The organism is Pseudomonas prosekii, from assembly GCF_900105155.1.
Lineage (GTDB): Bacteria > Pseudomonadota > Gammaproteobacteria > Pseudomonadales > Pseudomonadaceae > Aquipseudomonas > Aquipseudomonas prosekii.
The window spans coordinates 2,059,541-2,117,211 of record NZ_LT629762.1 but is presented as its reverse complement, the minus strand read 5'-3'; the positions used below and the strand labels follow the sequence as shown (position 1 = coordinate 2,117,211).

General features: G+C 61.1%; 48 protein-coding genes (2 of these 48 running past the window's edge). 14 read left to right on the top strand and 34 right to left on the bottom strand.

Translation table 11 applies throughout. The features are described 5' to 3' along the window. The 7 genes from BLU01_RS09710 to BLU01_RS09680 form a co-directional block, all read right to left on the bottom strand. Positions 1 to 459, bottom strand: partial view of an AGE family epimerase/isomerase gene (locus tag BLU01_RS09710; RefSeq protein ID WP_092274027.1) — the 5' end (the start) only. Its footprint begins 675 nt before the window's first position; the window shows 459 of its 1,134 coding nt (coding positions 1–459); the start codon lies at positions 457 to 459; its stop codon lies off the left edge, out of view. Positions 460 to 568: 109 nt separating this feature from the next. Further along, positions 569 to 1,141: a HupE/UreJ family protein gene (locus BLU01_RS09705; RefSeq protein WP_092274024.1), complete on the bottom strand. Its 573-nt coding sequence runs from the start codon at positions 1,139 to 1,141 to the stop codon at positions 569 to 571. Positions 1,142 to 1,170: 29 nt separating this feature from the next. After that, entirely contained in the window at positions 1,171 to 1,785 is a 615-nt protein-coding gene (gene ureG / locus BLU01_RS09700) for an urease accessory protein UreG (RefSeq protein WP_092274021.1), read from the bottom strand. Positions 1,786 to 1,814: 29 nt separating this feature from the next. After that, entirely contained in the window at positions 1,815 to 2,489 is a 675-nt protein-coding gene (locus BLU01_RS09695; protein ID WP_092274018.1) for an urease accessory protein UreF, read from the bottom strand. After that, positions 2,486 to 2,986, bottom strand: coding sequence for an urease accessory protein UreE (ureE, locus tag BLU01_RS09690; RefSeq protein ID WP_092274015.1), 501 nt, complete (start codon positions 2,984 to 2,986; stop codon positions 2,486 to 2,488). The genes BLU01_RS09695 and ureE overlap by 4 nt, the downstream gene beginning before the upstream one ends. 297 nt (positions 2,987 to 3,283) lie before the next feature. Continuing rightward, positions 3,284 to 3,916 carry a TetR family transcriptional regulator gene (locus BLU01_RS09685; RefSeq protein ID WP_092274012.1) on the bottom strand — a complete coding sequence of 211 codons (633 nt, stop codon included), beginning with the start codon at positions 3,914 to 3,916 and terminating at the stop codon, positions 3,284 to 3,286. 172 nt (positions 3,917 to 4,088) lie between these two features. Next, positions 4,089 to 4,514 (bottom strand): hypothetical protein, encoded by a 426-nt coding sequence (locus BLU01_RS09680; RefSeq protein WP_092274009.1) that lies wholly within the window; start codon positions 4,512 to 4,514, stop codon positions 4,089 to 4,091. A 387-nt stretch (positions 4,515 to 4,901) separates the two neighbouring features. On the opposite strand from BLU01_RS09680, the gene BLU01_RS09675 reads away from it, so the two are divergent. Continuing rightward, positions 4,902 to 6,977, top strand: coding sequence for an AsmA family protein (locus BLU01_RS09675; protein WP_092274006.1), 2,076 nt, complete (start codon positions 4,902 to 4,904; stop codon positions 6,975 to 6,977). A gap of 146 nt (positions 6,978 to 7,123) precedes the next feature. On the opposite strand, the gene BLU01_RS09670 is transcribed toward BLU01_RS09675, so the two are convergent. Then, entirely contained in the window at positions 7,124 to 7,654 is a 531-nt protein-coding gene (locus BLU01_RS09670; protein ID WP_092274003.1) for a ferritin-like domain-containing protein, read from the bottom strand. A 309-nt stretch (positions 7,655 to 7,963) separates the two neighbouring features. Between BLU01_RS09670 and BLU01_RS09665 the strand changes: the two genes are divergently transcribed. Next, complete coding sequence (locus BLU01_RS09665) at positions 7,964 to 8,854, top strand: esterase/lipase family protein (protein ID WP_092281550.1); 891 nt, start codon at positions 7,964 to 7,966, stop codon at positions 8,852 to 8,854. Positions 8,855 to 9,161: 307 nt separating this feature from the next. Here the strand turns inward: BLU01_RS09665 and BLU01_RS09655 are convergent, their stop codons facing one another. Further along, positions 9,162 to 10,049 (bottom strand): DMT family transporter, encoded by an 888-nt coding sequence (locus BLU01_RS09655; RefSeq protein WP_092273997.1) that lies wholly within the window; start codon positions 10,047 to 10,049, stop codon positions 9,162 to 9,164. Between the two features lie 97 nt (positions 10,050 to 10,146). Between BLU01_RS09655 and BLU01_RS09650 the strand changes: the two genes are divergently transcribed. The 3 genes from BLU01_RS09650 to BLU01_RS09640 all read left to right on the top strand — a co-directional run bounded on the left by BLU01_RS09650 (position 10,147) and on the right by BLU01_RS09640 (position 12,604). After that, entirely contained in the window at positions 10,147 to 10,941 is a 795-nt protein-coding gene (locus tag BLU01_RS09650) for an AraC family transcriptional regulator (protein ID WP_178076581.1), read from the top strand. A gap of 63 nt (positions 10,942 to 11,004) precedes the next feature. Continuing rightward, positions 11,005 to 11,310 (top strand): PsiF family protein, encoded by a 306-nt coding sequence (locus BLU01_RS09645; protein WP_092273991.1) that lies wholly within the window; start codon positions 11,005 to 11,007, stop codon positions 11,308 to 11,310. Positions 11,311 to 11,590: 280 nt separating this feature from the next. After that, positions 11,591 to 12,604: an AI-2E family transporter gene (locus BLU01_RS09640; RefSeq protein ID WP_092273988.1), complete on the top strand. Its 1,014-nt coding sequence runs from the start codon at positions 11,591 to 11,593 to the stop codon at positions 12,602 to 12,604. Positions 12,605 to 12,752: 148 nt separating this feature from the next. Here BLU01_RS09640 and BLU01_RS09635 read toward each other — a convergent pair whose 3' ends face one another. Continuing rightward, positions 12,753 to 14,027, bottom strand: coding sequence for an Hsp70 family protein (locus tag BLU01_RS09635; protein WP_092273985.1), 1,275 nt, complete (start codon positions 14,025 to 14,027; stop codon positions 12,753 to 12,755). 298 nt (positions 14,028 to 14,325) lie between these two features. Between BLU01_RS09635 and BLU01_RS09630 the strand changes: the two genes are divergently transcribed. Next, positions 14,326 to 15,273 carry a DnaJ C-terminal domain-containing protein gene (locus BLU01_RS09630; protein WP_092273982.1) on the top strand — a complete coding sequence of 316 codons (948 nt, stop codon included), beginning with the start codon at positions 14,326 to 14,328 and terminating at the stop codon, positions 15,271 to 15,273. A 26-nt stretch (positions 15,274 to 15,299) separates the two neighbouring features. Continuing rightward, complete coding sequence (locus BLU01_RS09625; protein WP_092273979.1) at positions 15,300 to 15,605, top strand: chaperone modulator CbpM; 306 nt, start codon at positions 15,300 to 15,302, stop codon at positions 15,603 to 15,605. 223 nt (positions 15,606 to 15,828) lie between these two features. Here BLU01_RS09625 and BLU01_RS09620 read toward each other — a convergent pair whose 3' ends face one another. After that, positions 15,829 to 16,953, bottom strand: coding sequence for a sensor histidine kinase (locus BLU01_RS09620; protein WP_092281548.1), 1,125 nt, complete (start codon positions 16,951 to 16,953; stop codon positions 15,829 to 15,831). A gap of 246 nt (positions 16,954 to 17,199) precedes the next feature. Between BLU01_RS09620 and BLU01_RS09615 the strand changes: the two genes are divergently transcribed. Further along, complete coding sequence (locus BLU01_RS09615; RefSeq protein WP_092273975.1) at positions 17,200 to 22,494, top strand: NEL-type E3 ubiquitin ligase domain-containing protein; 5,295 nt, start codon at positions 17,200 to 17,202, stop codon at positions 22,492 to 22,494. Between the two features lie 118 nt (positions 22,495 to 22,612). On the opposite strand, the gene ureC is transcribed toward BLU01_RS09615, so the two are convergent. The 15 genes from ureC to BLU01_RS09540 form a co-directional block, all read right to left on the bottom strand. Then, positions 22,613 to 24,313 (bottom strand): urease subunit alpha, encoded by a 1,701-nt coding sequence (gene ureC, locus BLU01_RS09610; protein ID WP_092273972.1) that lies wholly within the window; start codon positions 24,311 to 24,313, stop codon positions 22,613 to 22,615. A gap of 164 nt (positions 24,314 to 24,477) precedes the next feature. Further along, a complete protein-coding gene (locus tag BLU01_RS09605; protein WP_092273970.1) occupies positions 24,478 to 24,786 on the bottom strand; it encodes an urease subunit beta in 309 nt (102 codons plus the stop codon). Continuing rightward, positions 24,783 to 25,319: a GNAT family N-acetyltransferase gene (locus BLU01_RS09600; protein ID WP_092273967.1), complete on the bottom strand. Its 537-nt coding sequence runs from the start codon at positions 25,317 to 25,319 to the stop codon at positions 24,783 to 24,785. The genes BLU01_RS09605 and BLU01_RS09600 overlap by 4 nt, the downstream gene beginning before the upstream one ends. Before the next feature lie 5 nt (positions 25,320 to 25,324). Continuing rightward, the gene (locus BLU01_RS09595) at positions 25,325 to 25,858 is read right to left on the bottom strand and encodes a GNAT family N-acetyltransferase (protein WP_092273964.1); all 534 of its coding nucleotides are present in this window, start codon (positions 25,856 to 25,858) and stop codon (positions 25,325 to 25,327) included. Between the two features lie 9 nt (positions 25,859 to 25,867). After that, positions 25,868 to 26,170, bottom strand: coding sequence for an urease subunit gamma (ureA, locus tag BLU01_RS09590; protein WP_033055605.1), 303 nt, complete (start codon positions 26,168 to 26,170; stop codon positions 25,868 to 25,870). A gap of 448 nt (positions 26,171 to 26,618) precedes the next feature. Further along, positions 26,619 to 27,458 carry an urease accessory protein UreD gene (locus BLU01_RS09585; RefSeq protein ID WP_092273961.1) on the bottom strand — a complete coding sequence of 280 codons (840 nt, stop codon included), beginning with the start codon at positions 27,456 to 27,458 and terminating at the stop codon, positions 26,619 to 26,621. A 30-nt stretch (positions 27,459 to 27,488) separates the two neighbouring features. Further along, entirely contained in the window at positions 27,489 to 28,187 is a 699-nt protein-coding gene (urtE, locus tag BLU01_RS09580; protein WP_092273958.1) for an urea ABC transporter ATP-binding subunit UrtE, read from the bottom strand. A 106-nt stretch (positions 28,188 to 28,293) separates the two neighbouring features. After that, positions 28,294 to 29,163: an urea ABC transporter ATP-binding protein UrtD gene (gene urtD / locus BLU01_RS09575; RefSeq protein WP_092273955.1), complete on the bottom strand. Its 870-nt coding sequence runs from the start codon at positions 29,161 to 29,163 to the stop codon at positions 28,294 to 28,296. After that, the gene (gene urtC / locus BLU01_RS09570) at positions 29,160 to 30,239 is read right to left on the bottom strand and encodes an urea ABC transporter permease subunit UrtC (RefSeq protein WP_092273952.1); all 1,080 of its coding nucleotides are present in this window, start codon (positions 30,237 to 30,239) and stop codon (positions 29,160 to 29,162) included. The genes urtD and urtC overlap by 4 nt, the downstream gene beginning before the upstream one ends. Beyond that, positions 30,239 to 31,741: an urea ABC transporter permease subunit UrtB gene (gene urtB / locus BLU01_RS09565; RefSeq protein ID WP_092273949.1), complete on the bottom strand. Its 1,503-nt coding sequence runs from the start codon at positions 31,739 to 31,741 to the stop codon at positions 30,239 to 30,241. Before urtB ends, urtC begins: the two co-directional genes overlap by 1 nt. A 474-nt stretch (positions 31,742 to 32,215) precedes the next feature. Continuing rightward, the gene (gene urtA, locus BLU01_RS09560; protein WP_042557449.1) at positions 32,216 to 33,481 is read right to left on the bottom strand and encodes an urea ABC transporter substrate-binding protein; all 1,266 of its coding nucleotides are present in this window, start codon (positions 33,479 to 33,481) and stop codon (positions 32,216 to 32,218) included. 322 nt (positions 33,482 to 33,803) lie between these two features. Continuing rightward, positions 33,804 to 34,814: a FecCD family ABC transporter permease gene (locus BLU01_RS09555; RefSeq protein ID WP_092273947.1), complete on the bottom strand. Its 1,011-nt coding sequence runs from the start codon at positions 34,812 to 34,814 to the stop codon at positions 33,804 to 33,806. Beyond that, a complete protein-coding gene (locus BLU01_RS09550) occupies positions 34,811 to 35,773 on the bottom strand; it encodes an ABC transporter substrate-binding protein (RefSeq protein WP_092273944.1) in 963 nt (320 codons plus the stop codon). Before BLU01_RS09550 ends, BLU01_RS09555 begins: the two co-directional genes overlap by 4 nt. Beyond that, complete coding sequence (locus BLU01_RS09545) at positions 35,770 to 36,558, bottom strand: ABC transporter ATP-binding protein (protein WP_092273942.1); 789 nt, start codon at positions 36,556 to 36,558, stop codon at positions 35,770 to 35,772. Before BLU01_RS09545 ends, BLU01_RS09550 begins: the two co-directional genes overlap by 4 nt. 224 nt (positions 36,559 to 36,782) lie before the next feature. Further along, positions 36,783 to 38,903 carry a TonB-dependent receptor gene (locus BLU01_RS09540; protein ID WP_092273939.1) on the bottom strand — a complete coding sequence of 707 codons (2,121 nt, stop codon included), beginning with the start codon at positions 38,901 to 38,903 and terminating at the stop codon, positions 36,783 to 36,785. Between the two features lie 300 nt (positions 38,904 to 39,203). Here BLU01_RS09540 and BLU01_RS09535 point away from each other — a divergent pair, with 300 nt between their 5' ends. Continuing rightward, the gene (locus tag BLU01_RS09535) at positions 39,204 to 39,530 is read left to right on the top strand and encodes a hypothetical protein (protein WP_157720154.1); all 327 of its coding nucleotides are present in this window, start codon (positions 39,204 to 39,206) and stop codon (positions 39,528 to 39,530) included. A gap of 47 nt (positions 39,531 to 39,577) precedes the next feature. Here BLU01_RS09535 and BLU01_RS09530 read toward each other — a convergent pair whose 3' ends face one another. The 8 genes from BLU01_RS09530 to cbiE all read right to left on the bottom strand — a co-directional run bounded on the left by BLU01_RS09530 (position 39,578) and on the right by cbiE (position 48,389). After that, complete coding sequence (locus tag BLU01_RS09530; RefSeq protein ID WP_092273933.1) at positions 39,578 to 40,954, bottom strand: PepSY-associated TM helix domain-containing protein; 1,377 nt, start codon at positions 40,952 to 40,954, stop codon at positions 39,578 to 39,580. A gap of 153 nt (positions 40,955 to 41,107) precedes the next feature. Continuing rightward, on the bottom strand, positions 41,108 to 43,213 hold the full coding sequence (locus tag BLU01_RS09525) for a TonB-dependent copper receptor (protein ID WP_092273930.1): 2,106 nt from the start codon (positions 43,211 to 43,213) through the stop codon (positions 41,108 to 41,110). A 265-nt stretch (positions 43,214 to 43,478) separates the two neighbouring features. Further along, entirely contained in the window at positions 43,479 to 43,949 is a 471-nt protein-coding gene (locus BLU01_RS09520) for a DUF2946 domain-containing protein (RefSeq protein ID WP_092273927.1), read from the bottom strand. 20 nt (positions 43,950 to 43,969) lie between these two features. Further along, on the bottom strand, positions 43,970 to 44,449 hold the full coding sequence (locus BLU01_RS09515) for a copper chaperone PCu(A)C (RefSeq protein ID WP_092273924.1): 480 nt from the start codon (positions 44,447 to 44,449) through the stop codon (positions 43,970 to 43,972). Positions 44,450 to 44,497: 48 nt separating this feature from the next. Further along, entirely contained in the window at positions 44,498 to 44,896 is a 399-nt protein-coding gene (locus BLU01_RS09510) for a DUF2946 domain-containing protein (protein WP_092273921.1), read from the bottom strand. 279 nt (positions 44,897 to 45,175) lie between these two features. Then, entirely contained in the window at positions 45,176 to 45,904 is a 729-nt protein-coding gene (locus BLU01_RS09505; RefSeq protein WP_092273918.1) for a cobalt-precorrin-6A reductase, read from the bottom strand. Positions 45,905 to 46,093: 189 nt separating this feature from the next. Then, a complete protein-coding gene (locus tag BLU01_RS09500; RefSeq protein WP_092273915.1) occupies positions 46,094 to 47,185 on the bottom strand; it encodes a cobalt-precorrin-5B (C(1))-methyltransferase in 1,092 nt (363 codons plus the stop codon). Beyond that, a complete protein-coding gene (gene cbiE, locus BLU01_RS09495; protein WP_092273912.1) occupies positions 47,178 to 48,389 on the bottom strand; it encodes a precorrin-6y C5,15-methyltransferase (decarboxylating) subunit CbiE in 1,212 nt (403 codons plus the stop codon). The genes BLU01_RS09500 and cbiE overlap by 8 nt, the downstream gene beginning before the upstream one ends. A gap of 54 nt (positions 48,390 to 48,443) precedes the next feature. On the opposite strand from cbiE, the gene cobG reads away from it, so the two are divergent. The 5 genes from cobG to BLU01_RS09470 form a co-directional block, all read left to right on the top strand. Continuing rightward, entirely contained in the window at positions 48,444 to 49,835 is a 1,392-nt protein-coding gene (cobG, locus tag BLU01_RS09490; protein WP_092273909.1) for a precorrin-3B synthase, read from the top strand. Then, positions 49,828 to 50,454 carry a precorrin-8X methylmutase gene (locus BLU01_RS09485; RefSeq protein ID WP_092273906.1) on the top strand — a complete coding sequence of 209 codons (627 nt, stop codon included), beginning with the start codon at positions 49,828 to 49,830 and terminating at the stop codon, positions 50,452 to 50,454. Before cobG ends, BLU01_RS09485 begins: the two co-directional genes overlap by 8 nt. After that, a complete protein-coding gene (locus BLU01_RS09480) occupies positions 50,454 to 51,185 on the top strand; it encodes a precorrin-2 C(20)-methyltransferase (protein WP_092281546.1) in 732 nt (243 codons plus the stop codon). The genes BLU01_RS09485 and BLU01_RS09480 overlap by 1 nt, the downstream gene beginning before the upstream one ends. Further along, entirely contained in the window at positions 51,182 to 52,882 is a 1,701-nt protein-coding gene (cobJ, locus tag BLU01_RS09475) for a precorrin-3B C(17)-methyltransferase (RefSeq protein ID WP_092273902.1), read from the top strand. The genes BLU01_RS09480 and cobJ overlap by 4 nt, the downstream gene beginning before the upstream one ends. 311 nt (positions 52,883 to 53,193) lie before the next feature. After that, on the top strand, positions 53,194 to 57,671 hold the 5' portion of the coding sequence (locus BLU01_RS09470; RefSeq protein WP_092273899.1) for a TcdA/TcdB pore-forming domain-containing protein. Its footprint extends 2,623 nt past the window's final position; only the first 4,478 of its 7,101 coding nucleotides appear in the window; the start codon lies at positions 53,194 to 53,196; its stop codon lies off the right edge, out of view.

The following is a 57,671-nucleotide window of genomic DNA, read 5'->3' as shown; positions in this document are numbered from 1 at the left end:
TTGCAGCGCGGCGTTGAGCACCGATTCCACCAGGGGCTCGCGCACCTTGTCCCAATAATGGGCGCAGGCGAACAGGATGAAGGCGTGGGTGTAGAGGTCTTTGCGCTGATCCAGCGGCGCGCCTTGCGCATCGATGCTGTGGAACCAGCCACCGTGCTCGGCATCGTGAAAGTGCTGCTGCAACGAACGAAACAGCGCCGCCGCACGCTCCTCCGCCGCTGGCACTTGGCCAATCAGGCTGGAAAACAGGTACAGCTGACGCGCGCAAGCCATCGCTCGATAGCGCTGCGGGGGCAACGGCTGATGCTCGGCGTCCAGCGCTTCATACGGCAACGCCATATCAGCGTTCCAGCCGGGACCTTGCCAGAGCGGCACGATCACGTCCTCGAAATGCTGTTGCACCGAGGCGAACAGGGCGGTCAATTCAGGCTGGGAGGCGGAGCGGGAAACAGAAAGCATTGGCTGGCGTCGTCACGGCAGGGGCGATTGCGCGACATGTTAGCAGAGTGAGCGCATTGATCGTTCCCATGCAGAACATGGGAACGATCGGTTGCGCTCAGATAAAAACTCAGCCCGCCAGCAACCACACCCCAGTCGCCGCCGACGCCGCGCCCGCGAGGCGAATCACCGGCGCCGCTGCTGTCGGCAGCACGCGCACCAGCGCATAACCCGCCGCGTGCAGCGCCGCAGTCGCCACCACAAAACCGGCGGCATAGGCCCATGGGCTGGACATCTCGGGCAATTCCAGACCATGCGCCACGCCATGAAACAGCGCAAACAACGCCGTCGCACCGACCGCCATGCTCAGCGGCGGACGCACCGCCAGCGCCACGGCCAGGCCCAGCGCGAGCACCGACGCGGCAATCCCGCTCTCCAGCGCCGGCAGGCCCAGCCCTTCAAAACCGAGCATGCCGCCGATCAGCATGGTGCCGACGAACGTGCACGGCAGCGCCCAACGCGCCGCGCCTTGTTGCTGCGCCGCCCACAAACCCACCGCGAGCATCGCCAGCAAGTGATCGAGGCCGAAAATCGGGTGGCTGATCCCGGCGATCAAGCCGTTGTCGCCGTGGCCCGGGTGGGCCAGAGCGATCGCCGGAGTCAGCAGCAGGGCGAGGGCGCCGAGGATGCGTTTGAGTGTCATGGATAAGCTTCCTTGTTGATAAATCGTGATCAGGCTGCGGTCAGCAAGCCCTGGCGTTCGATGAAAGCGATGATGTCTTCGAGGCCGAGGCCGGTTTTCTGGTTGCTGAAGACAAACGGTTTGCCGTTGCGCATGCGTTTGGTGTCGCTGTCCATCAACTCCAGCGAGGCGCCCACCAACGGTGCGAGGTCGACCTTGTTGATCACCAGCAGATCGGATTTGCAGATCCCCGGCCCGCCCTTGCGCGGCAACTTGTCGCCGGCCGAAACGTCGATCACGTAGATGGTCAGGTCGGACAACTCCGGGCTGAAGGTTGCCGAGAGGTTGTCGCCACCGGACTCGACGATGATCAGGTCCAGCCCTGGAAAGCGCCGGTTCAATTGGTCGACGGCTTCGAGGTTGATCGAGGCGTCTTCGCGGATCGCCGTGTGCGGGCAGCCGCCGGTTTCGACGCCGATGATGCGTTCCGGCGCCAAAGCTTCGTTGCGCACCAGAAAGTCGGCGTCTTCGCGGGTGTAGATGTCGTTGGTGACCACCGCCAGGTTATAGCGCTCGCGCAGCGCCAGGCACAGGGCCAGGGTCAGCGCGGTTTTGCCGGAGCCGACCGGGCCGCCGATGCCGACGCGCAGAGGTTGTGTGTTCATGTGCTTCTCCAGAAATAAAATAAAGCGCCCTAAGAGCGAAACAGGCGGCTGTACTGGCGTTCGTGGCCCATGCACGCCAGGGACAGGCCGAAAGCGGCGCTGCCCACGTGTTCGGGATTGATGCGGGTCGCGTGTTGCTGGGCTTCTTGCAGCAGCGGCAGCAATTGGCTGGTCAGGCGTTGCGCGGCTTGCTGGCCCAGCGGCAGGGTTTTCATCAGCACCGCCAACTGGTTTTCCAGCCAACTCCACAGCCACGCGGCCAAGGCGTCTTGCGCCTGGATGCCCCAGGCCCGTGCGGCCAACGCCCAGCCGAGTGCCAGATGCGGCTCGGGGCGTTGTTCGAGAAAGGCCCGCGCCGGCAAGTCGAGTTCCGGCAAACCATTGAGCAATTGCTGCAACGAGTAGCCCATCTGCCGACTTTCCTGATGCAGCTCACGGGTTTCGCGACTGGCGCGGTGCTCCTCGCAGCGTTGCAACAATTCGCACCAATTGTCGTCGGCAGCGGCGACGCAATGCGCCAGCAGCAACGGCGCTTCGAAACGCGCAAGGTTGAGCAACAATTGATCACTGATCCAGCGTCGCGCACTCTCGGCGTCCGTCACGCGGCCGTTATCCACGGCCATTTCCAGGCCTTGTGAATAGCTGTAGCCGCCAATCGGCAATTGCGGACTGGCCAGGCGCAGCAGCGCCCAGGCTGGGTTCATAAACGCACGCCGAATTGGTGCAGTTTCGGCGGGTAGTTGAAATCTTCGTCGCCGTGCCGCGAATGGTGATGGCCGCCACCGTAGGCGCCATGTTCCGGCTGGAACGGCGCTTCGATGTTTTCAACATTGGCATCCAGCTGTTCAAGCATGGCTTGGAGCACGTAATCGTCGAGCAGGCGCAGCCAGCCATCGCCGACCTGTAGCGCCACGTGGCGGTTGCCCAAGTGATAAGCCGCGCGGGTCAGTTCGAAACTGTTGGCGCAGGTGACGTGGAGCAGTTGTTCGGGGCGCGCACAAACCCGCACCACGCGGCCGTCTTCGGCCTGCAGGCATTCGCCGTCATACAGCGGCGGCTGGCCCCGTTCGAGAAACAACCCGACGTCTTCCTGTTCGGCACTGAAACAGCGCAAACGACTTTTGCTCCGGGCTTCGAAGGTCAGGTGCAACTCGGCGGCCCAGACGGGTTGAGGGTCGATTCTGCGATGAATCACCAGCATCGGAAAGCTTCCAGCAAAGGACAATGCTCTGGTTAGAGCAAGGGGCTTGCCAATCGGGCGAACTGTAGGAAAACCCTGACGGAGAATAGTAGTTGTTGCAGGATGTTGCGGGGATATGAGCGATGTTGGTGCGTGAAGAATTGTTCATGCACCAAATGCGGGAGCGGGGCGGCGATACTCTGACTGGCGATAACCTGTAGGAGCAGAGCTTGCTCGCGAAAGCGGTTTACCAGTCGACATCATTGTTGAATGTACCGATGCCTTCGCGTGCAAGCCTCGCTCCTACGGTTTTATCGTTTACTCAGTGCTGCCGAGCCCTTGCCAGTGCTTCAGCCCGATAAAGATGAAACGCAATTGCTGCGTGATCTTTGCCTGAGGTGTCAGGTGCTCGGGCAATGCCTGGACGGGCGGATCAATAATGTCGGGCAAGGTCGCGAACACGCTTTTGACGATCAGGTCGGCCATGACATTCAGCCCGGCGATGTCCAGATGCTGCAATTTCGGCATCAGCGACAAGTCGGCCGCGAGGTCGGAACTGATGTCTTCGCGCAAACGGCCAATCGCCTGACGTACCGGCATCGAACCGCCGTACTGCTCGCGGGCGAGAAACAGAAATTGCGAGCGGTTGGCGCTGACCACATCGAGAAAGATCCGCACCGAGGCATCGATGATGCCGCCCATGACGAATTCGTTATGGCGTACCAGGCGGATGGTTTCGCGGAAGGTCTGGCCGACTTCGCTGACCAGCACCAGGCCCAGTTCGTCCATATCGGCGAAATGCCGGTAGAAACCGGTGGGCACGATCCCGGCGGTTTTCGCCACTTCACGCAGGCTCAGGCTGCCGAATCCTCGGCCGCACTCCATCAGATGCCGAGCGGCGTCCATCAAGGCGTTGCGGGTCTGTTGTTTCTGTTCGGCGCGGGGCAGCATCGCAAAAATGTTTTCTGGACAGGACTGCGGCGCACTCTAGCAAATCGGCTTTGCTGGCGTCGAACGGGAATCATGGTTTGCAGCGGGGAGCGAGGGTGGCGCTATTAAGTGTGGCTATAAAAGGCAAAAGCCCAATCCGGTGATTGGGCTTTTTTTCTGGGCCGCCATGGGCTCAGCTCACTGCGCTGTTGCGTTCGATAACACGATCACCACCACCTTCGGCAACGGCTTGGCCTTGTGGGGTTTTGTCGTAGCCATCTTCAACCAGACCTTTTTCTTCAAGACGGTTGCGGCCGTTTTCGGCGACTGCCTGACCTTGAGGCGTTTTGTCGTAGCCGTCTTCGGCAACAGACTGGCCTTGTGGAGTTTTGTCGTAGCCATCTTCGGTGATCAAGCCTTTTTCCTTCAGGCGATCATTACCACCTTCAGCGAGGGTCTGACCTTGTGGAGTGCGGTCGGAACCGTCGGCTGCTACGGTGTGGCTGTATGCCGAGTGGCTGTCTTTGATTTGCGGTGTGGCTTGTTCGGCGGCTGGCAGAGCGAAAGCAGTGCTGGCCAGCATCGAAAGGGTAAGACTAAGCAGTAATTGGCGTTTCATGATGGGTTGCTCCTTGGGAGGGCGATAAATTGGGTACGAGGGCAATGCTACTCTCGATAAGTCGATATAAAAGTTCATAAACGCAATGGTAATAATCAACAGAATTGATTGTTCTGCGCAGAGGCTCTAGATCGGGCGTTTCAGGCGGGCGGTTTTGCACCGAGGTGGGTAGTTTCGACCCATTCGCGCCGCACAACAGTGCGGGACCGGTAACGCTTGAAGCGTGCGCACTGTGTCGGCGGGGGATTATTTCAACGTTAAGCGCCAATCCGGTTAAACCTGAGCGGCGTTTTTCAGTCGTAGATTTCATGGCAGGCCAGTTCTGGCCCAACGTTTCACACATGCGTCGCAGTCAGGGCGCTCAGTCGTATTCAGGAGCCCTGTGCAATGACGCGCACTTCTAAAATAATCACCTGGACCCTTTCCTCCCTGGTCGTGCTGTTGGCGATCCTGGTTTTGGTCATCGTGTTCTTCGATTGGAACCGGATCAAACCGCCGCTCAACGCCAAAGTTTCCGAAGAGCTGCACCGACCGTTTGCCATCAACGGCAACCTCGCGGTGGTGTGGCGCCGTGAACTCGATGAGGCCGGCTGGCGCTCATGGGTGCCGTGGCCGCACGTGGTTGCCGAGGAGTTGAGCCTGGGCAACCCGGACTGGTCGAAACAGCCGCAGATGGTCACGCTCAAGCGCGTCGAACTGCGCATCTCGCCGCTGGCCCTGCTGGCGCAGCGCGTGGTCATCCCGCGCATCGACCTCACCGAACCCAACGCCGAGCTGCAACGCCTGGCCGATGGCCGCGCGAACTGGACGTTCAAATTCGACCCGAAAGACCCGAACGCCGAGCCTTCGAATTGGGTGGTCGACATCGGCGCCATCGGTTTCGACAAGGGCCACGTCACCCTCGACGACCAGAGTTTGAAAACCCAGCTCGACGTGTTGATCGATCCGCTGGGCAAGCCTATTCCGTTCAGTGACATCGTCGGTGACAAAGCCGCGAAAACTGCGGTGGAAAAGGGCGCAGCGCCGCAGGACTACGCGTTTGCGATCAAGGTCAAAGGCCAGTATCACCAGCAGAAACTCACCGGCGAAGGCAAGATCGGCGGTTTGCTCGCCTTGCAGGACGCGGCCAAGCCGTTTCCGCTGCAAGCGAAAGCGCAGATCGCCGACACCCGTGTCGAGCTCGCGGGCACGCTGACTGATCCGCTCAACCTGGGTGCTTTGGACCTGCGGCTGAAACTCGCCGGCAGCAGCCTGGCCAATCTGTACCCGCTGACCGGCGTGACGCTGCCGGATTCGCCGCCGTATGCCACCGACGGCCACTTGATTGCCAAGCTGCATGACGCGAACGGCGCGCAGTTCCGCTATGAAGGCTTCAACGGCAAGATCGGCGACAGCGATATTCATGGCGATCTGGCGTATGTCGCCAGCAAGCCTCGGCCGAAACTCAGCGGCGCGCTGGTTTCCAATCAACTGTTGTTCGCCGATCTGGCGCCGCTGATTGGTGCCGATTCCAACGCCAAGCAAAAGGCCCGTGGCGGCGAGAGCAAGCAGCCGACGGGCAAAGTGTTGCCGGTCGAGGAGTTCAAAACCGAGCGCTGGCGCGATATGGACGCCGATGTCGAATTCACCGGCAAGCGCATCGTCCACAGCGAGAAACTGCCGTTCAATGACCTCTATACCCACGTGGTGTTGACTGACGGCGTGCTCAGCCTCGAACCGCTGCGCTTCGGCGTCGCCGGCGGCAAACTGGATGCGCAGATTCGCCTGAATGGCCGCACCGAACCGTTGGAGGGCCAGGCAAAACTGACGGCGCGGGGCTTCAAGCTCAAGGAGCTGTTCCCGACCTTTGAACCGATGAAAACCAGTTTCGGTGAGCTGAATGGCGACGCCAACATTGCCGGGCGCGGCAACTCGGTCGCCGCATTGTTGGGCAGCTCCAACGGCAAACTGAAAATGTTGATCAATGACGGCGCGATCAGCCGTGAGTTGATGGAACTGGCGGGGCTTAACGTCGGCAACTACGTGGTCGGCAAGATCTTTGGCGACAAGGAAGTGAAGATCAACTGCGCTGCGGCGGACTTTGATATCAAGACCGGCCTGGCGACCACGCAGTTGTTCGTCTTCGATACCGAGAACGCGATTATCTACATCGACGGCAACGCCAACATGGCCACCGAGCAACTGGACCTGACGGTGACGCCGGAATCGAAAGGCTGGCGTTTGATATCGCTGCGTTCGCCGCTGTACGTGCGCGGCAAATTCATCAAGCCGGACGCCGGCGTCAAAGCCGTGCCGCTGATGTTGCGCGGGGCGGGGATGGTTGCGTTGGGCGTGATTGCTGCACCGGCGGCAGGCTTGCTGGCACTGGTCGCACCGAGTGGCGGCGAACCGAACCAGTGCGAGCCACTGCTGCAGCAGATGAAAGCAGGCAAGGCACCGGTGACCGTCAAACCGAGCAAGTAACCCGGATAAATCGTTCTCACGCTCAGCGTGGGAACGTTCATTCTGCGGCGCTCATGAAAACGCCTTCGCGGGCAAGCCTCGCTCCTACAGGTATCGTGTTGACCCTGTAGGAGCGAGGCTTGCCCGCGAAGGCGATCTATCAGGTATTACAGGTCGTTCAGAATGTCCGCCATGTCATCGGCGTGCTCTTCTTCCTGGGCCAGGATGTCTTCGAAGATGCGCCGGGTGGTCGGGTCTTTCTCGCCGATGTACTGGATGATTTCGCGGTAGCTGTCGATGGCGATTCGCTCGGCGACCAGGTCTTCGTAGACCATTTCCTTCAGAGTATTGCCCGCCACGTATTGGGCGTGGGAATTCTTCGACAGCAGGTCGGGGTTGAACTCAGGCTCGCCACCCAGTTGCACGATGCGCTCGGCCAGACGGTCGGCGTGTTCGGCTTCCTGATTGGCGTGTTCGAGGAATTCCTCGGCAGCCACGTGCGCTTTCACGCCGTTGGCCATGAAGTAGTGGCGCTTGTAGCGCAACACGCAGACCAGTTCGGTGGCCAGCGATTCGTTGAGCAGGCGCAGCACTTCCTCGCGGTCGGCGCTGTAGCCCTCGGTCACCGCACCGTTTTCGACGTTCTGGCGGGCCCGCTGGCGCAGGGTGTTTTTATCAGACAACTGCATGTCGCTCATCTCGATCTCCTGGAGGCTAATCCGGTTTGCGTCACGCCTCTCGGGGACGTGATCGCTACTTAAGATGGGAGTAACACGCGCTGCAGAAAGTTTTATGAAATTGGTCCAGCGGTCAACATTTGTTGACTTGGGTTACGAGCAACGCGCTGTACCCGGCGCCGAAAGTGCTCTCGGTCGGGTAGATCGTGGCCGGGTTGAAACTGGGCAGATGGCCTAGACTGCGCGATCACGCTGGCGATGCCTGGCTGAGGTCTTGCATCGGCTCTGGCGTCATCTCACCGATCACAAGGATGTCCGCCCATGTCGCCCATGTCGCAAGATTGCGCAACGCGTTACCCGTTGGTGCTGGTCCCGGGAATGCTCGGGTTTATCCGTCTGGTGCTGTATCCGTACTGGTACGGGATCATCGCGGCGCTGCGCCGTGGTGGTGCGGTGGTGATTGCGGTGCAGGTGTCGCCGCTCAATTCCAGCGAGGTGCGAGGCGAGCAGTTGCTGGCGCGGATTGAGCAGATTTTGCGTGAGACCGGGGCGCAGAAGGTCAACCTGATCGGCCATAGCCAAGGCTCGTTGACGGCTCGTTATGCGGCTGCGCAACGTCCGGATCTGGTGGCTTCCGTTACGTCAGTCGCCGGACCGAATCACGGCTCGGAATTGGCTGATTATCTGCAAAAACATTACCCGGCCGACAGTGCCAAAGGCCGTTTGCTTGGCGTGCTGCTGCGGGTGATTGGCGCGGTGATGGGGCTGCTGGACACTGGTTATCGCGGGCCGAAGTTGCCGGTGGATATTCCCGCCTCGCACCATTCGCTGACGACCGAAGGGGTGGCGCTGTTCAATCAGCGTTATCCACAAGGGTTGCCAGATACTTGGGGCGGGCAGGGGCCGGAAGAGGTCAACGGCGTGCGATATTACTCGTGGTCCGGGACCTTGCAGCCGGGCAAAACCGATCGCGGCGGCAATCTGTTTGACGGGACCAATCGCAGTTGCCGGTTATTCGCCAAAACCTTCGTGCGCGAAGCGGGGCACTGCGACGGAATGGTCGGGCGCTACAGCTCGCACCTCGGCACGGTGATTGGCGACGACTTCCCGATGGATCACTTCGACATCGTCAACCAGTCGCTGGGCCTGGTCGGCAAAGGCGCGCAGCCGCTGCGGCTGTTTGTGGAGCACGCCGCGCGGTTGAAGGCGGCAGGGGTGTAGACCGCGTCATCGTTCTTCGCGGGCAAGCCTTGCTCCTACAGGATTTCGGTGAACTCCTGTGGGAGTGAGCCTGCTCGCGATGGCGTCAGGTCAGGCAACGCGAGTCCAGACCGCGTCATCGTTCTTCGCGGGCAAGCCTTGCTCCTACAGGATTTCGGGGATTCCTGTGGGAGCGAGCTTGCTCGCGATGACGTCAGGTCAGGCAACGCGAATCCAGACCGCGTCATCGTTCTTCGCGGGCAAGCCTTGCTCCTACAGGATTTCGGTGAACTCCTGTGGGAGTGAGCCTGCTCGCGATGACGTCAGGTCAGGCGACGCGAATCCTGCGGCCCAGCACCGTCGTCCAGCGCTCGGAAAGTATCACTCCGCCCAGCGTCAACATCCCGCCCACCAGGTGATACATCGCCAATTGTTCATGCAAAACCACCGCCGCAATCAGCGCGGTGATGATTGGCAGCAGGTTGAAAAACAGTGTGGTCCGGCTCGGGCCGAGGCGCGCCACGGCTTGCATCCACACCAGCGGCGCGACCATCGACGCCAGCAGGCACGCGTACAGCACCAGCGGAATGTTTTGCGCGGTCAGGCCGATTTTCGGCGACACCGCGAACAGCGGAAACAGCACAATCACCGCCACCCACACCTGCATGTACAGCAACACCAGCGGCGGCAGGCGCAGCTGCCATTTTTTCAGCAGCGTGTTGTAAATCGCGTAAGCCAGCGTCGCGATCAACATCATCGCGTCGCCCAGATTTACCCCGTGTTCGAGCAATACGCCGAGGCTGCCGGACGACACCACCACCAGCACCCCGGCGAACGACAGCACCGCCCCGGCCAACGCGCCGGCGGTCAGGCGTTGGCCGAGGCTGATGATCGCCATGGTCAGCGACATCAAAGGCATCAGCGACAGGATGATGCCCATGTTGGTCGCCGAAGTCCGGGTCGCGGCAAAGTAGGCCAGGCTCTGATAAACCGCCATGCCGAGCACGCCGAGGACAAAGATTTTGCCGAGGTTGGCGCGGATCTTCGGCCAGTGCGCGATCACCGGTTTGAGCATGAAAGGGGTGAACAGCAATCCGGCCAGCAGCCAGCGATAGAAACCAATCTCGGCCGGGAATATCGCCCCGGCCGACATTTTTGTGATCACGGTATTGCCGGCCCAGATGAAAATGGCCAGCAAGGGATAAGCGTATTGCATCGCAAACAACCAGAACGTTAATGAAGCGCAATTATCCGCTTGTCTGGATGCACGCCTATACTTCGATCCAGACAACCTGCCCCTGATGACGGACAGCATGAGCCGCAAACACATCGATCTGCTGGATTTCTACGAATTACCGGCGCCGGTGTACTTCCGCTACGCCGACTTCGACACCCACGAATACGCCTCGGCGCACCGCCATCCGTGGGGCACGCTGGAGTATTCGTCGAGCGGCGTGCTGCACATGGAAATCGGCAGCAGCCGTTTCATGTCGCCGCCGCAATACGCGGTTTGGGTGCCGCCGCACACCGAGCACAGCTTCTACAGCAACCAGCCGATCAACTACCGCGCGGTGTGCCTGGCGCCGTCGCTGTGCCGGGAGTTGCCGCAGCAGGCGTGCACACTGGCGATCAGCGACATTCTCAAGGCAATCCTCAAGGACTTCGCCGCCCGCGATGTGAAGATTCCCGAGCAGGACGCCGACGTTCGTCTCGCCCAAGTGCTGGTGGATCAACTACAGCAGGCGCCCGAGCATGCCTGTTATTTGCCGTACGCCAGCAGTCCGGGGCTGCTCGGGATCCTCGAAGCGTTGCAGGCCGAGCCTGGGGACAACCGGCCATTGGCCGAGTGGGCGGCGCAGATTCACGTCAGCGAGCGCACCTTGGCGCGCCAGTTTGTCCGCGAATTGGGCATGAGTTTCGGCGAATGGCGCCTGCGCCTGCGCTTTCTCGCGGCGATCGAAGCGCTGGGCAGTGCTCGCAGCATTCAGGAAATCGCCTTCGACCTGGGCTACAGCAGTGGTTCGGCATTTATCGCGATGTTTCAGCGCCAGGCCGGGTGCACGCCGGAGCAATATCGACGCAGCCATCTTGACGGCAGGAAGGTGTAACAGGCGTTGTCTACACTCAGGGCGAGGCCGCATCCATCGGTGCGGCAACAAGGAGAAAACTCCATGAAGATGTTGCGTGTCCCTTTGTTGATGATCGGTTTGCTGCTCTGTTCCCAAGGCTTCGCCGCCACCGCCCAGCAGAACAAAATGACCACCTGCAATGCCGACGCTACTGCGAAAAGTCTCAAGGGCGATGAGCGCAAGGCCTACATGAGCACCTGCCTGAAAGCGGCGCCAGCGGCCAATGACGGAAAAGTCCTGACGCCGCAGCAAGAGAAAATGAAAACCTGCAACGCCGACGCCAAGACCAAAGCGCTCACGGGCGATGCGCGCAAAACCTTCATGAGTGATTGTTTGAAGAAAAAGTAAGCCATCGGCGAGGAAATGTGGGGGCTGTAAGTGCCCCATCGCGAGCAAGCTCGCTCCCACAGGGGGCTGTGTTCACAGGGCGGATGTTTTTGAAGGTGCTCCCGCACGGGGCTTTGTTCACAGGTCCAATGTGGGAGCGAGCTTGCTCGCGATGGGGCCAGTAGGCTCGGCAACAAAAGCCATCAGTCCTCTCACCAGGTCCGCCCTGCACATTTCCTAGTGCTGATCCCGGAACGCTGGCAGACTGCCGGTCCTTTTACGCCGTTCGTTTTGAGGCTGTATGCCAACGTTTTCTCAACGCCAAGTCCTGCTGTTCATCAGTTGGATCATCATTTTCGGTGGGTTGCTGCTGGTGCTGCCGTTGCGCTTGCTGCCAAGCCTGCTGGCCGGTTTGCTGGTATTTGAACTGGTCAACATGCTCACCCCGCAATTGCAGCGCCTGATCGAAGGTCGCCGCGCGCGATGGCTGGCGGTGGCGTTGCTCGGCACTTTAGTGGTCAGCGTGCTGGCACTGATCTTCGCTGGCGCGATCAGCTTCCTGCTGCACGAAGCGGAAAACCCCGGCGCCTCCCTCGACAAATTCATGCACGTGGTCGACCGCGCACGCGGGCAACTGCCGCCGTTCATCGACGCCTACCTGCCGGCCAGTGCTGCGGAATTTCGCGTGGCCATCGGCGCGTGGATGAGCAAACACCTCAGCGACCTGCAACTGGTCGGCAAAGACGCCGCGCACATGTTCGTGACATTGCTGATCGGCATGGTGCTGGGCGCGATCATCGCGTTGCAGCGGGTGCCGGACGTGACCAAACGCAAACCGCTGGCGGCCGCGTTGTTCGACCGATTGCACCTGCTGGTCCAGGCCTTTCGCAACATCGTTTTTGCGCAGATCAAGATTTCCTTGCTCAACACCTTTTTCACCGGGATCTTCTTGGCGGTGATCCTGCCGATGTTCGGCATTAAGTTGCCGCTGACCAAAACCCTGATCGTGCTGACCTTCCTGCTCGGCTTGTTGCCGGTGATCGGCAACCTGATGTCGAACACCCTGATCACCATCGTCGGTTTGTCACTGTCGATCTGGGTCGCCGTGGCGGCGCTGGGTTATCTGATTTTTATCCACAAGCTCGAATACTTCCTCAACGCGCGCATCGTCGGCGGGCAGATCAGTGCCAAGTCTTGGGAGTTGCTGCTGGCAATGCTGGTGTTCGAGGCCGCATTCGGCCTGCCGGGAGTGGTGGCGGGGCCGATTTATTATGCGTACCTGAAGAGCGAGCTGAAGCTGGTGGGGATGGTTTGATTCGCTGTTGATCCTATCGTGGCGAGGGGGCTTGCCCCCGTTGGGCTGCGTAGCAGCCCCCTGATCTCATCGGATCAACCGCACTCACCGATTTTGCGGCTGCTGCGCACCCTAACGGGGGCAAGCCCCCTCGCCACAGGGGCCTGTGTCAGTCCATCGAGCCGTAGCGCTTCATCGCTTCGATCGCCAAACCGCTGCCGATGCTGCCGAAGATGTTCCCTTCAACATGCCGCGCGTTTGGCAGCATCGCCGAGACGCTGTTGCGCAGCGCCGGAATGCCGCTCGAACCGCCGGTGAAGAACACCGTATCAACCTGATCAACCCGCACGTTGGCGTCGTTCAACAGTTGCGTGACGCTGTTGCGCACGCGCTCCAGCAGATTGTTGATGGCGGATTCGAACAGCGCGCGGGTCAGTTCCACGCTCAGGCCCGGTTCGATGCGGTCCAGCGGCACGTGGCGGCTGTCGGCGTGGGTCAGCTGAATCTTGGTTTCTTCGACTTCCATCGCCAGCCAGTGCCCGGCACGCTGGTCGATCAGCTTGAACAGGCGATCGATGCCGCCCGTGTCCTCGATGTCGTAGCGCATGCTGCCCAGCGCCAACGTCGATTTCTGCGAATACACCGAGTTGATGGTGTGCCACGTCGCCAGGTTCATGTGGTGACTGGTCGGCATATAAGCGCCGCTTTTCATGCGGCTGCCGTAGCCGAACAGCGGCATCAGGCCTTGCAGGCTCAATTGCTTGTCGAAATCGGTCCCGCCGATGTGCACGCCGCCGGTGGCGAGGATGTCGTCGTGGCGGTTGTCGTGCATGCGCCGCTCCGGCGACAGACGCACCAGCGAGAAGTCAGACGTACCACCGCCGATGTCGACGATCAGCACCAGCTCTTCTTTTTCGATGGTCGACTCGTAGTCGAACGCAGCGGCAATCGGCTCGTACTGGAACGAAACATCCTTGAAACCGATGGCGCGGGCGACATCGACCAAAGTGTTTTCAGCTTCCTGGTCGGCCAGTTCATCGTCATCGACGAAAAATACCGGACGCCCCAACACCACTTCCTCGAACTCGCGACCAGCGGCGGTCTCGGCGCGTTTCTTCAACTGGCCGATAAACAACCCGAGCAGGTCCTTGAACGGCATCGCCGTGCCGAGAACGCTGGTGTCGTGTTTGATCAGCTTGGAACCCAGCAGGCTCTTGAGCGAGCGCATCAGCCGGCCTTCGTAGCCTTCCAGGTACTCGTGCAGCGCCAGTCGGCCGTACACCGGGCGGCGTTCTTCGATGTTGAAAAAGACCACCGAGGGCAGGGTGATCTTGTCGTCCTCCAGCGCGATCAGCGTTTCCATGCCGGGGCGCAGCCAGCCGACGGTGGAGTTGGACGTGCCGAAGTCGATGCCGCAGGCACGGGCTGGGGATGCGTTTTTCATGTCTTTCGAGTTCCGGTTAAAAAACGGCCGCGCAGTGTATGCCAGTGCGGCGAAGATTCGAAGGCCGACTATCCGCTAAATCAACATCAATAGCGCCTTGATAAGCGGGGCGCATGCCCCAAACTTGTCTGCATTGGCCCTGGCAGCCCCGGGACGGTCAAAAGAACCGCCCACCGCTGCCGATAAACTTCTGATGCGCAGCCCGGTCACAACCTTGAGATCGGTCAACCCAGCGGCGAGTTATACGTGCATGCTTGGGGTTCGCGGCGCGATTTTGATAACGGATGGTGATCCTCAGATGGACTTCAAAGACTATTACAAGATTCTCGGTGTGGAGCCGACCGCGGACGATAAGGCGATCAAAGCCGCCTATCGCAAGCTCGCGCGCAAATACCACCCCGACGTCAGCAAGGAAAAAGACGCCGAGGAAAAGTTCAAGGACGCCTCGGAAGCTTATGAAGCGCTGAAAAGTGCCGACAAGCGCGCCGAATATGACGACTTGCGCAAATATGGCCAGCACGGCCAGCCGTTCCAGGGGCCCCCAGGTTGGCAGAACCGTGGCGGCGCTGGTTTTGGTGGTGGTCAGGACACGGGCGATTTTTCGGACTTCTTCAGTTCGATCTTCGGCAACCGTGGTCCCGGTTTTGGTGGTGGACAGTCGGGCCGCAGCGCCGGACGTCGAGGGCAAGACGTGGAAATGGAACTCGCAGTATTTCTCGAAGAGACACTTTCGAACGAATCGAAGAAGGTCACGTTCCAGGTCCCGCAATACAACGCGGCCGGCCAGCACGTCAGCAACACCACAAAAAGCCTTAACGTAAAAATCCCCGCCGGCGTGACCGACGGCGAGCGCATTCGCCTCAAGGGTCAGGGCGCGCCGGGCATCGGTGGCGGCGCCAATGGCGACCTGTTCCTGATCATCCGTTTCGCGCCGCACCCGAAATTTGATGTCGAGGGTGAAAACCTCATCATCACCTTGCCGCTGGCGCCGTGGGAACTGGCGTTGGGCGCCGAAGTGGCGGTGCCGACGCTGACGGGCAAGATCAACCTGAAAGTCCCGGCCGGCAGCCAGAATGGCCAGCGCATGCGCGCCAAGGGCCACGGTTTGCTGAACAAGAAGGGCGAGCGCGGTTTCCTTTTCGTGCAGCTCAAGGCTGTGATGCCGAAAGCGTCGGACGACGAAACCAAGGCGTTGTGGCAAGAGTTGGCGAAGAAAGCCGCGTTCGATCCGAGAGAAAATTTCTGATCCGCTAGAACCTGGAGATACTGACGATGAGCAGTCCCCTGATCGTTCAACTGGACATGGCAGAATTCTGTGAGGCGACCGAATTGTCGGACGTCTACGTGATCGAGATCGTCGAACACGGCATCCTCGAACCTCAGGGCTCCGCGCCCAAGGATTGGCGTTTCAACGATTACGAACTGGCCCTGGCCAAACGCGCGGCCAAGCTGCGGCATGATCTGGAGCTGGAGTGGGAAGGCGTCGCGCTGGCGCTGGACCTGCTGGAAGAAGTCCAGCAGCTGCGCGCGGAGAACCGCATGTTGAAACAGCGGTTGGGCCGGTTGGTGGTTGAGTAACAGCCCGAATATCGGGATGTTTGTTCAATCGCCATCGCGAGCAAGCTCGCTCCCACAGGGTTTTGCGGTGGTCATGAAACCCTGCGGTTCTGCTGACCACCGAGATCCCTGTGGGAGCGAGCTTGCTCGCGATGAAGATGGCGCAGCGCTAAAGGTGACGCAGCTCTAAAGGTGACGCAGCTCTAAAGGTGACGTAGCTCTAAAGGAGGTGCGGCTCTAAAGGTCAAACCCCGCGCGGCAGCACCACGGTAAACAACGTCCCATCCTGCGCATTGGAACTGACTTCAATCGTCCCGCCATGCGCGCGGACTACTTCCTTGACGATAAACAACCCCAAACCGAGGCTGGTCGACGGCTGCCCGAGTGTTTCGTCAACGCTGCGCACCAGCGGGTCGAAAATCGTCGCAATCGCCTCTGGCGGGATCGGCACGCCAAAGTTATGCACGGTCAGGCGCACGTCCTCGCCTTCGCCCATCAGTTCCACGGTAACGTCGCGCTTGTTCGAGCCATGCTGCAAGGCATTACCGATCAGATTCTGCAGCAGTTGATTGATCCTCCCGCCATCCCACGACCCTCGCGTATCACCCTTAACCGTGATCGACGGATCGCATTCCGGGTTGCCGGCGCAGGCCTGGGCAATGGCCTCGTGCGCCGCATCGGCAAGGTCCATCGGCGCGGGTTCGATTGGCAGCGTCTTGCCCAGCCGACTGCGCACCAGTTCAAGCAGATCGCTGACCATCGCCGCCATGTGCAGCGTGCCGCGCTTGATGTGCTTCACACTCGTCAGCGCCGCGCCGTCCAGATCGGTTTTGCGCAGAAGCATTTCGGTGGACATGCTCACCGCTTGCAACGGCGCGCGCAGGTCGTGGCCGAGGATCGCCAGGAACATATCGCGCGAATGGTTGACCTGCCCGGCATAAGCGGCGGTCGATTCGGCCAGCGCCTCGTCTATCGCTTCATTGAAACGGATCATGTCCTGGAAGTAGGCCAGGTCCGGCGTCTTCAGGCTCTCGACCCACAGCCGAATGACGCAGGCGCGCAAGTGGCGAAACTCGGCCGTCATCTGCACCAGGTCAAACCCGACGATATGGCGCAATTCGCCATGGCTGGCAGCGGCCTCGATCAGTTTCGGGGATTTGTCAGGGCCATCGCCCTTGGCCTTCGCGGCCTGCTCTGCGGCAGTCTGCGCGGTGTTCATGTCCCGTGCGGCAGCCAGCAGGATGGCACGGGCGTGATCGCGCAAAGTGATGCGATCCAGATTGTCGTCAGGCGTGAGCTCGCGGGCGAACTCCTCCCATTCATCGACGACCCGATCAACCTCTACCACGATGAATTCGCTTAAACGCATAAACCAGAACCCCGGCGGTGAGAGCGGAAAAGCAAACCGCATATTAACGTCTTCGCGTCGAGTGCACACCGTTGATGTGCGCTAGCAAAAAATCTCGGCGGCGGTTGGTATTTATATATTTTCAATATTTCAATTACTGAGGATTTTTTGCGATTTTGTTGCGCGTTTGGACGATTTTTCGCGCTATTTTCGAACATTTTTGCGGGTTAGCCTGATCGTTCGATAATCACGGACGGTAGTTGTCATATGACTGACGCACAGCAAGAAACTGCACATGAAACGGCTTACCTTTCTGAAATAAATGACACTGACATTCATGTCGATTTGATCAGGCAAAAATCCCTCGTCGTTGCCACCAGTGTTCCCCGCGAGAGCATTCTCGCCGCGCAAACGCTGATCAATACGTTCCCCGAGTGGTACCTCAAGGCGCGGAAGCTCGATCGCGACCATTGGCGCGACTTGTTTGGCCTGCGGTGGCTGTTTCAAGGCTACGTCGATGAGCTGACCGCAGATTTGCAAGGCATAAAGGCGTTTGCCGAGCCGCTGCTGCTCAAGGCATTAAAAGACCAATTGAACGTCGAACTCGACGTTCGGGTCGCCGAATTACGCCTCTACGTGCCCAGCAAAATCATCTTCGGCATCAGTCGCGGCGCCGATCATTTGCGCAAAATGACCCTGCTCGACGCGGCGCTGCATAACTTCGAAGCGGCGGAAGCGCAGGCCGATGCATTCAGCGAAGGCTCCGGGGTTTTCACTGCCGATGAGCAGGGCGCGCCGCAACGGCATTCGATGACGGTTGCGCAATTTGTGACATTGGCTCGGACCCTCGACCTTGGCGCGAAATACCAGGCGCACATTAAAGGTGTGTTGCAGCCGGTGGCGGCCACTCAACGAGTGAAACTGCAGCAGGAGACTGTTGCGCGGGACAAGCAAGTGTTCAAACTCGCAGCGTTGACCGCTGTGCTCAAAGGTGAAATCACCAATCACGGTTATGGTGCGCTGCTGAAAGTGGCCGACGGCGAGGCGCACAGGACGTTTTACGATTTGCCGCTGCACAACCATCGCTTGTCGCTGATGGGCTTTCGACTCCATGGCATTACCTTGTTCAGCGCCGTGGGCGAGCCGGGCTGGGCGAAAAAAGCCGTCGACAGCCTGACCTCGACAGCTCTGCGAACCGTACTCGACTGGGCGCAGATCGTGCCGTTCTTGCCGCACCAGGATTTCGAGCGCCTGAAGCTGCTCAAGGCGTTTTTTGCCAATGGCCCCAAGGGCCTCTCCGAAGCGATGGCGCGCGATCAGGACAATTACCGGCAGAGTCGCTTGATCGGTCACGTGATCGTTTACATCCCGGATGATCCGGAACATCCGCTCAGAGAATACGACTCCTTCAGCGATTTCATGAAGACCCTGATCGGCCAACTGCGCACAAGCGGCTATCAGGAATTTTTCAGTCGTTTTGTCGCCCAGCAAGACCAAGGGGCTTTTTTCCGCCGGGTCAATGAGCGGCTCAAGACGTTTACCTGGAAGCAGCGCGAGCCGCTGGACATGGGGCCGTGGTGGCGCGAGACCGCGATCGAGCGCCCCGATCCGGAGCCGATTACCAACGTCATCACCGACGATCTCTGGAGCACGCTGTACCACGAGCGACGGGACAAGGCGATTGCCGATGCGCGGCGGATCGCCGTACCCACCGGGGATGAAGATGCACAGAGCCGCTGGAAACGTCTCAGCGGTTACCTGGATATCGCGTGGAACCTGTTCAACTTCACCGCCATGCTGGTGCCGGGGCTCGGTGAGGCGATGTTGGCGATCATGGTTGCGCAATTGGCCGAGGACTTCGCCGAAGGCATTGAAGACTGGAGCAAGGGTGATCGCGACGAGGCCTCGGCGCACATTTGCTCGGTACTGATCAACGGCGCGCAACTGGCGATGATGGGCGCTGGCCATGTCCTGCCCGGCGGCATCCCGGTAGCAGTCACGCCTTCGCCGGTTGTCGACAGCCTGAAAGCCGTGCAGTTGCCCGATGGCACGCCGAGTTTGTGGAAACCTGACCTCGCGCCCTATGAGCGGGCGTTGCCGTTGCCGGAGAACTCGCAGCCCGATGCGCAGGGTTTGCATGACCACGACGGCACGTCGGTGCTGGCGCTGGAGAACAAACGGTATGCGGTAAAAAAAGACCCGGCCACTGCTCGGCCGCGGATCCAACACCCGGTGCGCGAAAATGCCTATCAGCCAACCCTCGCGCAGAACGACTTGGGCGGCTGGATTACCGAACTGGAAGAGCCGCTGGCCTGGGATGAAGACAAAGTCTGGAGTCGCCTGGGCCACTCGCTCGAAAACCTTGCGCCGGAGCGCCAGGCGCAAGTTCGCACGGTCAGCGGGGTGGATCATAACCAGTTGCGCCGGATGCATGCCGAGCATGAGCGCGCTCCCGGAATACTGGCTGACACGATCAAGCGCTTTCAGGTGTATGCCGAGGTCGAGGGCTTGAGCCAGCAGATTCTGCACAACACGGTTACCCAATCACTGGAAGGGTTTCTGCCGACGTTCCTCTGCGAATTACCGTTCTGGCCCGAATCCAGAGCCATTGAATTGTTCGAAACCGACGCCGCTTCCGGCGTCTATTCCGGTGCATCGATCAAGTACGGCAACGCCAACGCAACCGGGACGCAGGTAATCAAGGTCAGCCGGGCGCAACTGCGTGGCGGCAAACTGGCTGAGCGGGTGCTCGCCGCCCTGAGTGAGGACGAGATTCACGCGCTGATCGGGCAACGTGTGTCCAGCATGCGAGGCGAGCGACTGCAGGCGCTGAGCGATCGCCTGGCGATGCGCGCCGGGGGCGAAATCGAGCGTGTGTTCGAGTCGATGTACCAGCGCGGCGAACTCATCGAAGACCCGCGGCAATTGTTGCTGCAACGTGACTTTGCACAATTGCCGTACTCAGTTGCGCGGCAACTGATCGAGCAAGCTTCCCGAGAGGAGCTGCGCTTCATCGAGCAGAAATCCCGCCTGCCCTTGCGGCTGCGCACGCAGGCACGTGAAGCGTTGCGCGAAGTGCGTATCGCCCGCAGCTACGAGGGTTTGTACCTGGACGCAGTGGCTGGTGCCGACACCGAGCGCCTGGCGTTACACAGCATCGCGGCGTTGCCCGGTTGGGCCGACAACGTGCGCATCGAAGTGCGCGAGCTGGGGTTTGAAGGCACGTTGCGCGACAGCGTCGGCCCGCAGTCGGCAGCCATTCGCAAAGTGCTGGTGGTCAACGAAAACGGACTGTTCGAGGCGCGCGACGATCTCGACCTGCATCTGCACGGCGCCGACGATTTGTACGCTGCGCTGCTGCATGCCTTGCCCGACAAGGAGCGCACCGCGCTGGGTTTCGACATTTTTCAAGGCGCGCAACTCAAGCGCAAAGTGCAACAACAACCTTTGGCCCGGGGGACGTTTTCGACGGTGTTGCAGGACGCGCCGATCAACCAACCGGCTTACGACCCGCAGACCATGAAATTGCCCGGCGGCATGCCGCGTGATTTCCAGCGGATCATTCCCGGCGAAGCCAACGCGCGCACTCGCCTGAACAGTCTCTATCCAGGCTTCGTCAGCGATGATATCGACCGGGTGCTGGATAATCTGTATCGACGAAATATCCCGTTGGACGCCTACGTGCGAAGCATTGAGCACGAGTTCAGCAACCTGTGCGAAACCCTGCAGCGTTGGCGCGATAGCCCGACTGACGCGATTCGCTTCAGTCCCGCCGGCGTCGCGCAATGGCATGCGCGAAACGAGCTGTGTACTTTGCTCAGGCGATGCTGGCAGCGTACCGGGCCAAAAGGCGTCAGGGCTCCTGGCCTTGCGCATCCGCAATCACTGGTGCTGGACGGCATGCCGCTGGATCGCCACTTGGTAAATTTCCCGCAGTTGCAGGCCGATTTTGACCATGTCACCAGCCTGAGCCTGCGCAATACCGGAGTGAGTAGCGGCCAGCTGCGCTTTGTGCAGAACTTCCGGCGTTTACGCGTCCTTGATATGACCGACAACTTGCTGACCGAGCTGCCACCCTTTATCGGCGACATGCGCTACCTCACCGACCTGGCGCTCAACGGCAACCGGATCGTGCTGACGCCCGAGGCCGTGGCGCGCCTGCGGTCGCTCGATCGCGTGCACGCAATGGCATTTTCCGGCAATCCCATCGGCCTGGTGCCGGACATTACGTTGATGCGCGATCTGCATGTATTGGTGCTGGAAGACACCGGCATCGACACGTGGCCGACGGGGATTTTCAGCCAGCAGCGCCCGCGCAACATCTATCTCGACATGCGCAACAACCCGATCACGCAGGTGCCGCAGGTAGCGCCGGGTTCGTTCCGCGCGGAGTTGCTGGGGCGCACGCACCTTTCGCTGAGCGAGCCGCCAATGAGCGCGGAGGCGATCCGCCAGGTCAGGCTTTACACCGAATCAGTGGGTCTGGACCCAGAGCGCGCGTACCCGCCGCTGGGCACGGTAGACAGCGTCCAATGGACGCAAGGCATGACCACGGCGCAGTGGCGTTCACAGCAAGTGATCTGGGATGAGCTGGAAGACGAATTCGGCTCGGAGGCGTTCTTTTCCTTGCTCAAGGATTTGACTGAAACCGCTGACTTCAAGAGCGGCGGCGTGTACCGCGGCGACCTCAGCGACAAGGTCTGGCGCATGCTCAAAGCCATGCACGAGAACGGCGAGTTGCGCGAGTCGCTGTTTGCCGAGGCGACGGTGCCGACCAATTGCCGGGATGGCGCCATCCAGGCATTCAACGAGTTGGGCATGCGCGTCTTGGTGGATGAAGCGAAATCCCTGGGTAATCCGGGTCTGGTCGAGGGCGAACTGGTTGAACTCGCCAAAGGGCAGTCACGCATCGAGCAGGTCAATGCCATCGCTCGACGACACGTTGCCGAGCGCTTGGCCGCCAAGGAGCAACTGCGTCGAGTTGACGCTGAAGGTAACGTCGTCGGGACGATTGACGTGGTGGAAGTGCACTTGAGTTTTCTGATCGGGCTGGCCGACCGTCTCGACTTGCCGTGGCAGGCGCGGTCGATGCTGTTCCGCAACATGGCCGGGGTCACACAGAAGATGATCGACGATGCCTACGACACTGTTATTGCCCTGGAACAAGCACCGCTGCTGCGCGAGTCGATCATTGCCGTGCCGTTCTGGAAAGACTACGTCGAAGCCTCCAACCGACGCGCGTTCCGTGCGTTGCGCAAACGCTACGATGACGTCACCGCGCTGAAAATTGCCTTGGATGAGCGGGCTTCAGGCCAGGCGTTGACGCCTGCAGCCAAAGCAAAACTCAAAGAAGAGCTGCGGATACTGGCCTTCGAACTGGGCAAACCCGACAGCGCCATCGCACCGGGCGTGGTCATGAGCGACGCGGCTTGCAACGCCGAGTTGGCAGACATCGAAGCGCAAATCAACCAGCTGCGTCAGACCTTGACCCAGCAAGCGATGGACCGCGCAAAAGTGCAGCGCGTCGAGATCCCCTTCAAGGTTGAAACCACCACCGACTAACCCACAAACCCTGTAGGAGCGAGGCTTGCCCGCGAAGGCGTCGGCACATCCAGGATTGATTTGGAATGTGCCTGCGCCTTCGCGGGCAAGCCTCGCTCCTACGGGGTTTTGTGCGAAGTCAGAACAGGAAGTAACGCTGCGCCATCGGCAGGGTTTCGGCCGGTTCGCACCACAGCAACACGCCGTCAGCCTTGACCTGATAAGTCTGCGGATCGACGTCGATGTTTGGCAGGTAATCGTTGTGGATCAGGTCGGTCTTCTGCACGTCGCGGCAGCCCTTCACCACAGCGATTTTCTTCTTCAGCCCCAACGCTTCGGGCAACCCGGCGTCCTGCGCAGCCTGGCTGATAAACGTCAGGCTGGTGGCGTGCAGCGAGCCGCCATAACTGGCGAACATCGGGCGGTAATGCACCGGTTGCGGCGTCGGAATCGAAGCGTTGGCATCGCCCATCAGGCTCGCGGCAATCGCGCCGCCCTTGAGAATCAGCGTCGGTTTGACTCCGAAAAACGCCGGGCGCCACAGCACCAGATCGGCCCATTTTCCGACTTCGATTGAGCCTACTTCGTGGCTGATGCCGTGGGTGATCGCCGGGTTGATCGTGTATTTGGCGATATAGCGTTTGGCGCGGAAGTTGTCGTTGCCTTCGCCATCCTGAGGCAACGCGCCGCGCTGTTTTTTCATTTTGTCGGCGGTCTGCCAGGTGCGCGTGATCACTTCACCGACGCGGCCCATGGCTTGGCTGTCAGAGCTGATCATCGAGAACGCGCCGAGGTCGTGGAGGATGTCCTCGGCGGCAATCGTCTCGCGGCGGATGCGGCTTTCGGCGAACGCGACGTCTTCGGCGATGCTCGGGTCGAGGTGATGGCAGACCATCAACATGTCGAGGTGCTCGTCGATGGTGTTGCGGGTAAACGGCCGCGTCGGGTTGGTCGAACTCGGCAGCACGTTGGGGAAACCGCAGGCCTTGATGATGTCCGGCGCGTGCCCGCCACCGGCACCTTCGGTGTGATAGGTGTGGATGGTGCGGCCCTTGAACGCGGCGAGGGTGGTTTCGACGAAACCGGATTCGTTGAGCGTGTCGGTGTGAATTGCCACTTGCACGTCGTACTCGTCCGCAACGCTCAGGCAGTTGTCGATGCTCGCCGGGGTGGTGCCCCAGTCTTCGTGGAGTTTCAGACCGATGGCGCCGGCCTTGACCTGTTCGATCAACGGTTCGGGCAGGCTGGCGTTGCCCTTGCCGGTGAGGCCGATGTTCATCGGGAACGCGTCGGCAGCCTGGAGCATCCGCGCCAGATGCCACGGCCCGGAGGTGCAGGTCGTGGCGTTGGTGCCGGTGGCCGGGCCGGTGCCGCCGCCGATCATGGTGGTGACGCCGCTCATCAGCGCTTCTTCGATTTGCTGCGGGCAGATGAAGTGAATGTGCGTGTCGATGCCGCCGGCGGTGAGGATCATGCCTTCACCGGCGATGACTTCGGTGCTCGCGCCGATGGCGATGGTCACGTCTGGTTGCACGTCCGGGTTGCCGGCCTTGCCGATGCCGGCGATGCGTCCGTCCTTGAGGCCGACATCGGCTTTGACGATGCCCCAGTGGTCGATGATCAGCGCGTTGGTGATGACGGTGTCGACCACGTCGCGTGCGAGCAATTGGCTCTGGCCCTGGCCATCGCGGATGACTTTGCCGCCGCCGAATTTCACTTCTTCGCCATAGGTGGTGAAGTCTTTTTCGACCTCGATCCACAGCTCGGTATCGGCCAGACGGACCTTGTCACCGACAGTGGGGCCGAACATGTCGGCGTAGGCTTGACGGGATATCTTCATCGCAATTCCTTGCACAAATTTAGTGTGGCGAGGGGGCTTGCCCCCGTTCGGGTGCGAAGCGCCCGCAAATTGGGTGATGAGGTTTTTCTGATGAACCGAGGTGACCGGTTTTACGACCGCTGCGCGGCCGAACGGGGGCAAGCCCCCTCGCCACAGGTGCGGTGTCAGTCGAGGTCACCCATGATCCTGCCGGCAAAGCCGAACACGCGGCGATGCCCGGCCAAATCAACCAATTCGACTTCGCGGCTCTGCCCCGGCTCAAACCGCACCGCCGTGCCGGCCGGGATGTTCAGGCGCATGCCGCGGCTGGCGGCGCGGTCGAAGGTCAGCGCGTCGTTGGTTTCGAAAAAGTGATAGTGCGAGCCGACCTGAATCGGCCGGTCGCCGCTGTTGGCGACTTTCAGGCTGATGGTGCGGCGGCCGACATTGAGTTCGATGTCGCCGGGCTGGATCTGGTATTCACCGGGAATCATCCATTCACTCCTTGCAGAACTTTGTAATAGAGAGCGGTCGGCCGATAGTTGCCGGCCGGGTCGCACGCGTAATCGGGGATCTGCCCGGCGCGGGTGTAACCCAGCGCCTTGTAGAAATCTTCGGCGGGGGAGCCGGCCTCGGTGTCTAGGTACAGCATGCCGCGCTTGTGCTGGCGCGCGCCGAGCTCCAGCGCGCTCATCAATTGCTGGCCCAGACCGCGCCGCCGCGCCTGCTCGCGCACCAGCAGTTTCTGCACTTCGGCGCGGTTCAGGCCATTGGCTTTCTGGCACAAGGTCAGCTGCACGCTGGCCTGCACCTGCTCGTCCTTGACCACCACCCACAGCAGCACATTGCCCTGGTTCAGGTTGCCTTCGACCTCATCGAAATAGGCCCGCGCCTGCGTCGCATCGAGGTCGGCCATGAAGCCGACGCTGGCGCCATAACCCACGGCGTCCAGGAGCAAATCGATCAAACCCTGGCGATAGTGCGCAAAGCTTTCAACATTGACGCGACGCAATTGGGCAGCGTTCATCGGTGTCACTCCTTGTTGGCGAGCGGCGGCTCCGCGCCAGGATTGAGGGGCAGTTGCATGAAGGTCAGGTCGAGCCAGCGACCGAACTTGGTGCCCACCTGGGGCATCTGCCCGGTGATGACAAAACCGGCGCGCTGGTGCAGGCGAATAGAGGCGGCGTTGCCGCTTTCGATGGCGGCGACCATCACGTGTTTGGCGCAGCCTCTGGCGCGTTCGATCAGTTCGCTCATCAGTTGCGGGCCGATGCCGTTGCCGCGTTGATCGCTGCGCACGTAGACGGAATGCTCGACGGTGTGGCGAAAGCCGTCGAAGGGCCGCCAGTCACCGAACGAAGCGTAGCCGAGCACGCTGTTGTCAGCGTCGACGATCACCAGAATCGGGTAACCCTGGGCTTGCCGGGCGCTGAACCACGCCTGGCGGTTGCCGAGGTCGACGGCCTGTTCGTTCCAGATCGCCGTGGTGTTGAGCACCGCGTCGTTGTAGATGTCGCGGATCGCCGGCAGGTCGGCGTGCAGCGCATCACGAATGTGATAAGTCATGGCGCGGCCTCAAGCGATCGGTTGGTGGACGGTGACCAGTTTGGTGCCGTCGGGGAACGTCGCTTCGACCTGGATCTCCGGGATCATTTCCGGGATGCCTTCCATCACTTGTTCGCGACTCAGCAACGTGGTGCCGAAGTGCATCAACTCGGCGACAGTACGGCCGTCCCGCGCGCCTTCGAGCAGCGCGGCGGAGATGTAGGCCATGGCCTCCGGGTAATTGAGTTTCACGCCGCGCGCCAAACGCCGCTCGGCCACGAGGCCGGCGGTGAAAATCAACAGCTTGTCTTTTTCGCGTGGGGTCAGGTCCATCGTCGGGAATCCATATCGGCAGTTTTGTGAGGTTCTTACGGTGGGGGTGTGTCAATTGAACCACCCCTCACCCTAGCCCTCTCCCCAGAGGGGAGAGGGGACTGATCTCGGTTGTTTCTTATAGCCGGATCGGTCAGCAATATTTTTTGAGCATTTGAAATTCTTTTAGTACGACTCGGTCAAGCTCCCTCTCCCCTCTGGGGAGAGGGGACTGATCTCGGTTGTTTTCATGGCCGGATCGGTCAGCAATATTTTTTGAGCATGTGAAATTTTTTTAGTACGACTCGGTCAAGCTCCCTCTCCCCTCTGGGGAGAAGGGACTGATCTCGGTTGTTTTTCATGGCCGGATCGGTCAGCAATATTTTTTGAGCATGTGAAATTTTTTCAGTACGACTCGGTCAGGCTCCCTCTCCCCTCTGGGGAGAGGGCGGGGGGTGAGGGGTGGCTCTCAGGTGCTCCAGATTCTTGGGGCGAGGGCTTCTCGTCCGAGTAATGCAGGTCTGAGTAAGCGCCACAAATCTATAAGCCAACCGCGCGCCAATAACGCCTCACTGGCCAGGCACCGCGCCACCAGCAACCCCGGCAACTGGGTCAAATCCCCGCGCACGTCGTTGGGCAGCGAGCGACATGTTTGCAGCAAATCACTGTCGATTTCCCCGGTCACCAGCAACGTCGCAAATACCGGTTGGCCGTCCAGGCCAATCGGCGAGTCGAGCAAACCATCTGCGCCGACAATGCGCTGGCGTTCGTGCCAGAGCAACTGGCCGTCGCGGCGGATGTCGAGCTGCGCCTGAAAATGCCCGAGGTCAAAACGCTCGCCACTGGCCGGGCGACCCAGCGCCACCACGTCCCAGTAGAACAATCGCGCATCGCCCTCAAGCTCAATCGAGGTGCTCAGCTCAGCCTGCGCGGCGCTGAAAATAATCGTCTCCTGCGGCAGCCATTCCAAGGTCGCGCCAGCGGCCACGCGCAATTCCAGTTGCTGATAAGCCGGACCGGCGGCGCGATACCACTTGGCCGCGCCGGGGCTGGTGATTTGCGCCCAGGCCTCGGCGCCGACGCTGGCCGAGATATCCAGGCGGTCGCCACCGGCAATCCCGCCCGGCGGATGAACGATGATGTGCTGACACACCTCCGGGCCTTCGGCGTACAGGTGTTTTTGCACCCGCAGCGGGCCTTTGTGGCGACGCTGAACCGGGCGCGTGCTGGCGCCGAAACGCGCGTAGCCGAGCTCCAGCTCGGCGTGCCAACTCGGGGTAAACAGGACAGTGGGGACAGGTAAATTCATGGTTTTTGATTATCGTTAGGACGCTACAGACTAGATCGTAACCAGCCCGCGCACACCCTCGGCTTGCATATTTTCACCGCGACCCTGCTGGACGATCTCGCCTCGGGACATCACCAGGTATTGATCGGCCAGTTCGGCGGCGAAGTCGTAAAACTGTTCCACCAGCAAAATCGCCATGTCGCCGCGTGCTGCGAGTTTCTTGATCACCGCGCCGATTTCCTTGATCACCGACGGCTGAATGCCTTCGGTCGGTTCATCGAGAATCAGCAAACGCGGACGGCTGGCCAACGCGCGGCCAATGGCCAATTGTTGCTGCTGGCCGCCGGACAAGTCCCCGCCACGCCGTTGCTTCATTTGCAGCAACACCGGAAACAGCTCGTAGATGAACGCCGGGACTTCCTTCGCCTCGCTGCCGGGGAAACGCGAGAGGCCCATCAGCAGGTTTTCCTCGACGGTCAGCCGTCCAAAAATCTCCCGACCCTGCGGCACGTAAGCGATGCCGGCGCGCACCCGTTGGTGCGGCTTGAACGTGGTGATCGGCTTGCCCTCCCAATTCACCGCGCCTTCCTTGGCCGGCAACAGACCCATCAGGCACTTGAGCAGGGTGGTTTTGCCGACGCCGTTGCGCCCGAGCAGGCAGGTGACTTCGCCGACCTTAACCTCAAACGTGAGGCCACGAAGAATGTGGCTACCGCCGTAATACTGATGCAGCTTGTCGACTTGCAGCATTTGTGAACTCTCCTCAAATCCCTGTAGGAGCGAGGCTTGCCCGCGAAGGGGACCTCAATGCCGCCAAAAGCTTCGCGGGCAAGCCTCGTTCCTACGGGGAGCAAAATCATCTACCGAGATAAACCTCGATCACGCGTTCGTTTTCCTGCACTTGTTCCAGCGATCCTTCGGCCAGCACGCTGCCCTGATGCAGCACGGTGACGTGGTCGGCAATCGAGCCGACAAAGCCCATGTCATGCTCCACCACCATCAACGAATGCTTGCCGGCCAGGCGCTTGAACAGCTCGGCAGTGAACTCGGTTTCAGCGTCGGTCATGCCTGCCACCGGTTCGTCGAGCAGCAGCAATTGCGGGTCCTGCATCAGCAACATGCCGATTTCCAGAAACTGCTTCTGCCCGTGGGACAGCAGCCCCGCCGGGCGATTGACCGAGGTGGTCAGGCGAATCGTCTCCAGCACTTCGGCAATGCGATCCTTCTGCTCGCCGCTCAGCCGCGCGCGCAAACTGGCCCACACCGACTTGTCGGTTTTCTGCGCCAGTTCGAGGTTTTCAAACACGCTCAACGCTTCGAACACCGTCGGCTTCTGGAACTTGCGGCCGATGCCGGCCTGGGCGATTTGCACTTCGCTCATCTGGGTCAGATCCAGGGTTTCGCCGAACCAGGCTTTGCCGTGACTTGGCCGGGTCTTGCCGGTGATCACGTCCATCAGCGTGGTTTTGCCTGCGCCGTTGGGGCCGATGATGCAGCGCAATTCGCCGACGCCGATGTACAGGTTCAGATTGTTCAACGCCTTGAAGCCATCGAAGCTGACGCTGATGTCTTCCAGGGTCAGGATCGTGCCGTGGCGGGTGTCGAGGCCGGGACCGACGCGTTGGCCGAAGCCAATGCTGTCGCGGCTAGTGCCGGCGTCCTTGTTCGGTTCCACCGGGAAAAACGCTGGTTCGAGCATAAATTCCGCCGTCGCAGTGACTCTCATTGTTCACCTCTCTTTTTCAGCAGCCCAATCACGCCCTTAGGCAGGTAAAGGGTCACGACGATGAACAGCGCACCGAGAAAGAACAGCCAGTATTCCGGGAACGCCACGGTGAACCAGCTCTTCATGCCGTTGACCACGCCCGCGCCGAGCAGCGGCCCGATCAGCGTGCCGCGCCCCCCCAAAGCGACCCACACGGCGGCTTCGATGGAGTTGGTCGGCGACATTTCGCTCGGGTTGATGATCCCCACTTGCGGCACGTACAACGCACCGGCCAGACCACAGAGCACCGCGCTCAACACCCAGACGAACAACTTGAAACCCCGCGGATCGTAGCCGCAGAACATCAGGCGGTTTTCCGCGTCACGCAGTGCGGTCAGCACACGGCCGAACTTGCTCTGCGCCAGGCGCCAACCGATAAACAGGCTTGCCACCAGCAACAACACGGTGGCGAAAAACAGCACCGCGCGCGTCCCCGGTTCGGTGATGCCGAAGCCGAGAATGGTGCGGAAATTGGTGAAGCCGTTGTTGCCGCCAAAACCGGTTTCGTTGCGGAAAAACAGGAGCATTCCAGCGAAGGTCAGCGCTTGGGTCATGATCGAGAAATACACGCCTTTGATCCGCGAGCGGAACGCGAAAAAACCGAACACCAGCGCCAGCAATCCCGGCGCCAACACCACCAGACACATGGCCCAGAGGAAGCTGCTGGTGCCGGTCCAGTACCACGGCAACTCGGTCCACGACAGGAACGTCATGAACGCCGGCAAGGCATCGCCCGAGGCCTGGCGCATCAGGTACATGCCCATCGCGTAGCCGCCGAGGGCGAAGAACAAACCGTGGCCCAGCGACAGCAGACCGGCGTAACCCCAGACCAGATCCAGCGCCAAAGCGACGATGGCGTAACAGAGGATTTTGCCGACCAGCGTCAGCGTGTAGGCCGAGACGTGCAACGCGCTGTCGGCCGGCAACAGTGACAGCAACGGCAGCGCCAGCAGCAGCACAAGAATCACCACACCCACGGCGATGGTGACTTTGGGGCCGGCCTTTTGCGAGGCCGTGAGCATCAGGGGCTGGTTCATCAGTCGATCACCCGTCCTTTCAGTGCGAAGAGGCCTTGCGGACGTTTCTGGATGAACAGAATGATCAGCGCGAGGATCAGGATTTTGCCGAGCACCGCACCGATCTGCGGTTCGAGAATCTTGTTGGCGATGCCCAGGCCGAAGGCTGCGAACACGCTGCCGGCCAACTGCCCGACGCCGCCGAGCACCACCACCAGGAACGAGTCGATGATGTAGCTCTGGCCGAGGTCCGGGCCGACGTTGCCGATCTGGCTCAACGCGACGCCACCAAGCCCGGCGATGCCCGAACCGAGGCCGAACGCGAGCATGTCCACGCGCCCGGTCGGCACGCCGCAGCAGGCCGCCATGTTGCGATTCTGGGTGACTGCGCGCACGTTCAGACCGAGACGCGTCTTGTTCAGCAGCAGCCAGGTCAGCACCACCACGAACAGCGCAAACGCGATGATGACGATGCGGTTGTAGGGCAACACGAGGTTGGGCAGCACTTGAATCCCGCCGGACAACCACGCCGGGTTGGCCACTTCAACGTTCTGCGCGCCGAACAGCAAGCGGACCAGTTGGATCAGCATCAGGCTGATGCCCCAAGTCGCGAGCAGGGTTTCCAGCGGTCGGCCGTAGAGGTGGCGAATCACCGTGCGTTCCAGCGCCATGCCGATCGCGGCGGTGACAAAAAACGCCACCGGCAGCGCGATCAACGGGTAGAACTCGATGGCTTGCGGGGCGAAGCGCTGGAACATCAGCTGCACCACGTACGTCGAGTAGGCGCCGAGCATCAGCATCTCGCCGTGGGCCATGTTGATCACACCGAGCAGGCCGAAAGTGATCGCCAGACCGAGCGCGGCCAACAGCAGGATCGAGCCCAGCGACATGCCGCTGAACGCCTGGCCGAGCAACTCACCGATCAGCAGTTTGCGTTTGACTTGCGCCAGGCTGGTTTCGGCGGCGGTGCGTACGCCGGAATCGGCTTCGACGCCCGGTTCGAGCAAACCTTCGAGGCGTGTGCGCGCCAGCGGATCGCCGGTTTCACCGAGCAAACGCACAGCGGCGAGGCGCACGGCGGGGTCGCTGTCGACCAGTTGCAGATTGGCCAACGCGAGGCTGAGGGCGGCGTGCACGCTTTCATCTCTTTCGCCAGCCAGTTGCTGGTCGAGGAATTTCAGCTGCGCCGGTTTGGCGCTTTTCTGCAATTGCTGCGCGGCGGCCAGACGGATTTTGGCGTCGGCGGCGAGCAATTGGTGGCTGGCCAGTGCGGTGTCGATCAGACCCCGCAGGCGATTGTTCAGGCGCAAGGTTTTAGGTTGGCCATCGACGGTTAATTCGCCTTGTTGCAGGGCGTTGATCAGTTCGATACGCGCCGGATCGGGCTGCGCGGCCCAGGCTTCCAGAAGCTTGGCTTGTTGCATCGGATTGGCCGCTACAAAGTCTTCGGCGTCACCGGCAAAAGTGGCCATCGGCAACAACAATGCGATGGCGAGAATGAGGCGGTAGAGGGCGGTGGGCATTAGTGGTGTCCTGTTCAGCGGCGGCCGATGAGACTGTGTTCGGCTTTGAATCGGCCCCTCACCCTAACCCTCTCCCCAAAGGGGCGAGGGGACTGACCGAGGTGATTGGCAGACAGGCTGCGACCTGAAAAATCGAGGCGAACTCAGGCTTTGAAAAGCATGAAGATCGGCTCCCTTTCCCCCTCTCCCCAAAGGGGAGAGGGGACTGACCGAGGTGATTGGCAGACAGGCTGCGACCTGAAAAATCGAGGCGAACTCAGGCTTTGGAAAGCATGAAGATCGGCTCCCTTTCCCCCTCTCCCCAAAGGGGCGAGGGGACTGACCGAAGTGATTGGCAGACAGGCTGCGACCTGAAAAATCGAGGCGAACTCAGGCTTTGAAAAGCATGAAGATCGGCTCCCTTTCCCCTCTCCCCTCTGGGGAGAGGGCTGGGGTGAGGGGTGGATTTCAAGTCTTCCAAAACCCGGTTCTGCCTCAGTTGCTCTTCACCGCGTAATCCGGCTTTTTGTCGTTGCCATCGATGAACGGGCTCCATGGCTGGGCGCGGATCGGCCCTTCGGTCTGCCACACCACGTTGAACTGACCGTCGGCCTGAATCTCGCCGATCATCACTGGTTTGTGCAGGTGATGGTTGGTCTTGTCCATGGTCAGCGTGTAGCCCGATGGCGCCGCGAACGTCTGCCCGGCCAGCGCTTCACGGACCTTGTCGACGTCGGTCGATTTGGCTTTTTCCGCCGCTTGCGCCCACATGTGAATGCCGACGTAAGTCGCTTCCATCGGGTCGTTGGTCACCGCTTTGTCGGCGCCCGGCAGGTTGTGTTTCTTCGCGTAGGCTTTCCAGTCAGCGACGAATTTCTTGTTCGCCGGGTTCTCGACCGACTCAAAGTAGTTCCACGCCGCGAGGTTGCCCACCAACGGTTTGGTGTCGATCCCGCGCAGCTCTTCTTCGCCCACCGAGAACGCCACGACAGGCACGTCGGTGGCTTTCAAACCCTGGTTGGCCAGCTCTTTATAGAACGGCACGTTGGAGTCGCCGTTGACCGTCGAAATCACCGCAGTCTTGCCACCGGCGGAGAATTTTTTGATGTTGGCGACGATGGTTTGGTAATCACTGTGACCGAACGGCGTGTAGACCTCTTCGATGTCCTTGTCCGCGACACCTTTGGAGTGCAGGAACGAACGCAAAATCTTGTTGGTGGTGCGCGGGTAGACGTAGTCGGTGCCGAGCAGGAAGTAGCGTTTGGCGCTGCCACCTTCTTCGCTCATCAGGTATTCCACCGCCGGGATCGCTTGCTGGTTCGGCGCCGCTCCGGTGTAGAAAACGTTCGGCGACATCTCTTCGCCCTCGTACTGCACCGGGTAGAACAGCAGCCCGTTGAGTTCTTCGAACACCGGCAGCACCGATTTACGCGACACCGAGGTCCAGCAACCGAATACCACGGCGACCTTGTCCTGCGTCAGCAACTGCCGGCCCTTTTCGGCGAACAGCGGCCAGTTCGACGCCGGGTCAACCACCACCGGTTCGAGCATCTTGCCGTTGACGCCGCCCTTGGCGTTGATTTCGTCGATGGTCATCAACGCCATGTCTTTCAGCGAGGTTTCGGAGATCGCCATGGTGCCGGACAACGAATGCAAAATACCGACCTTGATGGTCTCGGCGGCCTGGACAGTCCAGGTCATGCCCATCGCGGCAATGCTTGCCGTGAGTGTGAAAGCCTTGATCAAGCTGCGACGCTTCATGGTGCGATCTCCGTGAACATCAGTATTTTTTTTGGTTGGCAGAGGCGGACTACTGAAAGCTGTTTTGCAAAGGCTGTGCCCGGTCGGGTTTTGATAAGCAAATGTCGTGTCAGAGCGGTTGCGCAGGGAGGAGGGCGCACCAGAAGAGGACGAAGCCAGGGCGACGGTGCGTCAGGATGCGCCACATCGGGGCGCAGGGCGGCAAATCCCTATGACAGCGAGCTTGCTCGCGATAGCGCTGGTTCAGTCACAGATATTCTGGATGTACTGCCGCCATCGCGAGCAAGCTCGCTCCCACAGGGTCAAGAGTTGGTTCTGCAGATTAGCGGCGGCGCATCAGGCCGATGAAAAACAGACCGCCAATCGCGGCAGTGGCGACGCCGATGGGCAAGTCTTCCGGGGCAATCAAGGTGCGCGCGGCGACATCGACCCACACCAGGAAGATGCTTCCAAGCAACACGCACACCGGCAGCAACCGCCGATGTTCGGCGCCGACAAGGCGTCGGGCAATGTGCGGCACCATTAGCCCGACAAAACCGATCGAGCCGCTGATCGACACCAACACCCCGGTCATCAGCGACGCAATCAAAAACACCCGCAAGCGCACGGTGCGAGCATTCAGCCCAAGGGTCACGGCGGTCTGCTCGCCCGCCATCAAGGCGTTCAAGGGCCGCGCCATGCCGAGCAATAACACCAGGCCCAGCAACACGCTGGCGGCCGGCACCGCGAGCAACTCCCAGCGGGCCAAGCCGAGGCCGCCGAGCATCCAGAACATCACCGCCGAACTGGCGCGATGGTCGCCCATGAACAGCAGCAAATTGGCAATCGCCATCATCACGAACGACACCGCCACGCCGCACAGCAGCAAGCGGTCGCTGTCCAGCCGGCCATTGCGATTGGCGATCATCAGCACCATCAACATGCTTGCCAATGCGCCGATAAACGCGGCAATCGGCAAGGTCAGCAACCCGACGATATTGCCCACATGCAGCACCACAATCACCGCGCCCAGCGTCGCGCCGGAGGTGACGCCGAGCAGGTGCGGATCGGCCAGCGGGTTGCGCGTCACCGCTTGCAGCACCGCACCGATCAGCGCCAACCCGGCACCCACCAACGTGCCAAGCAACATGCGAGGCACACGAATCAACCAGACGATGTGTTCCTGCCCGGCGGCCCAGTCCGGCACGCCGAAACCGAAAATCTTGTGCAACAGAATCCGCCACACCACGTCCACCGGCACCCGCGCCGGGCCGAAGCCCAGCGACACCACGCACGACACCAGCAACAGTGCGCCGAGGGCGATCAGCAACAACGCGTAGCGGCGATTGATCATGGGCGCTGAGGCTCTTTGAACGAAAAGCCTTTGGCCAGGGTTTCCACCGCCAGCACGTTGTCGATGCCCGGCGTGGCTTGCACGTAGGGGATGACGATAAAGCGCTGGTTTTTGATCGCGTCCACCGATTGCAGCGCCTGGTTGTCGAGCAGGAATTGTTTTTTCTGCGCGGCAGTGACTTCGCCGTAATCGACGATGACGATCACTTGCGGATTGCGTTCGACCACGTTTTCCCAATTGACCCGGGTCCAGCTCGCCTCGACGTCGTCGAGAATATTGCGCCCGCCGGCCGCGTCGATCAGCGCTTGCGGCATGCCGAGACGGCCGGAGGTCATCGCCCGATCTTCGCCGCTGTCATAGAGGAACACGCGCGGCTTGTCTGTCGGAAGGTCTTGGCGCACGGCGGCGACTTTGGCCTGCATGTCGGCGATCAGCGCGTTGGCGCGGTCCTGCACGTCGAAGATTTTGCCGAGGTTGCGCAGGTCGTTGTAGGTGTTTTCCAGGGTCGCGGCGGGGCGCTTCATGACAAACGCGCAGGACTCGGTCAGCTCGTAGACATTGATGCCCAGCGGTTGCAGGGTTTGCGGCGTGAGGTCGCCGCCGACGCGCATGCCGTAATCCCAACCGGCGAAGAAGAAATCGACGTTGGCATTGAGCAGGGTTTCCACCGACGGGTATTTCGCCGCCAGTTCCGGCAAACCGTCGAGCAGCGATTGCATGTCGGGGGTGACCGACTTCCAGCCACTGACGCCGCTGTAACCGGCCATGCTCGGTTTGAGACCGAGGGCGAGCATCATCTGGGTCATGTTGATGTCGTGGCTGACCGCGTGTTTCGGCGCCTGTTTGAAGGTCACTTCGCGGTTGCAACTCTGCACCGTCAGCGGGTATTTCGTCGCCTCGGCGAACGCGTGGGCACTGCCCAGCAACAGAGCGACGCAGAACAGGGAACGCACAGTCATGGTTGGGTTATCCAGGTGATTCGTGGGTAGCCGTGGAGGGGATGGTCGTCGATCAACGCGTCGACGCCGAACACGTCGCGCAGCAGCGGCGCGGTGAGCACTTGTTGCGGCGTGCCGCTGGCGACGATGCGCCCGTGGTTGATCACGTACAGCCGATCACAGAAAGCCGCGGCCAAATTGAGGTCATGGATGCTCGCGAGAGTGCCGATGTTCAGGCGTTTGACCAGTTGCAGCAATTCGAGCTGATAGCGCGGGTCGAGGTGATTGGTCGGCTCGTCGAGGATCAGCAATTGCGGTTGCTGCGCCAGTGCGCGGGCGAGGATCACTCGTTGTTTTTCACCGCCGGAGAGCGTGGCGAAAGCGTGGTCTTCGAAGCCGCTGAGGCCGACCGACTCCAGCGCTTGGGTGGCGAGTTGGCGGTCGTCGAGCGTGTCGCCATCGAACAGGCCTTTGTGCGGCGTACGGCCCATGGCGACCACTTCATCGACGGTCAGGCCGAAGGCGTCGGGGAATTCCTGCAACACCACCGCGATGCGTTGCGCGCACCAGCGCGAGGATTGTTTCCAGACGTTGTGGTGGTCCAGTTGGACCTCGCCGCTCTCGGGTTTGCTGAAGCGATAGGCGCAGCGCAGCAGGCTGGTCTTGCCGCTGCCGTTAGGCCCGATCAACCCGACAAACTCGCCGGCGGCCACGTGCAGCGAGGCATCACGCAGTTGAAACTGGTGATGACAATGGCCGTGGCCCAGGGGTGTCCAGGCGAGGTTAGTGAGGTTCAGCGAGGTCATGCAGGCTCCGTTGGGTGGTGATCGTGATTGCTATGTGTGTCAGTTGAATCGAGCCCCTCACCCTAACCCTCTCCCCAAAGGGGCGAGGGGACTGACCGAGGTGTTCTTGGATCTCCATCGACCTGAAAAACCGAGTCGAACTCAGATTCTGCAAAGCCCCCGATCGGCTCCCTTTCCCCCTCTCCCCTCTGGGGAGAGGGTTGGGGTGAGGGGTGGCTTTTGAATCAAAAGGTGTAATCAGCGGTAACGAAAAACGACCGCGGTTCGCCGAGGATCCACTGCTGGCCGTCATTGTATTGGCTTTGCGCGTACTGGCGGTCAAACAGATTGTTCACCTGCAAGCCCAGCGTGGTATCGCGCCGGGCTTTCCAGGACAGCGTCGCATCGACCACGGTGTAGCTCGGCAGCTCATTGCTGTTGGCCATGTCGGCGTATCGCGCATCGACATATCGCACGCCCGCACCGGCCTTCAGCTCATCGCTGAGCGCTTTGTTCAGCCACAGATTGGCGGTGCGCCGGGGCACGTCCACCGGCCGATTGCCATTGCGCGACACCGGGACACCACCGAGCATTTCTTCGAAATCGTCGTACTTGGCTTTGACGATTGCAGCGTTGGCCTGCAATTGCCAGGCGCGCGGCAGTTGCAGATCCAGGCTCGCTTCCAGGCCATTCGACGACTGTTGGCCGACCTGTTGCTTGAGCGTCGGATTGCTCGGGTCATCGGTCAGCAATTTCTTTTTGACGATGCGATACGCCGCCAGCGTGAACTCGCCGCGCTGATCCCAGAACAATTGCTTCATGCCGATTTCGCTTTGCCGGGCGCTCGCCAAGTCGTATTGCTGCTGCCCCGGGCTCAGGGAAATCAAACCGCCGACACCATCAGTGCTGGTCGCCAGTTGGCCGTAAAACGAAGTATCCGGGGTCAGCGCAAACACCAGACCGGCCTTCCAGTTATTGCCGGTCAACGTCTTGTCGCTGCGGCTGTCGTTGGTCAGGTCCGTGCGGTCGATGTGCACATAATCGCGGCGCACGCCGGTCACCAGCGACCAGCGCTCGCTCAGTTGTGTACGGTTTTCAGCGAACACCGACATCTGCTTGGTCGTCGACTGAAACTGGCCCCGGTACGGGTTGCTGCTTTCGAACTGCCCCGGTTGCGGGTGATACAGATCCAGCGTTTGGCCGTTCGGCAGCACGTCGTTGAACGGCGAATTGCTTTCGAGCTGGAAGCGGATGCGGTTGTAATCGACGCCGGTCACCGTTTGGCTGTCGAGGCCGAACAGGCTGTGCTTGAAGGTAAACGTCTGCCGATCACCGAGCTGTTCCTGCGTATGGCCGATGCCGAAATAACCACTGCGGCTCAATTGTTGAGTGTCGCGGTCGAAGTTGTAATTTTCGGCGTTCTGCCAGCGGCGTTGGGCCTTGAGGTAATACAGCTCGTTGCTCGAGCTGACGTTATCGGAAATCTGCCAGTCGCTGGTCAGCCGCGTCCATTGATCGTTGTAGTGCTGCCTGTCGTTGCTGACGTTGTAATTCTTGTCGCGCAGGCTGTGCTTGAAGCGGCCATTGATCAGCGGCGTGCCGAAATAATTCATCGGTTTCTGATCGCCGTAATCGTGTGCCAGGGTGAACGCCAGATCGTCCGTCGCCTGCCAGCGCAGGGCCGCGCTGATGAAGTCGCTGGCGGCGTCGCCACGGTCGATCCAGCCATTGCTGCGCAGGTGATTGAGGTTCAAGCGATAGCTCAAGGTATCGGTCAGCGAACCGCCGCTGTCGAACGCTTGCTGCTGACTGTCGTAGGAGCCGTAGCCGAGGCGCAGGTGGTTTTCGATCTCGCCGGCGAAAGGCTTTTTCGGGATCACGTTGACCACCGCACCGGTTGCGCCCTCGCCGTACAACACCGATGCCGGCCCGCGCAACACATCGACGCGCTCCTCCGACCAGGTGTCGACCGGGAACGTGCCGGTGCCCATGCCGGTGTACAGGCGGTTGCCGTCGAACAACTGCATCACCGAACTCTGCCCGGTAAACCCGCGCGCCGACAACGACGTGCCGCCATCACCCGGCGTGCCTGTGCGGCTGATCCCGGTGCTGCGCGACACCGCGTCCTGCACGCTGCGATCCCCGCGCGCGCGGACCTGCGCGCCGCTCAGGCTTTCGACACTGGCCGGGGTTTCCAGCGCCGTCAGATCCAGCCGCGAACCGGCAGTGGTCGGCGTGTCGAGGCGCACCGTTTCGTCATCAACCACCGGCGCGGTGATGGTGCCCGTAGGCAAGGTCAGCGCTTGGGCGCAAGCATGATTATTGATGGCGAACAGGCAAAGGCTGGACAAGAGGTACTTGTTCATCGGGGCGGTGAATCACTTCTGCAAAAGAAAACCCGCAACGTTCCTGTCGCGGGCGGGGCGGTGCATTTGCGTATACAGCAACACTAAAAATGACCGAGCAATAAGCGCGCGGATTGTACAGATCCCTCTAAAACGCGCATCTCGGCTGTTTCATGATCAAGGTGAGGGGGATTCAGGTTGTGCCGGGCGCAGACTTTTTATCGCCAAGTGATGCAGTGCAACTGGCATTTATGACAGTAGACCGCCTGTGCTGACCGCTATAGCTTGAATCCTCGCCAACAATGGATGTGGGGGTTATGTGTGTCGTCGCCAAGCTTCAGCCGTGCCATCGGCACTCTGGTTTTATTCAATTGTGCAGTGCTTATGGCGGAGCAGGACTGCCTCAGTACCTGGAAAGACAATCCCGTCAGCCAAAGTTGCAAGGCCTACGTCACTGCTGCGGCGCCGGATCAAATCACGCCGCTGTTCGAGGATCTGCAAGATGGTCAATGTGCAATGACCGTGACTTGCAAGAACCGCTACGGCGGCGGTACGCCGAATCTGGGGGTGCAGTTCAAGAAAACCGACTTGCTCAACCTGCACAATTGCAACGGCGAAATGCAGGTTGAGCCGTGCCGTTTTCAATAAAACAACTCATGGCCAGTGGCAACACCGGCCCTGAGCGTGCGCAACCATCACGCCGCTGAGTTTGGCTCGGCTTGGCGATTGAAGCGCGACAGCACCACTCGATCCAGCAACCAAACGACAATCAGCGACGCGCCCACCAGCGGGAATATCACCGCCAGCGCGAACATGATGACCATCGCGGTTTTCCATTTCGGCAGGTCGTGGCGCAGTGGCGGCACCCCGAGTTTTCCGCTTGGGCGACGTTTCCACCAGATCACCACGCCGCTGACGGCGCTGAGCAGAATCATCAGGCAGATCAACATCACCACGATCTGATTGAACACGCCGAACATCTTGCCCTCGTGCAGCATCACGCCGATTTCAGTGGCGCGGGCGACGGTGTTGTAGTGCTCGAAGCGCACATCGGCGAGGACCTTGCCGGTGTATTGATCGACGTGCAGCGTGGCGTCGTTGCGCGGGTCGTCGGCGAACACGGCGATGGTGAATACGCCGGTGGCGGTGGTCGGCAGGGTAATGCTGTAGCCCGGTTCGACCTTGCGTTGTTCGGCGATGTTTTGTACGTCTTGCAGGCTGATGGTCGGCGCCGCTGGCCCGACCGGTGCGGCGCCGTGGGCCATGTGTTCGGCGTGATCGCCGGACATTGGCATCGGCGTATTTTCCATCGCCCAAGGCACGGTTTGGCGGGTCGCGGTGTTGAGGCTGCGGGCCTCGACGTCGGACTTCGGCATGTCATTCCACATCGCGGCCGGGAAGCTGTTCCAGACGTCGGCGTATTGCTTGCCCCAGAAGCCGGTCCAGGTCATGCCGCTGAGCAACATCACCAGCAAAAACGCAGCGCCCCAGAACCCGGTCACCGCGTGCAAATCGCGCCACAGCACGCGACCGCGACTGCGCATGCGTGGCCACAGCACGCCGGCGTATTGCCCGCGCGGCCACCAGAGGAAAACCCCGGACACCACCAGCACCACGCCCCAACCGGCAGCCAATTCGACCAGCCGATCACCAACGGTGCCGATCATCAATTCACCGTGAATCGAGCGTGCGAGCGCTTGCAGGTTTTGCTTCGCGTCCTGCTCGCCGAGGATGTCGCCGTGGTACGGATCGATGAAGACGTTGAGTTCGTTGCCGGCATTGATCAGGACAAATTGGGCGCTGCGTTCGGCGTTGACCGGCGGCAGGTATTGGGTGATCTGGCCCTGTGGATAAGCGTTTTTGACGCGCTTCATCAGTTCATCGGCGGACACCGTGTGGTGGCCGGCCGGGACGTTCATCAGGCTGCCGTACATCAGCGGATCGAGTTGCGGTTTGAACAGGTAAATCAGGCCGGTCAGGGCCAGCATCACCATGAACGGCGCGACGAATAGCCCGGCATAAAAATGCCAACGCCAGGCCAGGTTGTAGAAATTCGGTTTGGGCTGTGTCATCACGTGTGCTCCGCTTGGCTTGGATCTTATGTTGTTTCACCGCAGTCCCTGTGGGAGCGAGCTTGCTCGCGATTGCATCAGGTCAGTCAACAAAGATGTTGAGTGAGAGACCGTCATCGCGAGCAACCTCGCTCCCACAGGTTTTGCATACTGTTAAAAGCTCATATCCACCTTGGTCCAGAGCGTGCGCCCCGGTTCGTTGATGGCTTGCGGGTCGTTGGCCGGGTAGCCAAAACCGGCGTTACCGGCCAGGTTCAAATGCTCGGCGTAATTCTTGCCGAACAGGTTGTCGACGCCACTGCTGACCTTCCAGTTCTTGTTGATGCGGTACGCGCCATTCAGCGAGAACACGCCGAAACCCGAGCTCTTGTCGAAGTCCTTGCCGACCACGTTGCCCTTGTTCTGGTCGATTCGATTTTGCGCTGCGACCACACGCCACAACGCCCCGGCGCTCCAGTTTTGTTCGCTGTAAGTCAGGCCGAAACGCGCGTCCAGCGGCGGCATCTGCGGCAATGCGGTGCCATCGCTGCTGTTCTTGCCCCATGCGTAGGCCAGGGTTGCGTCGGCCTTCCAGTTGTCGCTCAGCTTGTACGCGGCGCCGAGTTCGCCGCCCATGATCCGCGCGTCGATGTTCTGCGCTTGCGAGGTCGCGCCCATCATCCCCGGCGTGTAGTTGAACAGGATGTAATCGCGCACCTGGCCGACGTAAGCCGAGGCCCAGGCTTCAAGATCTTCGGTTTTGTATTGCAGGCCGAAATCCAGCTGAGTGGTCTTTTCCGGTTTGATCGAATCAAAGGCATTCACTGAACCGGCAGGCCCCGAGTTCGGCGAAAACAGTTCCCAGTAATCCGGGAAGCGCTGACTGTGACCGAGGCCGGCATACAGCGTGGTCGGGCTGTCGGCGAGGTCATGCTCGTAGCGGACAAAACCGCTGGGCAGGGTGTCGGCGCGGGTGTCGTCAGCGGTCGGATTGGCCCGTGTCATCATTCCCGAACCGCTGGTCTGCCGATAATCCTTGGCCGAAGCGCGGTCCAGGCGCGCGCCAGTGATTAGCCGATCGCGGTCGGCGGCGTACCAGGTCAGTTCGCCGAAAACCCCGTAGTTGTGGAAGTCGGCGTCCTTGGTGTACGGCAGGTTTTTATAGGTGTCGATGCCCATGCTGCTGCGCTGGCGGTGTTCATTGGTCTGCGCGTCGATGCCGCTGATCAACTGCACATCGGCCCAGCGCCAGGTGGCTTTGATCCGCGCGCCGAGCGTGCGACGGTCGACGTTGGAAGCCATCGGCCCGGCCATCATGCCGGTGCCGGACGGCGTGCGCAGGGTGTAGTTGTCCATGACGTGGTCGGCGTAGTTGTAGTAGACCTGCGCCTCGACCTTATCCAGCACTTCGCCGATGTTGGACTTTTCGAAACGCAAACCGAGGCTTTCGCGTTTGAACTGCGAACCGTCCATGCCGCGCCCGGCGTAACGTGCTTCACCGTCGCCCTTGCCGGCGGTCAGCTCCAGCAAGGTGTCGGCGTCGGGCGTCCAGCCCAGCGCGACGTCGCCGTTCCATTTGTCGTAGCGCGAGGCAACGGTGTCGTTGTTGCCGTCCCTGTAGTCGTCGGAATGCGCGGTGTTGCCGATCACCCGCACGTAGCCCAAAGGCCCGCCCGCCGCAGCGTCGACGACTTTGTCGAAGCGGCCGTTGGAGCCGGCCAATACGCTGGCATTCACCCGCGTGCCGAGTTCGCCGAAGCTTTCCGGTTCACGGTCAAACAGGATCGTGCCGGCCGAGGCGCCCGGTCCCCAGAGCACGGTTTGCGGGCCTTTGATCACGGTGAGTTTGTCGTAGGTTTCCGGTGAAATGTACGACGTCGGCGCGTCCATCCGGCCAGGGCAGGCGCCGAGCATCATGCTGCCGTTGGTGAGGATGTTCAGCCGCGAACCGAACATGCCGCGCAGCACCGGGTCGCCATTGGTGCCGCCATTGCGCACCAGCGCGAAGCCGGGAATGGTCTTCAGGTAATCGCCGCCATCGCTGGCCGGCACCGGTTGGCGCGGGTCCTTGGGGTTGGTGACGATGGTCAGCGGCGAACTCGGGGCGATTGCGGTGATGACCGTCGGGCTGAGTTCTTCGGAGTGGCCGGCGTGATCCTCGGCCAAGACCATCGGGCTCAGCATTACCCCGCACAGGACGGCGGTGGCGTGAATGCAGCAAAAAGGCGAGTAACGAAAACGGGTGTAGCAAAAACGTGTGTCAGCAGAAAACCTGGACATGAAAATTTCCATCGAACAGTCGTAAACGACACGGCCGGCAAGCTGCGTGAATCCCTGTAGAAGCGGGCTTGTGTGGCGAGGAGGCTTGCCTCCGTTCGGCTGCGAAGCAGTCGTGAAACCAGTGCCCGCGGAGCATCGGATGCACCGCAGTCAGAGGTTTTGGGACCGCTTCGCGATCCAACGGGGGCAAGCCCCCTCGCCACAAAAGCCCGTTGCCACAGGGTTACTTCAGTTGTCTGCAAACCGTGTGAGATCGGGTGAGTGTTTACGCGACGATGGGCGGCGCGCGGGTGCGGGCGCCGGGGAAGAACGACAGCCGGGCGTGGCCCAGGCGAGGGGAGGGCGTGGTGAAAGTGTTGGGGGGTGGTGTGTCAAAAGCGACGAAAGTCTGCCCGCCGGTCAGCGCCGGGCAGTTGAACAACAGACTGCAATAACCGCATTTCTCCCACAGCGCATGATGCTCGGCGGCGGGCGGGCAATGTTCAGCGGCGGCTTGCTGCGCGTGTTCGCCGTGGACGTCCGGGCCCATGTCCATCGACATGCTCATGTCTTTGGACATGGACATGGACATGGACATCGAGGTCATTGCGGCGGCGCGTTGATCCATCGGCATCGACTGAGAAATCAGCGGTCCGATGAAGATCATCAGCATGGCGAACAGGCTGATCCAGCTCCCGCGCGTCAGGCTTAACGTCTGATGGCGGTGGGCGGAGGTCCTGGCGCGAGGCGGGCGCATGGCGTTATCGGCTCAGGTGCTTACTGGGCGTGCGCGTGCATTTGCGCGTCTTTCGGCGGCTGCTTCTGCACCGTGACTTCAACCGTCACGTTGCCGGACTGCTCGAAATGCAGGGTCAACGGGAAGCGTTTGCCGTCGGTCAACAGGCTGCGATCCTTCAGGTCCAGCAGCATCACGTGATACGCCATCGGCGCAAATCTGACCTCGCCGCCGGCCGGGATTTCTACGCTGGGCACTTGCTGCATTTTCATCAGGTCATTCTGTTTTACGTGCTCATGCAGCTGCGCTTGCGCCGCAATCGGCGAATCGACGCTGAGCAAACGGTCGGCGGTTTTCCCGCCGTTGTGAATCACGAAATAAGCCGCGACGGTCGGTGCGTTGGGCGGCAGTTCCTGCGACCACGGATGGGCGATTTGCAATTCGCCGGCCTTGAAATCAAGAGCATTGGCGAAGCAGGCAGGCAGCAGCAACGCGGCCAGAACGATGAGTTTGTTCAACATGGCAGATCTCCAGGACGATTCAAAACGCAGGTCGATTGCGAGAAGGAATCACACCAGAGGGGAAGCGCGGGGATTGAGACTTGGCCATTGCTGGCGCGGTGTCGGCGTGTCGAGCGTCACCGCAGGCTGGGCTTTATGGCCCTCGAACCGGGCGAAATACAGCTGCGGCACATGCCCCGGCAACGCAACCAACGGTGCCGAGCCGGAGCAACACCAGCAATGCTGCATGTTGGAGTGATCGTCATTCTGCGGCGCTGGCGAGTCAATCGGCCCCAGTGAAATAGCGACCATTTTGCTGCCGCTGGACGTGCAAAAACTGCCCCACAATATTTGCTCGGCGGGTGACTTCGCCGACTGCGCCATCGCCCCGGTCATCGGCATGGCGAGCATATTGAACAGCACTGCAAAGCAGGCGATCCAGGCAAATGCGAGCCGTTGTCGGGACATGAGACAAATCCGGTAGGTGGACGATCAGGCGCGGCTATTTAGCCTGATCAGGGCCGATAAGTAAAAAAGCGGCGTGCGGTGTGGTGTCGCAGCATGCTTTCAAAGAGTGTAGCGGCTTCAATTCGGATTGCCTCGGCGAGTTGCGGGGGCACTTGGCGTTCTGCGTCGTCAGTCAAATCGCCCTCGCGAGCAGGCTCGCTCCCACATTGATTGCATGACACTGAGAGCAACTGTGGGAGTGAGCCTGCTCGCGAAGGCAGTAGGTGCCGTTCGCAGCTTTCAGCGCAGTCCATATTCAGTCAGAGCCCAAAGGACTTCATCTGCCGAAGCAAACTCCCGATCAACCGCCGCCAACACCGGCCGCTTCAATACCAGCACCGGCACCCCGCGCTCGCGGGCAACTTCGAGTTTCGGCTCGGTGGCGGTGCTGCCGCTGTTTTTGCTGATGAGCACGTCGATCTGGCCGCGTTGGAACAGCTCTCTTTCGTCTTCGAGCAGGAAAGGGCCGCGCGCGCCGATGATTTCGCAGCGCTCGTTGCCGGGGTAAACGTCGAGGGCGCGTAGTGTCCAGAATTGCTCCGGGGGGATGTCGTCGAGGTGCTGCAAGGGCTCGCGGCCGAGGGTGAACAGCGGTCGGCGGAAGGGCTTTAGCGCCTCGATCAGTTCGGCCCAATCGCGGACTTCGCGCCAGTCATCCCCGGCCTGTGGCTGCCACGCCGGGCGGCGCAACGCCCAGCATTGGATGCCGCTCAATTGCGCGGCAGTCGCGGCGTTCTGGCTGATTTGCGCTGCGTAAGGGTGGGTGGCGTCCAGCAGCAGACCAATCCGTTCATCGCGGATGAATTGCGCCAGACCTTCAGCCCCGCCGTAACCACCGACACGCACCTGGCAGGTCAAATCCGTCGGCACCCGACCGACACCGGCAAGGCTATAGATATGCTGCGGCCCCAGCGTCCGGGCAATCGCCAACGCCTCCGTCACACCACCAAGCAACAACACACGTTTCATCAAAAACTCCTGCATGGCAGTGCAAAAAAAACAACGACCAACCCAACCCCCGTGGCGAGCGAGCTTGCTCGCGCTGGGCTGCGCAGCGGCCCCAAGGATTTGCGCAGCGGCATAGATCCTGTGAGTGCTGCGCCCTCAAACGCGAGCAAGCTCGCTCGCCACAGGTGCTCATCGGTCGGGAGGTTTACGTTAACTTCCTGCATGCCCGACTATCCCGCCCTGACGATCAATCGCGAACACTTCGACCTGAACCTGCGCGGGCACTACGCTGCGGGCAAACTCCAGCGCGTGTCGGCACACTGCGTCACCCAGGGCGATTCCCGCCGCGCTGGCCATGGCCAGCGCCTGTTGGCTGGTGTTGGCGGCGCGGATCGATTGCTGCAACGCCTCATCGGCGCCAATCGCCGCCGCCCATTGCGCCAGTTGCGGCAGGTCGATGCTGGAATGGCGGCTGTGCAAATCCATGTGGCCGGCCGCCAGTTTGCTGATCTTGCCGAAGCCGCCACAGATGCTCAACTTATCCACAGGCACGCGGCGCAGGTGTTTGAGGACCGCGCCGACAAAGTCACCCATTTCGATCAGGGCGATTTCCGGCAAGTCGTAAACCCGGCGCATGGTGTCTTCGCTGGCGTTGCCGGTGCACGCGGCGATGTGCTGATAGCCGTTGGTTTTGGCGACGTCGATGCCCTGATGGATTGAGGCGATGTACGCCGCGCAGGAAAACGGCCGGACGATGCCGCTGGTGCCGAGGATCGACAAACCGCCGAGAATCCCCAGGCGCGGATTCATGGTTTTCAACGCCAGCGCCTCGCCATTCTCGACGTTGACCGTCACCTCAAAACCACCGCCATAGCTCAGCTCCGCAGCCAGCGACGTCAGGTGATCGGTGATCATTTTGCGCGGCACCGGATTGATCGCCGGTTCGCCGACATTCAACACCAGACCCGGCCGGGTGACGGTGCCGACGCCCCGGCCAGCGATAAAACGAATCCCCGGCGCGGCGCCCAGGCGCACGTGCGAGTAAAGCAACGCGCCGTGGGTCACGTCCGGGTCGTCGCCAGCGTCCTTGATCGTTCCAGCCTCGGCGCCGTCATCGTGCAAACGGCAGAATTCCAGGCGCATCTGCACCTGTTTGCCTTTGGGCAAGATGATCTGCACCGCGTCCGCCGCCAAGCCGCTGAGCAACAGGCGTGCGGCGGCGAGGCTGGTGGCGGTGGCGCAGCTGCCGGTGGTCAGGCCGCTGCGCAGGGGCGCGGGCTGTTCGGCGGTTTCGTCACGCATCGAACGGCTTCGTCACGTCGAGCAAAGTGATCGGCAGTGCCTGGCGCCAGGTGTCGAACTCGCCCAATGGCTGGGCCTGGGCGATGTGGATGCGCGTCAGCTCGCCGCCATGCTGTTCGCGCCAGGCCATCAAGGTCATTTCACTTTGCAGGGTCACGGCGTTGGCGATCAATCGACCGCCGGGTTTGAGCGCGGCCCAACAGCTGTCGAGCACGCCATCACGGGTGACGCCGCCACCGATGAAAATCGCGTCCGGGCGTTCGAGCCCGGCCAAGGCGTGCGGCGCGCTGCCGCGAATCAATTGCAAACCGGGCACGCCGAGCGCGTCGCGGTTGTGTTCGATCAAGGCTTGGCGGCCGTCATCGGCCTCGATTGCCAGTGCGCGGCAGCTCGGGTGCGCGCGCATCCATTCGATGCCGATCGAGCCGCTGCCGGCGCCGACGTCCCACAGCAGTTCGCCGGGTATCGGTGCGAGGCGGGCGAGGGTGATGGCGCGGACATCGCGCTTGGTCAGTTGCCCGTCATGCTTGAACGCTGAATCCGCCAGCCCGGCGAGGCGTGACAGGCGCGCGGTGCCGGGTTCGGCGCGGCACTCGATGGCGATCACGTTGAGATCGGCAATATCCGCAACCGCCCATTCAGCCGCGACACCGTCGATGCGCCGTTCCGCCTCACCGCCCAAATGTTCCAGCACGGTCATTCGGCTCGGGGCAAAACCGCGCTCGCGCAACAGCTCGGCAACCGCCGCCGGGCTGCTGCGGTCATTGCTCAACACCAGCAACCGTACGCCGCTGAACAGCTGCGCATTCAGGGCCGCCACCGGGCGGGCGACCACCGACAGCGTTACCACGTCCTGCAGCGGCCAGCCCATGCGCGCCGCCGCCAGCGAGCAGGATGACGGCGCCGGCAGAATCAGCATCTGCTCGGCCGGCACCTGCCGCGCGAGGCTGGCGCCGACGCCGAAGAACATCGGATCGCCGCTGGCCAGCACGCAAACCGCTTCGCCAGCGTGCTCCAGCACCGGCGCCAGGGAAAACGGACTCGGCCACAATTGCCGCTCGCCACGAATGCACACCGGCAACAAATCCAGTTGGCGCTGACCACCAATGATCCGCGAAGCGCCCAGCAGAGCCCGTCGAGCGTGCTTGCCCAGGCCCTTGAAACCGTTTTCACCGATACCTACTACTGTCAGCCAGGGCTGCATCTGCCGTCCTCAAAAATAGTCCTGAAACGGACTGATCCGACGGGCAGGCTTTTCATGCCGTCGAACAAAGCAGGCATAATACCGCGCCTTCGCCCGCGAAGCGCCTTCGCCACTCTGCCGGTCTGCCCTTTGAACCCACGTCCGTTGTCCTGCGCTTTACGCCCCTCGGCTTGCCCGGGGTTGCTGCGTATTGTCCAGGCGCTGGATGGCGGGATTTGCCGGATCAAGTTGAATGGCGGCGCGATCAGTGCTGATCAGGCCGATGCGGTCGCCGCTGCCGCCGAGCGTTTTGCCGCTGGCGTAATCGAGGCGACCAACCGCGCCAACTTGCAGATTCGCGGGATCGGCTGCGCCGAAACGCCGCTGATCGAAAGCCTGTTGGCCGCTGGATTGGGCCCGCGCACGGCGGCGGGCGATGACGTGCGCAACCTGATGCTCAGCCCCGGCGCCGGCATCGACCGGCAAATGCTGCTCGACACGCGGCCCTTGGCCGAAAAGATTCTTGGCAGCCTGCAAAGCCATCCGCGTTTCCATGAGCTGAGCGCCAAGTTCGCCGTGCAACTGGACGGCGGCGAAGCGCTGGCGATGCTCGAACATCACCATGATTTGTGGCTGAGCGCGGTTGAACAGGATGGCGAATACCTGCTCGCGTTTGGACTGGCCGGCTGCCCGAGCGATACGGCGATTGCTGCGGTGCCATTGGCGCACGGTCATGCGCTGGTGATTGCGGTGCTTGAGTTGTTCCTCGACCTGGCGCGCCCCGAGCAGACGCGCATGCGGCATTTGCTCGGCGAGTATCCGCTGGCAGATTTCATCGCAACACTGGCCGAACGCGTGCCGCTGCTGCCCGTCGAGTACACGCCGCGCATTGCCAGCGCCGTGCACATCGGCGCGCACCCGCAGGGGCAGACCGGGCGCGTGTATGTCGGCGCGGTGCCGCCGCTGGGCCGGCTCGATCCGGCGATGCTGCGCGGCGCGGCGCGATTGGCCCGCAAGCACGGCGACGGCACGTTGCGCTTCACCCCGTGGCAAAGCCTGTTGCTGCCGAACGTCGCCGAAAGCGCCGCCGCGCAAGTTATCCACAACCTGGAAAAACTGGGTCTGCGCTGTTCCACCGCCGACGCGCTGGCCCACGTGATCGCCTGCACCGGCGCCGCCGGTTGCGCCAAAGGCCTGGCCGACACCAAGGGCGATGCGCTGCAACTGGCGGCGTTGCTGCAACAGCATGGGCCAATCCTCGATGTGCACCTGTCCGGCTGCGCGCGTTCCTGCGCCGCCGCGCACAGTGCGCCAGTGACCTTGCTGGCGGTTTCACCGGGTCATTACGACCTCTATTTTCGCGATGCAACGCTGCCGGGATTCGGCGCATTGCACGCACGCAACCTTACTATTGAAGCGGTCGCGGTTTTGCTCGACGACCACTCACGGAGCCCCCTAGATGCTTGATTACATCCGCGACGGTCAGGAGATCTATCGCAACTCCTTCGCGATCATTCGTGCCGAGGCCAACCTGGCGCGCATTCCCGCCGACCTGGAAAAACTCGCTGTGCGGGTGATCCACGCGTGCGGCATGGTCGAGGCCATCGACGGTCTGCAATTCTCCGAAGGCGCCGGCAAGGCTGGCCGCGCGGCGCTGGCCGCCGGGGCGCCGATCCTCTGCGATGCGCGGATGGTCAGCGAAGGCGTGACCCGCGCGCGCCTGCCGGCGAACAATCAGGTGATCTGCACCTTGCGTGATGACAGCGTCCCGGAGCTGGCCCGCGAGTTGGGCAATACCCGTTCCGCCGCCGCGCTGGAACTGTGGCGCCCGCACTTGGAGGGCAGCGTGGTGGTGATCGGCAACGCGCCGACCGCGCTGTTTTACCTGCTGGAAATGATCGATGCCGGCGCACCCAAACCGGCGCTGATTCTCGGCTTCCCGGTCGGTTTTGTCGGCGCCGCCGAATCCAAGGCGATGCTCGCGGCGGACAGTCGCGGCGTGCCGTTCGTGATCATGCAGGGCCGGCTCGGCGGTAGCGCCATGGCCGCCGCTGCGGTGAATGCCCTCGCCACGGAGATCGAATGATGCAGCAACCTGGACGCTTGATCGGCCTCGGTGTCGGCCCCGGTGACCCGGAACTGATCACCGTCAAAGCCCTGCGCCTGCTGCGCGAGTCGCCGGTGGTCGCGTACTTCGTCGCCAAAGGCAAAAAGGGCAATGCGTTCGGCATCATCGAAGCGCATTTGCAGGAAGCGCAAAACCTGTTGCCGCTGGTTTACCCGGTGACCACCGAAGCGCTGCCGGCGCCGCTGTCCTACGAACAAGTGATCAGCGATTTCTACGACCGCGCCGCCGAGCAACTGGCCGAGCATCTGGACGCCGGGCGCGACGTCGCGGTGATTTGCGAAGGCGACCCGTTTTTCTACGGTTCCTACATGTATTTGCACGACCGTCTGGCCGAACGTTACGTCGCCGAAGTGGTGCCCGGCGTCTGCTCGATGCTCGGTGGCGCGTCGGTGCTGGGGTCGCCGCTGGTGTATCGCAATCAGAGCTTGTCGGTGTTGTCCGGCGTGTTGCCGCACGACGAACTGAAACGGCGGCTGGCGGATGCCGACGCGGCGGTGATCATGAAGCTGGGGCGCAACTTTCCCAAGGTGCGTCAGGTCCTCGAAGAACTCGGTTTGGCCGAGCGTGCGCTGTACGTCGAGCGCGCGACCATGGCCAATCAGAAAATCGTCGCGCTGGACCAAGTCGAGCCGATGTCCTCGCCGTACTTCTCGCTGATCATCGTCCCCGGTGAACGGTGGCAAGGGTGAGCGGCCGTCCTGCCCCAGCGATTGTCATCCTCGGCAATGGCAGCCTCGCCACCGCGCGACGGATTCAGCAGCGCTACCCGGATGCGGTGATTTATGGACTGGCGGGGCGCGTTGAAGGCGCTGACCAGAGCTATCAGGAATTCGGCGCGACCCTGCGCGAACTTTATCAACGGGACACGCCGATCATCGCCCTGTGCGCCGCCGGGATTGTCATCCGCACGTTGGCGCCGTTGTTGCTGGAGAAGGGCGCCGAGCCGCCGGTACTCGCCGTCGCCGAGGATGGCAGCGCCGTGGTGCCGCTGCTCGGCGGGCTCGGCGGGGTCAACCGGCTGGCGCGCGAAATTGCTGCGGCGCTGGAGGTTTCGCCAGCGATCACCACCAGCGGCGAATTGCGTTTCGGCACGTGCCTGCTCAACCCGCCGAGCGGTTACGCCTTGGGCGATCTGGAGTTGGGCAAGCGCTTCGTTGCCGATTTGCTCAGCGGCGAAACCGTGCGCGTCGAAGGCGCGGCACCGTGGCTGGCCGACGCGCAATTGCCGCAGGATTTGCAGGCGCGACTGGCGATTCATGTCGGGCATGCCGCGCGGCAAGCGGATGCCAATGAACTGCTGATTTATCCGCGTAATGTGCTGGTGGCGTTGACGGCGGGCTCGGCGCAAGCCATTCGCGCGGCGTTGCACGAGGCCAATATTGCCGTGCAATCGCTGGCCTGCTTGTTGGCCGATGAAAGCGACATGGCCAACCCGACGTTGCGCGAAGCAGCGCTGGAGTTGGGCGTGCCGCTGCGTTTCAACCCGCGCTCCGGCAGCGTGGTGGAGCTGGGCCGAAGCGCCGTGAGCGCGCCGCTGAGTGAAATGGCGGTCAACGATTCGCTGGCCATCGTGGTCGCAGCCGAACCGCTTGATCCGCTGCTGATCGGTCGTCCGCGCGGACGTCTCGCAGTGATCGGCCTCGGCCCCGGCGCTGCCGAACTGATGGTGCCGGCAGTCAAAGCCGAACTGGCGCGAGCCAATGACGTGCTCGGTTACGAAACCTATGTGCGCATGGCCGGGCCGTTCCGCGCCGATCAAGTGCTGCATTGCACCGACAACCGCGAAGAGATGCAGCGTGCCCGCCACGCCTTCGAACTCGCGGCGCAAGGACGTTCGGTGGTGGTGGTGTCGTCCGGTGATCCGGGCGTGTTTGCCATGGCTGCGGCGGTGCTCGAAGCGTTGCACGAGTCGAGCGATACCCACTGGCACAACGTCGAGTTGGAGATGCTGCCCGGCGTCTCGGCATCGCTGGCCACGGCGGCCCAGGCCGGTGCGCCGTTGGGCCATGACTTTTGCGTGATGTCGCTGTCGGACAACCTCAAGCCGTGGTCGATCATCGAAAAGCGTCTGGACCTCGCCGCACAGGCCGACCTGGCGCTGGCGTTCTACAACCCGATCTCACGTTCGCGGCCATGGCAATTGGGCCGTGCACTGGAGATCGTCGCGCAGCACCGCACCGCTGAAACACCAGTGGTGTTGGGGCGTGACATCGGCCGGCCGGGGCAGACGTTGCGCGTGACCACGCTGGGCCAATTGACCCCGGACCAAGTGGACATGCGCACCATGGTGTTGATCGGTTCATCCACTACGTGCGTGTTCCCGCGCGCCGGCGGCGGTGAGTGGGTGTATACGCCGCGCTGGTATGGCGACAAGCCTGGCAGTTGACGCAAAAAACCAACGCCTCTTCGGAGGCGTTTTTTTTGCTCTAATTTTTTGCACTTATTAGATGGCAAGTTACCTTGGTCGAAGTTTCAAGTTGTGTAGACATTTGTTGAATATCTTTCGGGTTTGATAAGCGCGACCCAAGTAGTTAGTTTGGCGGCAGAGCGATTCCCGTCGGTCGAGTCGGATAGCAAGTTAACCAATCGCACTCAACTCTTATTTTCTGATGAACTTGTTCCAATCGTTGCCTTGCGGAATTTGAATACTTCGCCTGTGCGTGAATGATTTGCTTTGTTAATTATGGATGCTCAATCATGAGTCAACAGGAAGTTGTAAGCGGTGATGAATACGTCGGTATTGCCGATCTATTGGAACGTTCGATGCTGGAGCGCGCACTTGAGCCTTATCGAAACAACGCACTGTATGACGCGATCTTTCGTTACTACGACGGTTGCATCGAAGCACCGGATGACCAGAGTTTGCAGCGTCCGCTTGCGCTGTTGAAAGAAGCCCTGGCGACACTGTTGCCGCCAGTGCGCCGACGGCGCGGTTCCGAACAGTCGCTGCCGGCCGATGGCGGTGACGGGGCGATTGTCAGTATTCATCAGAAGGTCAGCGATTACGGCGAACGTGTTGCGACCAGTGTCGATACCCTCAGAAGCACACTGCCCGCCGTCCCGAAGAAGTTGCACTTTGTGTGGCTCGGCGGCGGTGTCGGGGAAATTCAGCGTGATTACATCAAGGTCTGGGAACAGGTGATGGCGCGCGATGGCTATCAGATGATGTTGTGGTATGACGCCGACGGACTTCTTGCCTACGAAACCCACCGAGTCATCGTCCAGGCGGCCAAGGCCAGCGCAATGGCTGCGGGCGGCTCGACGCTTGCCGATTCAAGGGATTTGCGCAATTTGTACATCGAGCGGCTGATCCCGCTCAAAGAGCAGCTGTTCATCCATTTGCAGAGAGCGCAGGCCTCGGGCCGCAGTGCCGATGAGGCGCGCATCCAACTGTTGGTCCACGGTTATGGACAGGATGAAGTTGCACTGCGGGCGTTGCGTGAAAAACATGCAAACAATATGGCCGCGATGCAAAGCAAGGATCTGCTGTTGCGCGACCTGAACAAAGTTGCCGGGCCGTTGCGGATGGCGGATATCTATCAACGCGAAGTTAATTTGCGTGGCAACTTTGCCGGGGCGTCGGACGTGGTGCGCGCTGAAGTTCTCTACATTGAGGGCGGGTTGTACAGCGATGTGGATAATCTTCCGCCGCTACTGGAAAAAATCGGCGACGTAAATATCAGCCAGTTTGCCGAAGACGCTCGGCTGGGCGTCTTGCAGTTACTGTTGGATAACAATCCTGACTGGATGCCAGGTCGGCAAAAAGTTGCGCAGCGGTACACCCGTTATTTTGATTCGATTCCGCAGGAGCATCGGGCGGCACTTCTGACATTTGCGCAAAGTGCCCCGCAGTTGCACCAGGTTTTTCAATTGCCGGAGAACATTCTGGTGCGGCCCGATGGTCTGCGTGCCGTGGCCGTCGGCGGCGCCGTCAGCAACAGTTATATGGCGGCCCACGCGGGTTCCAGATCGCTTGACGCGGTGATTGATTGTTACCTGATCAACTACGAGGTTGTAAAAAATACCTCGCGGCGTGCGGTGGAGCAGAACATCAGTCCTGCGGATAATCCGGCCATGGCGAAGCTGGCATTGGCGGCGGCGGCCGAACTGTTCGGTCCGTTGCACGAACTGCCCGACATGGAGGAGTTCGCTGTCGACGAAATGGCCCAGGGAGCCGCCGATTATTACAGCGATGGGATTATTCCCGGCAGCGAAAGCACGATCTATCTGACCGGGCCAATCGCGATGATTGAAGGGGTCGGCGATTACGAGAAAAGCAACCTGACGCCGAGGTCCGCCGAGGAGCTGCGCCTGCTCATCGGCATCAAGGGCAACAGCGCCGTCAATCGGCAAACCGAAGAAGAACAGGACCATTCATGGAAGGAGCAGGCGCCGTCGTCCGATGAGTGGCTGGTGGCAGAACAGGCACGCTGGCAGGAGGGCAATTTCCAGACGCGTTACAAGGGCGACCTCGCGCAGTTACTCAACCGCCACAGCATCGAGTTCGACGCCGGATGGCCGTTGATTGAAGGCCGGCATGTGCTGTCCAGCGCCATCCTCCAACAGCTGCTCAATCACCTCGGCGAGCCATTTTTGCGGGCGATGAGTGAGGCCAGCGACGCCCTGGTGACGTTCGACACATTGTTGCCGCTGAGTTTTGATGATCGCCAGGCGATCCTCGCACAGGACACCAAGACGTTTGCGCCGGCGCCACCCAGCGACGCGACGACGCAAGGTCTTTCCATCATCGAAGTGCTCGAACGTCTTGCCAGTCAATCGCTGCCCATCGAGCAGCTGACTTCCGCTCAACGCTTGCAACTGGGCCAGTTGCTCGGCCTTGCCTCGCTGGACAATCGCAGCTTCGCCGCGGTTGCCGGCGAGCTCGACAACCTGGCCAATAAAATCAGCGATAAAGGCATTGCCGGTCGCTACGCGGTGATCGAGGAACAGCTGTTCAAGTACAAGTCGCCGCAGTTTCTCGCTGGGCTGAGCTCAACAGGCCGGCGCCCGGCGGAGCATGGCGAAACGGCGTTGATGCTGAAGAAAAACGCGATCGAAAGTCCTCTGAGCCTGCATCAGTGGGGCGCCGCTGCGGCGCGTATCCAGCAAATCGCGCGGGACGAGTTTCGTGAGCAACTGGTGGTGCGTGCCGGCGAACTGATGGACGGGTTTCATACCGGGACCACCAAGTTCGTGCCTCAGGATCTGTTGTTCGATGGTTTCGGCGACACCATCGGGCGGCGCTGCTATCCGCTGGTGCTGGCGATGGCGGCCGCCGTTGCCCAGGGCGACGCGGCCATCACCACGTTGCGCGAACGTTTTTTCATGAGCGTCGTGGCGCCTGAACAGAGCGATTCGCACACGTTCGTGCAGGCCATTCATGAGCTGCACAGTGTGCAAGAGCACGATGTCGGCAGCGTGCTGGCGCGCTCCACCGTCAGGCAGGTGGTGGATTTGCTGGCGTCGCGCACCAGCACCTGCACGTTGCTGCTCAACTCCGACAACCATTCGATGCTGGTCGCTCGAACCTGGGACGGTGAGCACAGCACGTATCACTTCTACGATCCGAACCTGGGGATCATCGGGTTCAGCAATTCCGAAGACATGCACAGCGCGCTCAAAGGATTTTTCGAAGAGCGCGGCATGGCGGTTTTTTATGGCGCTTATGGCGAGCCGACTCAGCCGAGCTTCGATCTGATCGAATTGCAAGGTGCGCAGATTGCGAAAATCCAACTGTCCTCCGGCGTTCTCATCGAACAGGTGCTGCTGCCCGGTAACCTGGAGGGAATCCCCGCCGCCGATGTGCGCAATCGGCTGGCCAGCGCCCGAGGCGAATCGTTGTTGCACAACCCGAAACTGGGCAAGAGCCTGATGTCGCTCGACAGCCACTGGTGGGGCGAACAGATTACCCGGGCGAGCAACGACCTGCTGACTGCAAATGGGCTGACGCCCGACTTTATTCCGGTATTTGAAACCCTCGAGATCGCTCCCGACGGCGGCTACCACCTGACGTTGATCAAACCGCAAAAACCCGGAGTCGCCGAGCAAACGGTCCAGGTCAGCACCGACGATCCGCGCTTTCTGCGGATCAAAAACCACCTGACCGAACTGTTCGAAAAATTGACTGCGCGGCGCCTCAGTCCGCTCGACCCGACCGGTGCCGGGGCGGTGCACACGCTCAACGCCGGGTTTGCCATTCAGGCCTTGATGAACGCCTTGCGCGGTCGCGAGGGCGAAGCACGCAGTTTGACCCTGGCGGTGCGCCTGCATGCTTACGTCAACTACGCGCAATTGCTCCACGGTCTGGTCAGCGACATGGCCGGCATCGTCAATCTGGTACGCCAGGGATTGGCGCAAGAACGGCTGATTGCGCAAACCAGTTCGACGGCAGTCGGCGAAGCCTTCGGGCATGTGGCGGGTGAAGGCGTCGGCACGGTATTGGGGCTGGTCAATGTCGGGTTCGATATTTACCAGTTGAGCGAATCGGACAACGACGCCGACGTCGCGCGATTCGGCACGCAACTGGCCTTCGACTCGGCGAGTGTGGTGCTTGGCGCAGCGGCCATGGGCGCAGGGTTGGCGTCGGCAGCCACGGCGGCAGCGTTTCTCGGCGGCGCGTCAGTGATCATTGGTGGCCTGGCGGTGGGTATCGGGGCGTTGGCCGAAGGCTTTTCCCAAGTGGCCGAGAGGTCGAAGCAGGTCGGGATATTTTTCCACGAACTGGACCAGGCCTATCGTGGCCCCGCTTTCACTTGGAACACGCACCAGAATGCCTGGCAGGCGCACCCCCGGCTGATGATCAAAGGCATCAACTTGCGTGATAGCCGGGTGTTCTACGACAGTCAGCGACTGTTTCCGTTGCGCGATCATTTTGGCGTGCCGGATTACGACGTGGATTACCAGCGAGCGATCAATGTGCGGCAAAGCCTGGGGCTACCGGGAACGAGCAACTTCGCGCCTGCGCCTGACGAGGTGATTATCCTGCCGTGCACACCGCAAACGTTTTACGGCTACGACTATCACTCGCTACCCTTCGCGCTGCAGCGCCATGACCTCGGTTTTGATGTCGCCCGTCGTCTGGAGAAGAAAAACGCGCAGGGCGAATGGCAATTTCTCTTCGCGTTTTATTCGTTCCCGGGCGAATACATTGTTCAGGCGATCCATCCGGTATTTCA

Bases quoted from the DNA above. Each gene is read 5' to 3' on its own strand.
- BLU01_RS09670 (WP_092274003.1), bottom strand. From the start codon at position 7,654: ATGAGCGACATGCAGTTGTCTGATAAAAACACCCTGCGCCAGCGGGCC.
- urtC (WP_092273952.1), bottom strand. From the start codon at position 30,239: ATGAACCAGCCCCTGATGCTCACGGCCTCGCAAAAGGCCGGCCCCAAA.
- BLU01_RS09680 (WP_092274009.1), bottom strand. From the start codon at position 4,514: ATGAAACGCCAATTACTGCTTAGTCTTACCCTTTCGATGCTGGCCAGC.
- ureE (WP_092274015.1), bottom strand. From the start codon at position 2,986: ATGCTGGTGATTCATCGCAGAATCGACCCTCAACCCGTCTGGGCCGCC.
- BLU01_RS09485 (WP_092273906.1), top strand. From the start codon at position 49,828: ATGCTTGATTACATCCGCGACGGTCAGGAGATCTATCGCAACTCCTTC.
- BLU01_RS09665 (WP_092281550.1), top strand. From the start codon at position 7,964: ATGTCGCAAGATTGCGCAACGCGTTACCCGTTGGTGCTGGTCCCGGGA.
- BLU01_RS09635 (WP_092273985.1), bottom strand. From the start codon at position 14,027: ATGAAAAACGCATCCCCAGCCCGTGCCTGCGGCATCGACTTCGGCACG.
- BLU01_RS09705 (WP_092274024.1), bottom strand. From the start codon at position 1,141: ATGACACTCAAACGCATCCTCGGCGCCCTCGCCCTGCTGCTGACTCCG.
- BLU01_RS09685 (WP_092274012.1), bottom strand. From the start codon at position 3,916: ATGCTGCCCCGCGCCGAACAGAAACAACAGACCCGCAACGCCTTGATG.
- BLU01_RS09520 (WP_092273927.1), bottom strand. From the start codon at position 43,949: ATGCGCCCGCCTCGCGCCAGGACCTCCGCCCACCGCCATCAGACGTTA.
- BLU01_RS09655 (WP_092273997.1), bottom strand. From the start codon at position 10,049: ATGCAATACGCTTATCCCTTGCTGGCCATTTTCATCTGGGCCGGCAAT.
- BLU01_RS09505 (WP_092273918.1), bottom strand. From the start codon at position 45,904: ATGAAACGTGTGTTGTTGCTTGGTGGTGTGACGGAGGCGTTGGCGATT.
- BLU01_RS09540 (WP_092273939.1), bottom strand. From the start codon at position 38,903: ATGAACAAGTACCTCTTGTCCAGCCTTTGCCTGTTCGCCATCAATAAT.
- BLU01_RS09675 (WP_092274006.1), top strand. From the start codon at position 4,902: ATGACGCGCACTTCTAAAATAATCACCTGGACCCTTTCCTCCCTGGTC.
- BLU01_RS09480 (WP_092281546.1), top strand. From the start codon at position 50,454: ATGCAGCAACCTGGACGCTTGATCGGCCTCGGTGTCGGCCCCGGTGAC.
- BLU01_RS09550 (WP_092273944.1), bottom strand. From the start codon at position 35,773: ATGACTGTGCGTTCCCTGTTCTGCGTCGCTCTGTTGCTGGGCAGTGCC.
- cbiE (WP_092273912.1), bottom strand. From the start codon at position 48,389: ATGCAGCCCTGGCTGACAGTAGTAGGTATCGGTGAAAACGGTTTCAAG.
- urtB (WP_092273949.1), bottom strand. From the start codon at position 31,741: ATGCCCACCGCCCTCTACCGCCTCATTCTCGCCATCGCATTGTTGTTG.
- BLU01_RS09555 (WP_092273947.1), bottom strand. From the start codon at position 34,814: ATGATCAATCGCCGCTACGCGTTGTTGCTGATCGCCCTCGGCGCACTG.
- urtD (WP_092273955.1), bottom strand. From the start codon at position 29,163: ATGAGAGTCACTGCGACGGCGGAATTTATGCTCGAACCAGCGTTTTTC.
- BLU01_RS09625 (WP_092273979.1), top strand. From the start codon at position 15,300: ATGAGCAGTCCCCTGATCGTTCAACTGGACATGGCAGAATTCTGTGAG.
- BLU01_RS09515 (WP_092273924.1), bottom strand. From the start codon at position 44,449: ATGTTGAACAAACTCATCGTTCTGGCCGCGTTGCTGCTGCCTGCCTGC.
- BLU01_RS09595 (WP_092273964.1), bottom strand. From the start codon at position 25,858: ATGACTTATCACATTCGTGATGCGCTGCACGCCGACCTGCCGGCGATC.
- BLU01_RS09545 (WP_092273942.1), bottom strand. From the start codon at position 36,558: ATGACCTCGCTGAACCTCACTAACCTCGCCTGGACACCCCTGGGCCAC.
- BLU01_RS09620 (WP_092281548.1), bottom strand. From the start codon at position 16,953: ATGCGTTTAAGCGAATTCATCGTGGTAGAGGTTGATCGGGTCGTCGAT.
- urtA (WP_042557449.1), bottom strand. From the start codon at position 33,481: ATGAAGCGTCGCAGCTTGATCAAGGCTTTCACACTCACGGCAAGCATT.
- ureG (WP_092274021.1), bottom strand. From the start codon at position 1,785: ATGAACACACAACCTCTGCGCGTCGGCATCGGCGGCCCGGTCGGCTCC.
- BLU01_RS09630 (WP_092273982.1), top strand. From the start codon at position 14,326: ATGGACTTCAAAGACTATTACAAGATTCTCGGTGTGGAGCCGACCGCG.
- ureA (WP_033055605.1), bottom strand. From the start codon at position 26,170: ATGGACCTGACCCCACGCGAAAAAGACAAGCTGTTGATTTTCACCGCC.
- BLU01_RS09530 (WP_092273933.1), bottom strand. From the start codon at position 40,954: ATGACACAGCCCAAACCGAATTTCTACAACCTGGCCTGGCGTTGGCAT.
- BLU01_RS09510 (WP_092273921.1), bottom strand. From the start codon at position 44,896: ATGTCCCGACAACGGCTCGCATTTGCCTGGATCGCCTGCTTTGCAGTG.
- BLU01_RS09585 (WP_092273961.1), bottom strand. From the start codon at position 27,458: ATGAATTTACCTGTCCCCACTGTCCTGTTTACCCCGAGTTGGCACGCC.
- BLU01_RS09525 (WP_092273930.1), bottom strand. From the start codon at position 43,213: ATGTCCAGGTTTTCTGCTGACACACGTTTTTGCTACACCCGTTTTCGT.
- BLU01_RS09605 (WP_092273970.1), bottom strand. From the start codon at position 24,786: ATGATTCCCGGTGAATACCAGATCCAGCCCGGCGACATCGAACTCAAT.
- cobG (WP_092273909.1), top strand. From the start codon at position 48,444: ATGCCGTCGAACAAAGCAGGCATAATACCGCGCCTTCGCCCGCGAAGC.
- ureC (WP_092273972.1), bottom strand. From the start codon at position 24,313: ATGAAGATATCCCGTCAAGCCTACGCCGACATGTTCGGCCCCACTGTC.
- BLU01_RS09645 (WP_092273991.1), top strand. From the start codon at position 11,005: ATGAAGATGTTGCGTGTCCCTTTGTTGATGATCGGTTTGCTGCTCTGT.
- BLU01_RS09615 (WP_092273975.1), top strand. From the start codon at position 17,200: ATGACTGACGCACAGCAAGAAACTGCACATGAAACGGCTTACCTTTCT.
- BLU01_RS09600 (WP_092273967.1), bottom strand. From the start codon at position 25,319: ATGAACGCTGCCCAATTGCGTCGCGTCAATGTTGAAAGCTTTGCGCAC.
- urtE (WP_092273958.1), bottom strand. From the start codon at position 28,187: ATGCTGCAAGTCGACAAGCTGCATCAGTATTACGGCGGTAGCCACATT.
- BLU01_RS09640 (WP_092273988.1), top strand. From the start codon at position 11,591: ATGCCAACGTTTTCTCAACGCCAAGTCCTGCTGTTCATCAGTTGGATC.
- BLU01_RS09500 (WP_092273915.1), bottom strand. From the start codon at position 47,185: ATGCGTGACGAAACCGCCGAACAGCCCGCGCCCCTGCGCAGCGGCCTG.
- BLU01_RS09650 (WP_178076581.1), top strand. From the start codon at position 10,147: ATGAGCCGCAAACACATCGATCTGCTGGATTTCTACGAATTACCGGCG.
- BLU01_RS09695 (WP_092274018.1), bottom strand. From the start codon at position 2,489: ATGAACCCAGCCTGGGCGCTGCTGCGCCTGGCCAGTCCGCAATTGCCG.